Genomic DNA, 57,671 nt, shown 5'->3' on the forward strand with positions numbered 1-57,671 from the left:
TTGTAGATTCTTCACTATTTTGCCGATACTTTAGACGTTGTACAGGTATTACAGCCAATACCTACAGAGAAAATTACAGAATTAAAAGATAAGGGAGTTATAGTATTGCATCACTCTACAAAAGTTCGTGCATATAAAAAACTCTTTTCTAAAGTACATCATGTACAAAACATTTCAGTATTTTGTAATTTAGAGCCACAAAAAAGAAAACGAATTATGCCGGGAAAACCATTGTTACTTTCTGCAGCGTGTCTGCTGTTTATTCATTGCAAAAAAGAAGACATTCAGAAGCCACAAGCTGTACCAGATACTATAAAACAAAAAATTACTGAAAATTCAACATCAGAACTTCAGGATAACTCTGCTATTGAAACGGTAAAATCATTTGTAACCTGGTACAGAGATAATGAAGACAATCTTTTCCACTTCAACACTATAAAAGGAGGACCTCAGGATGAAAACAAGCCTGCTGCCAACTATGAAATCGACTTTGATCAAGTGGATAAAGAAATGGCTTTCCTCAAAAACAGTAATTTTTTATCAGAAAAGTTTCTCTCCGCTTACCAGCAAAATTATGTGGAAGGCAATGAATATTTCAAGAAAAACCCAGCCAATGATGGACCTCCACACGGTTTTGATTATGATTACTTTTTCAAAACTCAGGATGATTATCAATCTGATTTACAAGACATAAAAGCTATAAAATTCACTATAAAACAGATCAACCCTCAATTATGCAATGTAGAGTTTCATTTGAAAAATTCTGGAATGACTTATCAATACATCCTTAGCAAAAACAATCATGAACAGTGGCAAATTGATTCTATAGAAAATATCAGCCAATAGGTTTTATTCATCTATAATTAAAAAATATGACATGAAGGAGAAATGGATATTACATCCAACCACTTTAGAAGGATCCAATGTTGAATTGATTCCTTTAGAAAAAGAACATTTTGAAGAATTATACGCTGCTACAGATAAAGATGATGAACAGGATGCAGCAAGACAAAAAATTGAAACGCTGATCAGAGAAAAGGAAACTTCCCTGAAAAGCTAAAAAATATAAAGATCAGGCGTAAAACACAAAAGTTTTCACGCCTGATTACATATCAACAATTACTTTATTTCTTAATTATTTTCTTGGAAATAACAGTTCCATTCTTTAATTCTCCCTGAAGGATATAAACCCCTTTAGAAAGTTTTGAAACATTAATATTTCTAGAGTTTCCGGTAGTTAAAACAGTCTTACCATCCAAAGAATTGATCATAACCTTTTTAATATCTTCTTTGGAAGTTATGGTGATATAATCAGAGCTTGGATTAGGATATATCTTTATTTCAGTTTTTTTACTGTTCAGATCAACAGTTGACAGCACTGCAGAATCAACATAAGATACTGATTTAGAAACATTTGTGATTCCATTCAGAACAAAAGTATTGATAGCAAAACTAAAGACCATTCCGTCAGTCTGGCTTACCCATTGATAAGATTCATTAGTATAGGTCGCAGTAAGAGGTACAGGTGAACTGGCAATAAGCTGTGTAGCCGTTCTCATTCTTTTTATTCTCAAAACATTGGGATACGTTCCTTTTGGAGTAATCACTGTGCCATAAGCATCAACACTTACACTCACCTGCCCTGTTTCATTTACATTTCCAATAGAAGCGGAAACACTGTTAAATTCATAAGTATCATCAAACTGCTGCAGATAAGTAATTGGAAATTTATACTCAGTTAAAGGATTAACATAAGTAACCGTAACATCTCCTAACGCAGGTCCCGAATAAGATCCCAACATCGTTGTCTCAGTATCTGTCATGGAGCTAAAATCGTTTGTATCTACATTTGTCATGATTGAAATTCTGTTTGCTCCCGGAAACCGGAAACAATTAGTTTGCCCAGGGCATATCCGACTCACAAATGAAACAGGATTAGTTCCTGTATACGCTGAAAAATCCCAGGTAATATTAGCCCCGGCAGAGCCTGCTGTAATGGAAGTTGCTGTTACATCTTCAGACTTCAGATTAATAGTACTGTTAACACGATCAACTCCGGCTTTTGTTATTGATGGCTGTGCATAGGACATTATTCCGGCAGTTAAGAATAAAACAAAGTTTAATTTTTTCATGATATTTTGATTTAAGATTGGTTGTTTAATGATTTTCATAATGAATATAACACTCATTATTTCTTACAAAACATTTTTATCTACCCAAAGCTATATTCGTTCTATCAACTGCACTCAACAAAATACCCAGCCGTTTTGGCTGGGCATAGTTATACTTAATTAAATAACTGTCTGTAGCTTAAAGGTGTCTGATCCGTTTTCTTTTTAAATAATTTATTAAAAGACTGTGGATGTTCAAATCCTAATGCATAGGCTACTTCCGATACAGAAAAACTGGTTGTAGTAAGATATTCTTTGGCTTTTTCAATCAGTTTTTCATGAATATGTTGTTGGGCATTCTGTCCTGTAAGATTTCTTAGCATATCGCTGAGGTAATGCGGTGACAGATTCAATTCTGAAGCCAGAAACTCTACAGAAGGTAGCCCTTGAGTTAATGTCTTTTCCTGATTAAAATAAGTTTCCAGTATCAGATCCAATTTAGTCAACAAATCATTATTAACAGCCTTCCTCGTAATAAACTGTCTTTTATAAAAACGATTGCTATAATTCAGAAGTACTTCAATATAAGAAACCACAACATCCTGGCTCACTTCATCAATAGCTGTATTAAGTTCATTTCCAATACTATCCAGCAATCCTGTGATGGTATTTTTTTCCTGATCAGACAGATGCAGTGCTTCATTCGTATCATATGAAAAGAATCCGAAGCTTTTAATATTCTTTGCCAAAGGATAGCTTCTCAAAAAATCCGGATGTATCAATAATGTGTACCCACAATATTCAGCATTTTCATCCGTTGAAAGAACCTGTCCGGGAGCTGTAAACATCATCCCACCTTCATTGAAATCGTAATATCCTTGTCCATATCCCATCTTTCCTATCGTGGAATACTTGTAAGATATTTTATAAAAATTTAAAATAAAACTTCTGCTCAGCATTTCCTTATTGATGGTCATCTTTGTATTATCCACAAGGCTTACCAGCGGATGCAGTGGCTTAGGAAGCTGCAAAAGATTGTGCAATTCCGAAATGGATGAAATTTTCTGAGGGGTATGATCTTTCTTTTCCATGATATAAATTTACAAATTATAGGATTAAAAAAACAGCAATCCTACTGTTTTCTAATCAGTTAAAAAACTGCTTCCCTAATTGCTCTCTGAATGCTTCAGCTCCTATTTCCAGACGTTGTGTATATAGGGCTTTGGCATCCTCACCTGCCACATATCTTAACTGCTTTTTACCATCCGTTGCAGCCTCGTATACCACTTCTGCAATCTGTTCAGGTGTAGAAGCTGCTTCCATCATTCCTTCCATTTTGGAATACAGAGCGTTTATTATGTCTTCGTAGGCAGGGCTTGAAGCAGAATCCAAAGAACGGCTTACAAAATCAGTCTTGATTCCTCCGGGAGAAACCGTTTTAATATCAATTCCGAAAGAATTCAATTCAAAAGCCATACTTTCGCTCCAGCCCTCCAGAGCCCATTTGGTAGCATGATAAATTGAATTCAGTGGGAAAGTCATCAATCCTCCAATAGACGTTGTAGAAATAAAGATCCCATTCTTTTTTTCTCTAAAATAAGGGGTGAATGCCTGGGTAACACGAATAGTCCCTAATAGATTCGTGTTCATTTGTCTTACAATCTGTTCATCACTCAATGCCTCCAAAGGCCCCATAAGGCCATACCCTGCATTATTAAAAACGACATCCACATCTCCCAGTTCCAAAGTCTGCTTTACAGCAGCATGTATTTGTTCCGGATGGGTCACATCCAAAGGAAGTACCGTTATATGATCCAGAGACGCAAGGTCTGAGCCAGCTTCAGTATTTCTCATAGTAGCAATTACCTTCCATCCTTTTTGTTGAAATAATTGTGCAGTGGCTTTCCCTAATCCTGTAGAAGCCCCTGTTATAAAAATTGTTTTCATTTTTTCTTGTTTAAAATTACAGGACAAAGTTCAGCATCATCACAAAGATAAGAGTTGCCAAAACGGGCTAAGCTGTAGCCAAAATGGACTTAATACATGCAACTTAGGTCTAGCACCTTATTTCATAAAAAGTATTTCTAAACCTACCTCTTTAATCATTCTTGTTTTTTTGTAAGTTTGTATGATCAATTTTTATGGCAGAATATATTCTTGAAAACATCAATATCAGTACACTTTCTGTATATGACCTTCTAAAGCATACTGCAGAAAGCTCATTTATTGGAATCACTGATTTTCAGGATATTTATCCCGTTGCCATTGAAAATTACACCGGAATCTTTACCAAAAAGTCTTCTTTGCAGGACTTTCCCATGGTGACCATAAGCTTAATCGGAAATTCACTGCTTTGCAGTTGTACCTGTGATAATGCTAAGGCACAACTTTGTGCTCACCAGACAGAAATCATCCATTGTATTCTGGAAGAGAAAAATTACCGGATCTTCTTTGACGATATCCTCCGTAAAAAAGCATTAGCTGCTAAGGCTAAAAGCTATGGTTTGGAAAACGAACCGGAGTTGGATCAGTATTTCCAAATGGAGCTAAATGACGGAAAGCTTGAAATATCACCTAAGATCAAGGAAATGTTTCCCATGGATGAGCAGATGTTTCAAAAGGATCTTCTCCCTCAGCTTCCTTCTAAGTTGGATGAATTGGCAGCAATGGAAACAGGCAAAAAGCAAATATTGGTTATCGGAAAGCACCGTTATTATAATCATTTGATATTTTCCCTGATGGAAGCAGAAATTACACAGGCTGGGAAAATTAAAAACCCTGTCACTTCTGTAGATGCCATGCAACTGATATGGAAAGCTGAGAAACCTCTGGATATAAAATTTTATACCGCCATTTCTACTTTTCAGAATAACTATAATGAAGATTATAATTCTGCTGAATGGGAAGCTTTAAAGCTTATTGTAAAAAATCCATTGGATCTGGATGTCTACTATCATGACCGTGAAATCACTGAAACCATCTCTTCAAAGTCCCTGATTGCCGTTACACTTAACACTTTAGATGCGGAGGTTCAACTCTCTGTATTTAAGAAAGATCCATTTTATGAAATCACAGGAGAATTACTATTTAATGATTCTTCTATTCCTTTTAAAAATGTGATCATCAGAAATGAATATTTTGTATATAACAACAACATATTCAGTCTCGTAGACCACCCTGACATGCTTAGAATCATCAGGTTTTTCAAGGCTAATAATGAGATTTTGCTGATTCATTCTTCAAAATATGAAGGCTTCATGAAGCAGATACTCTCTATATTAGAAGAACGTATCCACATAAATTATAGATACATACAAGAAGCAACGAAAGTACAACTTGAAGAAAAGAAATTTCAAATAGAAAAGGTCATTTATCTTCGACAGCAGGAAAATTATATCGGAATCACTCCTGTTATGAAGTATGGACAGGTAGAAGTTCCTGTGTATTCCAGAAAGCAGATTTTTGATACTGATCAGAATGGAAATCCATTCAAAATAGAAAGAAATGATGCAGCAGAGGCACGCTTTACTTCCCTAGTGATGCAACAGCATCCTGACTTTGAAGAACAGATGGATGGTTATCAGTATTTCTATCTGCACAGAGATAAATTCCTGGACGACAATTGGTTTTTAAATGCGTTTGAAGCATGGCGAAATGAAGGAGTCATTATTTTAGGTTTTAATGAATTAAAAAACAATAAGCTGAATCCGCACCGTGCCAAAATCAATATTCAGATCACCAGCGGATTGGATTGGTTTAATGCTAAACTAAAGGTAGGCTTTGGTCAGAAAGAAGCCACTTTGAAACAGCTGCACAGAACCATTCGTAATAAAAGTAAGTTTGTACAGCTGGATGATGGCAGTATGGGAATTCTTCCTGAAGAATGGATGGATAAGATCGCAGCCTATTTTCAAGCCGGAGAAATTGATGAAGAACTGCTAAAAATTCCGAAAATCAATTTTACAGAAGTCTCATCCCTTTTTGAAAAAGAAGTATTGAGTACTGAGGTTCAGGATGAGCTTACTACTTATTCCACTCAATTTTCAACCGTCAAAAATATTCCACAGGTCAAAATTCCGGCTGAATTACATGCTGAATTAAGAGATTATCAGCATGATGGATTAAACTGGCTTAATTTTCTTGATGACTTTAACTTCGGAGGATGCCTCGCTGATGATATGGGATTGGGAAAAACCCTTCAGATCATTGCATTTATCCTTTCCCAAAGGGAAAAAAGAGGACACACAACCAATCTTATCGTACTTCCTACTTCCTTGCTTTTCAACTGGCAAGAAGAGATCAGCAAATTTGCTCCTTCCATAAAAGTTTTGGTACATTATGGCTCCGATCGACAAAAAACAACAGCTCATTTTCCAGATTATGAAGTGATCTTAACCAGTTATGGAATGTTGCTTTCAGATATTCGGTTTTTGAAAACCTTCACCTTCAATTATGTTTTCCTTGATGAGTCTCAAACCATTAAAAATCCCAACTCCGAAAGATATAAAGCGGCAAGACTTTTACAGTCCAGAAACAGGATTGTATTAACGGGTACTCCTATCGAAAACAGCACTTTTGATCTTTATAGCCAGCTTTCCTTTGCTTGTCCGGGATTATTGGGTAGTAAACAGTATTTCAAAGATATTTATGCCATTCCCATTGATAAATTTGAGTTCAGTAAACGAGCGATGGAGCTTCAGCAGAAAATAAAACCTTTTATTCTTCGCAGAACCAAAAAACAGGTTGCTAAAGAACTTCCTGAAAAAACGGAAACTGTTATTTATTGCGAAATGAATGCTGAACAGCGCAGGATTTACGATGCCTACGAGAAAGAACTTCGTGAATTTATTGCAGCCAATGATGACGATGATCTCAATAAAAATAGCATACACGTTCTTACAGGCCTTACAAGGCTCAGACAGATCTGTAATTCTCCCGTATTGATTAAAGAGGGCTATTCCGGTGAACATGCTGTAAAAATTGAAATTTTGATGGAACAAATCCTTGGAAAATCAAAAGACCATAAAATCCTGATATTCTCACAATTTGTCGGAATGCTTGATTTATTAAAACCGGAATTAGAACGTCACGGAATTCCTTTCGAATACCTTACCGGACAAACCAAAGACAGAGGTAAGAAAGTGGCTAATTTTCAGGAAAATGAAGACATCCGCGTGTTTTTAATAAGCTTAAAAGCTGGCGGTGTAGGACTTAATCTCACCCAAGCCGATTATATCTACCTGATCGATCCATGGTGGAATCCTGCTACTGAAAATCAGGCTATCGATCGAAGTTATCGTATAGGACAGACTAAAAATGTAATCGCAGTCCGAATGATCTGTTCCAATACGGTGGAAGAAAAGATCCTTACCCTCCAGAAAAAGAAGAAATTGCTGGCTCAAAACCTTCTTAAAACTGATGGAACAAAATTTCAGGGACTTTCAAAACAAGATCTTCTGGATATTTTGGAATCTAACTAATATAATATCAAATAGTTTTAAAAAACAAAACCGACAGATAAATCTGCCGGTAAAAAACAAAAATTGATATGGATATGATTAGATATGTGTTTTACTTTTTAATAATCTTTTTGGTTATTATTTTTTTATCTTTTGTCTGTATTTTAATCAGATAGTTTCCTGGAATAAGGCTACGCATATTCACCGTATCAGAGTTCCCTTCTAAAAGCTTTTGCCCTGAAATAGAATAAACCTCATACTTCTCAAGTCCTTCTTTCATCTTGATGGTTGCATTTCCGGATGTTGGATTTGGATATAATTTGACTTCAATAGACTTATCTTTAGAAACCTCTGTCGTAGAAAGACTTTCCGGTTGTACATTGATGGTATAATCTTCTACCTGACCAATAAACCAACCCGAAGGACAAGCTAGATTCTCCAATGTTCCCATCCATGAACTGGATTCATAGGCTTTAACTATCCTGAAACGGGTATTCCCTAATGCTGCATTGACAGGAATAGTAATGGTTTCAGAAGTTGCTCCAGACTCGTGACCTGAAACAGGATTGGAATTATCCAGATATCCCAGATTAAACTTTTCATCAGCATCAAACTGATTATTGTGATTAAAATCGATATAGGCATAAGCTGAAACAGTCGATTGTCCGTGAGTTCCACCAGTAACGGTTATCGGATATCCATTTCCACGACTCACATTGAAAATAGTACCTGTAAAGTCTTCTATAACCTGAGAATTTCCATCAATTGGACTCTCATTATCTATTCCTGCAAATTCTACCTTGCTTATTTCGCTTACTGTAAGACTGGTCACACTTTCAGTTCCACAATAAGGGAACGGAAAGCTTGGGTTATTTCCTTGAATATTCACTGTATAATCTTCAGTCTGACCTGCTCTTAATCCGGAATCACATGCAGAATGAATAGAATTCTCAGCATTAGGATCTGAATAAGCCTGTACATTCGTATTTTTAAGAACTCTCATTCTCTTACTTCCACCTGACACATTAGCAGGAACAGTAATGGAATGATCTATGGTAAAAGCATTTGCCGGGTTAGCGGCTTCCAATCTGCCTATATAAAAACTTTCTCCTGCATCATCAAAACTACCATTTCCATTAAAATCAATATACACCATTACATCACTTGGAAAGGTACTTGATGGCCCTTTTACCGATATTGGATAGGTACTTCCCGCTATCAAATCAGTAGACAAAGAAGTAAAATCTTCATATTCCGGAGTATTGGATGAATTGGTTGATGAAGCATTGTTGATGCTTCCAAAAGTGACATTGCTGATCATATTACTGCCTGCACCATATTGAAAAGCCGGATTGCAGTATTGGGCATCCATTAGCCCGTATAAAATGATTGCAGAAAGAGTAGTTATTTTTTTCATGGAGTTCTTATTTTTGTTGAGACAAATTTATATTTATTTAGAATGAATAAAAATAAGAATGTAATGATATTTGTCAGTTTATTGAGATTTACCTGCTATTAATTATCAAATAAACAATAAAACAAAAGGTAATTATATAATTACCAATAAGTTCAAGTCATTAGTAAGATAAAATGATTACAATCATTTTTTGCTTACAATTTTCAATTTTTAATGCCCACCTCTAGTTTCTTATGAAAATCAAGAGAATTAGACTTTAGTCTACCTTCTTCTTTCTAAAAATAAACCAGTTTATTTTATTGTTTATTTGTGCCATATACGGCAAGAGCTTTTGCAAGCTTAAAGCGCCTTAAATAAAGGGAGTAAAGCCTCAAAAAGCCAAAGATATAATATTGAAAAATTCACAGTCCTGGAATCTGTGTAAAAAACGAAATGTTTTGATAGTATGAAAAATACTTCAAGCTTTCAATTCTTCGCAATCTATCAAAGCTGAAAACCTTATGATGATTTTCAAGATGCAGTCTATATAATTATAATGGAAAGACCCGGAAAGCCAGAAAACATATTCTAATATATACACTAACCATCTGTAAGATAAAAAAGTACAATATATTTTAAATTTAAATAACTAAACCTTAATATTTTAACCTATTTTAATTCATCTATTACTTGAATTTATTTCTAAATAAACTGATAAGATTTTTTTCTTCAAGATGATTTATTTAAATATATGTTTCTTGCTTTTGATGATGTTTATCCTAATGTTAAAATGCTTTCTATCCACAGAATAAGACGGCATATGATTACATTATTTTCAATGATCATTTACTTTACAATCTTCATATTTCTCTGAACCAAAAATGTATAAGATTTCTTCTAGCCGTCTTTTTCTGTAGAGATTATGTTTTAATTCAGATTTTCAATAAGAATCGCTGAAGCCCCACCACCGCCATTACAGATGGCAGCAATACCATATTTTCCTCCTTCCTGACGCAACACATTGACTAGTGTTGCAATAATCCTTGCTCCAGAAGCGCCAATCGGATGTCCCATTGCTACGGCGTCACCATATACATTAACTTTATCCAAATCAAATCCCAAAATCTGCTGATTGGATAGGATCACCGAAGAATATGCTTCATTAATTTCAAAATAATCAATATCGGACAAGCTTAATCCTGTATTCTTCAGAATTTTTTGAATGGCAGCAGATGGAGAAGTAGTAAACCATTCCGGAGATTGTGCAGCATCAGCATAGGCAACAATTCTGGCTAAGGGTTTAAGATTATAGTCTCGTATAGCTTCTGAAGATCCCAATAATATTGCCACTGCACCATCATTCAGGTTGCTTGAATTAGCTGCTGTAAGTACACCATCATTTTCAAATGCCGGCTTTAACAGAGAGATTTTTTCAGGAATAAGTTTATCAATATCTTCATCCCGATTTACTATTACATTTCCTTTCTTTCCTTCAATAGTGATATTAATTAATTCCGCATTAAATTTATTTCCGGAAGCTGCTTCCTGGGCTCTTTTATAAGATATCAAGGCATAATCATCCAATTGTTGTCTTGTTAACCCATATTTTTTCACCCCTAATTCCGCAGCACTTCCCATATGAAAATCATGATACACATCCCATAAACCATCTTTAATTAAGCCATCGACGAGTGTTGCATCTCCTAATTTCCGGCCTTGGCGAAGATAATTATAATGAGGTACATTGCTCATGCTTTCCATTCCGCCCGTCATGACAAGATTTCCAATCCAAGTTGAATATGTTGTGCCCCGATCATGGCAGCTTTCATTCCGGAAGCACATACTTTATTGACAGTTGTAGCATCTTTGTCTACCGGAATCTTCGAAAAAATTGCAGCCTGTCTTGCTGGTGACTGTCCTACTCCTGCGCTCAGTACATTTCCCATATACACACTCTCTATTCTTTCAGGAGAAATCGATACACTTTCATAGGTATTTTGTATAGCTATTGCTCCTAACTGAGGAGCTGTAAAGTTTGAGAGACTTCCCATAAACCCCCCAATAGGAGTTCTTTTCGCAGCCATGATAAATGCTTCTTTCATAATATTGTTTATTTTAATATAATACCGATCGGTATATTAAAGGTTAAAAAATTTTTCTTTTATTCTTAAAGGGGATTTCTTACAAATATAACAAAATATACCGATCAGTATATTAATAAATACAAAAATGTGTCCCTTATAAAAAGTAAGACAATTATTTTTATGTTCTGCTCAATTGATCAAGCTTTTTCAGTAAGGTAGGAATTCTAAAAGAGCCGTGCATCTTTTCTACATCAAGCTTTGTCTGATCCACATCTATCCCTTTAGCGGTTACAAAAAGAGGTGTTTTACTATCGCCCCGCAGCACATTCCTTCTTTGTGAATCAGGTGTTGTAAACTCATTTTTAGCAATACCTACCACGGGATATTTTTCCTGTAAAGATTCATAAAGATATCCTCCTAATCCAATTTTACCTTCATTATCAAGAGTCACATATCCATCAACAATGATAATATCTTCTTCTTTCAAAACGATTTTATTCAATAAACTCAGAATACAGGGCAACTCTCTTTTGTAAAAGGCTCCGCTTTCATATTCTGAACTGATGGCAGTTTGTTCCGTAAAAATTTCTATTTCCCGTTCGGAATCCCAGTCTTCAAATGCAATACATACAGTATTGGCATAGTCTTCATAATAATAGGTATCGAATGCGTAGATCATCTTATTGATTTATTTTCAAACCCTAAAGTAAGGAGATGAAAGTTACTGAATAAGTTAACAGAATCTACAAAGGATCAGGGATTTAATCACTTTAAATAAAAAATCCTTGTTCCTTTGTTTTTTCTGAATGTGTTTTAAAATAAACTAAGTAAGGATTACTTTTTGTCTACTACAATTCTTTCAGCTCTGTTGGCAATATCCCAGGCAGTAGTGAACACCAGCTGAGTTCTTTTCTCCAACAGATTGTAGTCAATCTTATCCGGATCATCCGTTGATTTGTGATAGTCTTCATGAATTCCATCAAAGAAGAATGCTACAGGAACATTATGCTTAGCAAAATTATAGTGGTCTGAACGATAATACAATTGTTGAGGATCATTAAGATCATCATATTTGTAATTCAATTCTAAATTATTGGTTTTCTTATTAGCAGCTTCATTAATTACTTTAAGCTGTGAACTTAACATATCAGAACCTATCACATACACATACTGCTTCCCTCTGTTGTCCGGATCATCACGACCAATCATATCAATATTAAGATCTACAACCGTATTTGCCAATGGAAAAACAGGATTCTCTGTATAATATTCTGATCCAAACAAGCCATGTTCTTCTCCTGTTACATGCAGGAATAAACAGATCTTTTAGGACCGTTCCCTGCTTTTTTAGCTTCCTGGAAGGCTTTAGCCATCTCCATCACAGCAACAGTTCCACTACCGTCATCATCAGCCCCATTATACACGACCCCATTTTTTATTCCTACATGGTCATAATGTGCAGAAACCACCACTATTTCTTCTGGTTTTTCACTTCCTTCAATAAAAGCCATGATATTTTCAGAGTCCGGAAGATTACCGCCACCTCTTTTTTTCATAAATGCTGAAGGAACTTTCTGATAGTAAGAACCTAACGCTTTAGGATAAGAAATCTCTAGGTTTTTATAATAGTTAACCATGTATTCTCCTGCTTTCTTCTGTCCTTTGCTCCCTGTATCTCTACCCTCCATCTCATCTGAAGCGATCACATATAGGTTTTTCTTTAAGTTTTCAGCTTTAATACTTTTATAAGCATTAGCAAAAGCTTTGTCATGTTTTTCAAAAACATGGTTTGTAGATGTACCATCAGCAACCTGTGCAGTTTTGCAGCTCGTCATCAGAGCCAGAGCAAATAATGGAATAAGTAGTTTTTTCATAGAGAATAAATTTCTTAAAAATAACAATTTTTATTGAATCAGAAACACATAATGAAAGATCTTACACCGTTACCATAGGCATTTGGAAAGAAATATGAATACATTTCACATTCTTTACGGCTTATTATGTCAAATATTGAATAAAATAAGCTATTATTTAACATATTTAAAAACATAAGACACATACAATGTCAAATTTTTATTACTTTTGATTAAAATACGAAATAGATGAAAGAAATTCACAGGTTTACTCATTATTCCTTTTTTACGGAGATGTCTGAACTGGCTTTAAAGCAAGGAAGCTTTGACCTCTCGCTGGGACTTCCTGACTTTGATATTGATAATCGATTAAAATCTTTTTTAAAAGAAGCAGCAGATCTTGATACTCACAATTACGAACCTCTTTCCGGAAACCCTTTACTGATACAAAATATCATCTATTTTAATGCAAAAAGAAAAAACAGTATTTCGTTAAAAACAAATGAAATCACTATTGTACCTTGTGCAACCTTTGCTTTATATACGGCACTTAAATCTATTTTAAATCAAGATGATGAAGTGATCATTATTCAGCCCTCCTATTATACTTATGCCCCCGCTGTTGTGATGAATGGAGGCAAGCCTGTATATTATGATCTGGAAACTGACTTTACGATAAATTGGGACGTGTTTAAACTCTGTATTTCAGAAAAAACCAAAGCTATTATTATCAATTCACCTCAAAACCCAACCGGAAAGATCTTGCAAAAGGAAGACTGGAATCAATTGTTTGAGTTGATAAAAGACCGGGAAATCTATTTAATTTCTGAGGAAATCTATGATACTTATTGTTTTGATGGAGCAGAGCATTACAGCTCTTTTATTCATCCCGAGCTTAGAAATAGAACGTTTTGTATTTTTTCATTTGGTAAAATGTTTCACACTTCAGGATGGAAAGTGAGTTATATGCTTGCATCTGAAGAGTTAACAGCCTTATTCAGAAGCCATCAACAATATATTTCTTATAGCGCCAATGCTCCTGCTCAATATGCGTTGGCAAAATATCTGGAAGTATTTGATCCTTTAGAGGCTCAATCTATCATGCAGAAAAAACGGAATATTTTCAATGATTTGCTTAAAGAAACCCCTTTATCTATTGAAAAACAAGCTGAAGGAAGTGTTTTCCAGGTAGTGAATTTCAGAAATATATCTAAGACAATGACGGATGTAGAGTTCTCCAAATGGCTCACAATTGATAAAAAAGTGGCTTGCCTTCCCCTTTCTGCCTTTTATAATTCCAGACAAAATTCTGATTATATCCGGTTTAGCTTTGCAAAAAAGGATGAAGTAATTATTCATGCCTTAGAGCATCTTAAAAAAAATCTATAGTGATAATCTTGCTTCTTAGATTAGACATTGTAAAGCTGCAAAAGGTAGTAGTTTAAAATGAGAATGTTTCAAGGCAAAACAAAACATAAAGCACTACTTAACAACAATTTAAATCATCAAATACAAAAATACTCTATGTTTCTATGTGGTAAAAAAAATAACCACATAGAAACATAGAGTAAATAAATTTGTGCATTAGTAGCTATTAAACAATCACGTAGAATCATGGAATATATAAAAAAGCACCGCAAAAAATGCGATGCCTTTATACTGTAATTTAAATTAATATTAAAGAGCCAGAACTCTTACATCAATTCTTCTGTTTTTGGCTTTACATTCATCAGTATCATTGGCTTCACAAATCGGATGCTGTGAACCATATCCTTCTGCTTCTACTCTATCTGCAGACACTCCCAGTTCCAACAACTTAAGTTTGGCTGTTTGAGCTCTTAGATTAGAGAGCTGTTGATTACTTTCCTCATTTCCGCTGTTATCCGTATAACCGCCCAGTTTTATTTTCAGATCAGGATATGCATTTAAAATTTCTGCAATATTATTCAACTGCATTTCATACCCTGCTTTTAAATCACTTGATCCTGTTTCAAAATAAAGGTTTTCAATCGTATACCATTTATTAGGATCCAGAATCGATTTATCTTTTTGATTAACGGCATTATAAAGCTGGTACAATTGACTGGTTTCACCCAATTCTATTGTTTTCCCGCCTTTTAATTTTATTTTTTGCAGGTTTCCCGTTTCGTATACAAAGTCTCCATTTTCGTTAAGGTGTCCTTTTACTTCACCCGGAACAACTGAACCTTTAAGATCTGATGTTGTTGTAGTTCCTGAAGCCCCCATTAAGCTTTCAATTTTTGCCTTTCGATTAGCTTCAATTTTATCCTTATGCAAGACAGCTAAAGTAGGCGCAATAACCAATGAAACAATTGACATCAGTTTGATCAGAATATTCATTGATGGCCCAGAAGTATCTTTAAACGGATCACCTACGGTATCTCCGGTTACAGAAGCTTTATGAGGTTCAGACCCTTTATAATAGGTCTGTCCATTGATATCCACTCCTTTTTCAAATGATTTTTTTGCATTATCCCAAGCACCACCAGCATTATTCTGGAACATTCCCATCAATACACCACATACTGTAGCTCCTGCCAGGAAACCTCCCAGCACTTCAGGACCGAAGATGAATCCGATCAACAATGGTGAAATAATAGCAATAGCTCCTGGTAACATCATTTTACGGATGGATGCATCAGTAGAAATGGCAACACATTTTTCATATTCAGGCTGAGCTTTTCCTTCCAGAATTCCAGGAATTTCACGAAACTGTCTTCTTACTTCTTCCACCATGGCCATCGCAGCTTGCCCAACGGCTGTAATCGCTAATGAAGAAAATATAAACGGAATCATTCCACCCACAAACAGGCCTGCCAGCACATCAGCTCTATAGATATCAATCCCGTCAATTCCTGCAATTCCTACAAAAGCGGCAAATAGAGCCAAGGCTGTTAATGCTGCTGAAGCAATGGCAAATCCTTTTCCTGTAGCAGCTGTTGTATTTCCTACAGCATCCAGGATATCTGTTTTTTCACGAACTTCTTTAGGAAGCTCACTCATTTCAGCAATACCTCCCGCATTATCTGCAATTGGACCAAAGGCATCAATTGCTAACTGCATCGCTGTAGTAGCCATCATTCCGGCAGCAGCAATAGCCACCCCGTATAATCCGGCACATAAATAAGATCCATAGATACCACCTGCCAATACAATGATTGGAAGTAAAGTAGATTCCATTCCCACAGAAAGTCCGCCAATAATATTGGTAGCATGCCCGGTTGAAGACTGTCTCACGATACTGGAAACGGGTCTTTTTCCCATGGCTGTATAATATTCAGTGATAATACTCATCAGAGTTCCAACAACCAAGCCAACCATTATAGCTCCAAATACGCCCATTTTAGTAAACTCGTGGCCTCTTAAAACCATTTTTTCAGGAAGAAGATAAGTCACCAGAAAATATGACGCTATCGCTGTAATCACAATACTACCCCAGTTTCCTAAATTCAATGCATTTTGGACACTGGAAGTGGATGAACCTTCATTATCGTTAATTTTCACAAATAAAGTTCCTATCATAGAGAAGATAATCCCTGTTCCTGCAATCAGCATTGGTAATAAAATGGGGGCAAAGCCTCCGAATGAATCATCAGAAATCGTCTCCCTTCCCAATACCATTGTTGCCAATACAGTAGCTACATAAGATCCGAAAAGGTCAGCTCCCATTCCTGCAACGTCTCCAACATTATCCCCCACATTATCTGCAATGGTTGCGGGATTTCTTGGATCATCTTCAGGGATTCCCGCTTCTACTTTTCCTACCAGGTCAGCACCAACATCTGCTGCTTTTGTATAAATACCACCACCTACTCTTGCAAAAAGAGCAATGGATTCTGCACCAAGAGAAAAACCGGTAAGAATTTCTATGGTTGTTTCCATTTCGTGGGAATCTACTGTGGCTTCCGGTGCAAAAATCTGTTTAACAATTAAAAATAAAGCTCCTAATCCTAATACGGCAAGTCCCGCTACTCCCATTCCCATTACAGAACCTCCTGTAAAAGAAACTTTAAGGGCTTTAGATAACGATGTTCTTGCTGCTTCTGCAGTTCTTACATTCGCTTTGGTCGCTATTTTCATTCCAATAAAGCCAGCTGTAGCAGAGAAAATAGCACCCACCACAAAGGCAAGCCCTATACTCCAGTGAGAGTTGGCATTACTTGATCCCATTACTGCCAAAAGTATGGCGACAACGACGACAAAATAGGCTAAGACTTTATATTCAGCTTTAAGAAAGCCATGGCACCATCAGCAATATGTCCGCTGATTGTTTTCATTTTTTCATTTCCAGCATTCTGTTTACTTACCCAGTTGCTCTGAAGAAATGTATACACCAAGGCTACGACACCAAAAATTGGCACTAACACAAATAGATCCATAGTTTAATATTTTTTTGGTAATAGAAAAATAAATATAATAAATAATTATCATCAAAGCATTAAAAAAATAATGGACTTATCATTATTGTCAAAAAAAATATCACATATGAATGATTATTTTTCTACAAATATTGAGGATTTAAAATTAATAGATAGGCTGATAGAATAAGGGATAAAGTGGTTTTTCAAAACTCAAACCACTAAGGAGTATTAAGATTTTAAGAATAGTAAGATAAACTTCGCTTCAAGCAGAAAAAATGCCAAAGTAGGGCCATACTTTTATATTGAACGCTTCAATAACTTCCTTCTTCCAGCCTTCAGCGTCCTATCTAATAAAAAAAAGGATAAACAGTTTCCCATTTATCCTTTTGTATTATTTACATTAGAGAATCTTATCCTCCAAATTTATCTGCATAGTCTGTTTGAGAAGCTTTAATCACTTTTCTTGCATGATCAGCACCGTAAACCTCTTGAATTCTGCATTTTGCAGGCTCATCCGGCAGGTTTTTATACGTTAAGAAATAGTGCATCAATCTTTTTACTTCTGCCTCTGGTAACTCAGTAATATCTCTGAAATGTCCGAAAGCATGATCATTGATCATTACTGCTACAATTTTATCGTCTGCTTCTCCACCGTCAATCATTTTGAAACCTCCAATTGGAATAGCTTCCATCAATAAACCTCCTGCATGGATATTGTGAGAACTTAAAACACAAATATCAAGAGGATCATGATCTCCCATTGTCACATCAGTAGCTCCTGCTTCTACAGCAAGTCTCATCACCTCTTTATCGCAATATGTTCTTGGAACAAAACCGTATAAAGCAGGGATGATATTAGAGAATTTCTGAGGCCTGTCTACTTTTAAATATCCTGTTTCTTTATCTACTTCATATTTAATAGTATCTGAAGGAACAATTTCCACAAATACGTTTACAACATTTGGCGCATCTTCTCCTGCAGAAATTCCGTGCCATGGATGTGCTTTAAAATTTGGAATCATTATTTATCTGTTATTTTTTAAGTTATTATTAAAATTTCTTTTCTTAAATCTTCTATTGTTTCAGCAACATAATCATTGCTTTCCATATAGTTCATAATGAAAATGGTTTTGAATTCATCCAATTCCACTTCCCCTTTCAATCCATCATAGGTCTTATGAAGAAGGTCTATAATGGCATTTTTAGAATCTACAATATTCTTCCATGAATTTTTCGTTACATAAAGCTGTTGAGAGGAATTGTATTCAAACTCTTCATTGATTGCTTTTTCTGTAAGAAAAATAAACTCATGAACTGCCAACCCTCTGTCAAACCTCTGAACCAGGTTGGAAGGCTTCATTCTATCCAGAAACAAAGTCATTCTCTCATAAGAATGTGCCTTATTCTCTGCATTCGATTTCACGGTAAGTAATTTGAGTTCCTGGTTTTTAAGAGTAATATACGAGTGTACAAATTGCCTCAGCAAAACCAGAAAAGGAATTGCAATAATTAATGCAAATGCATAGGGTAAATATCCTGAAAGACTCGTCATAATTTTAGACTGCGAAATTACTAATATTTTCTGATATTACAGTTCAAATAATGCAGGTCTTTGTGTAACTTCATGGTAGCAAACGCTGTTTTCATCAAAAAAGTGGTATACCAGGCTTTTTCTGGTTTTATTTTTATCGGTATGAGGCTCTCCGCCGTGAAGAATATTAGCATGCCAGATCAGCATATCTCCTTTTTTAGCTCTGAAAACTTCTTTCTTCAGCCCCAATTCCTTCACTTTATTTTCCAAAAATTCTTCATAAGCCTTATAGCTCTTCTTTCCTATTTTTAAAGTGGTTCCTTCATTATCATAATCAGAATTCAGGAAATAAGGCAGTTTATGGCTTCCTGGAATATAATGCAATGCCCCATTGGTTTCATCCACATCTTCCAGAGCGATCCATACTCCTAAAAGTCCACCCAATGGGAATGTTGTCATATGGATACTGTCGGAATGTGTTTTCTGCTGGCTTCCGTTAATAAAGTTGATACTTTGAAATAATTTAGCTTTACCATCAAGCAAAACAGACAAAAATTCCAAAAAATCCTTATCGCTTCCTATATTTCTGATGATGTCAGAATGGTGAATCGCAAACATCAGTTTTCCGCCATATCGAAACTTTAAAGTTCCGTCCTTCATTAATTTCTCAATCTCAACATTGATATTTTCAGCGGTTTCCGGACTAATGAAGTTTCTTATAATCATATATCCGTTATCATCGTAATGAAGAGCGCTTTCTTTATTTTCCTCTGATAATTTTTTAAAAAAAGCTGTGGATGAAAGCTTTTCTTCAGCAATACTTCTTTCTGTCTGAGGAAGATGAGCAAAATCTTTACTTGAAATACTCGAAAAATAATTCTTGTTGATTCCGTACTTTTTATATAATGGAATATTATGCTTTAACTTGCTCTTTTTAAAGAAATTATAAAGCATATATGATAATTTATAATTACGAATTTGTTGTAACATAACGGTTATTAATAAGTGTTTTATAAAGGTACGGAATAATACTAAATTAGAACCAATCTAAACAATGCTTTTTATCATTAAAAAATCCTTCCTTTTACCAATAAAGATCCTAATTTTTTAAATAAATCTTTTTTAGAGCGTTCTATAATTCCATAGGGTTTCAGCTCCGGGCGAAAACCTCTGAAAAATTCTTCAATATTCGGAATATCACCACCTTCAAAGTCAAAGATATGGGTTTCAATCGTTTCTTTGATTACATGGTCAATTAATACGGATGCTCCGGATAATTTAACATATTCTTTATCACTGAAGTTCCCCAGAAGAGCAACCATATCACAATCCGAATATGTAGCAATTGCATTAATGATTTTCCCTTGGTAATAAAAAGCCAAAAAATTCAAATATTTCAGATGATAGAAGGTTTCATAAAGTTCCAGAAATCCAGATAAATCACTTTCTTTGCTCAGCCCTATAATATGAGATTCTATAAAAGGTTTTATTTCATCATAGGAAACAGCTTTTATATCTGAATGATTCAAGACGTCTTCATCCAGTCTTAATTTTCTTTTTCTTTTAGGAGAATATTTGGCGTAAACTGCTTCATAAGCATTAGGATAGATCAAAAAGTTTTTCTTTATTCTGAATTTTGAAAGAAGCTCATTGCTATCATTAAATGGATAAGCTCTTATCAAATAATGATCTTCCAGATAAGCTAAAAATTTTTCATTAAGATTTACATCATCTTCAACGGAGAAGACTCCTAATTGTTGGCAAAGTTTAGGATTATGAACGATTTTAACACCATACTTTCTTACAAAAGGAATGGGCATTACTGCTTCATAATCATTATACACAAGGATTTCCCATTGTTTTTGAGTGGTAATATCTAAAAAGTCTTTTGTTGCAGAATATTTTCTTTGTTTAGAAAGCTCTAAGCATTGAGAATATTTTACAAAATCAATTTCATTATATTTCAATCTTCTTATCATAATAATCCTGCGTCCGAAAAGCTAAAGTATGAATTTTGTGTGATGATAATATGGTCTAAGAGCTGAATACTTAATACTTTCCCACCTTCTTTTACCTTTTGTGTAATGTTTATATCTTCTTTGCTTGGCTTCAAGCTTCCTGATGGGTGATTGTGTGCAATAATGACTCCTGTCGAAAAATGTTCTAGTGCTGTTTTAAAAAGAACTCTAACATCCACGATAGACTGGCTGATTCCGCCCTGTGTCAGTTGTGCAGTGTGTATCACTTTATTGCTATTATTTAGAAAAATAGCCCAAAATTCTTCAGTTCTTAAGTCTGACAAATGATTTTTGAGGATTAAATAGGCATCGTTGCTATTTCCAATAACGGACCGCTCAGGAATTTCCTGCCCCGCTCTTCGTCTTCCGATTTCCAACGCTGCAATAATAGAAATGGCCTTCGCCTCTCCTATTCCTTTGAACTTCATTAGATCTTTAAGGGAAAGTAAACTTAGCTGATGCCAGTTATTGTTCACAGATGCTAAATCTTTCTGGCCAGTTCTACTACACTTTCTTCTCTATTTCCGCTTCCCATGATAATGGCTAAAAGCTCAGAATCGGAAAGTGAATCCTTACCTTTTTGTAAGAATTTCTCCCGTGGTCTGTCGTCTTCTGCCAAAAGTTTTAAGGACATTTTATGTATTTAAATAATTAAAAGCCGTCCATTTTAGGAGTGATGGTAAAAGTAGCTTTTCCTCCGCCTATCTGTACAGGCATGTTTCTTTCCGCCGAAGTTAAAGTTTTTGTTTTACTGTCAAAAATATATTTCCCTTCAATATCAGAATCTTTCATCATACCTCCTCCACTCATTTTTGATTTTACCGAAATTTCAATTTTGTTCTCCTTTGTTCCTTTATACATATAATCGTTGGAAACAGACATCGTTTTTATTATTGGATTGGGAGTGGTATCTTTCCACATAAACCCACTTTCAACAGTTTCTTTAGGAAAAACCAAAGGGATTATATTGTATTGATCTATGCGCAGATCTCCGGAAACTTCTTTACTGAACTTTTGTTTTTCAAGAATTTTGCCATATTTATCAATCTTAAATGTAAAAGGGTTGTTTATAATAGGTTTAAATTCCATGCCCATTTCATCATCTGAACTGGAGCTTTCTCTGGAATCAAAGTGAATTTCTTCTCCAAACATTTTTGATTGTAAGTCATTCTTACAATTTCTCCTGTAACATAATAATTTGAATCTTTGTCTACAGAATCTATAGTATACTTAACTTCTGTAGCATCATTCATTCCACCATTCCCATTTCCTTCGGTAGAGGTAGAATAAATTAAAGTCTGCTCAAAACCTTTTTGAAGAGTAAGCGATAAATTTTCTTTTTGAACGTCTTTTTTCCCACATGATACAACCATCATCAGGGAGACAGAAAGGATAGATATTTTTTTCATAGTTATTTAGTTTCTAATAAAAGACATATAAAATAATGGGCAGTTCCGACTTGTCAATGTATTTTGCAGTCTCTTTAAAAGCATTAGCTGAAAGCATTGGACAACCCAAGCTCAGAGAGGTTGGCCTTTCGGATTCAACATCAGGAACACTGCTAAAAGAATGAAGAACAATGGCTCTCTGCATCGCATTATCGTTGGTAGAATCCAAGCCTTTTAGGCGGTAAGCTTTTCCAAATTGTCCAACATAGCTTCCTCCAATGGCATATTTTCCAAGAGAAGATTGATAAGAACCTTCCACATTACTAAACCTTAAAGCATTTGATCCTGGAATTACAGATCCTGAACCATGGGCTACAATGGCTTTTTGTACTATTTTATTATTTTTCAGATCGTAGATGAAGTAACGGTATTTTCCGGATGGAATTTTAAAGTTAATAAAAACAGCCAGCTCCTGATTATAGTCTTTATCTTTGATATAGTTTTTGATTTCTGCAATTTTAGATAAGGGCAAACCTGACATCTCTGCCTGCTGCGATTCAGCTTTTGAGCAGGAAACTAAAAGTATAAAAAGGAAAATAAAGTGTTTCATCATTTGTATAAGAGGGCTATTCTATAATCATTCCGTCTTTCATGACAAGCTTACGATCGGTAATTTCTGCCAGATTCGGGTTATGGGTTACAATCACGAAGGTTTGATTATACTTATCTCTAAGGTCAAAAAACAATCTGTGAAGATCATCCGCATTTTTTGAATCCAGGTTACCTGTAGGTTCATCAGCAAAGATAATTTTTGGTGAATTGATTAAAGCTCTTGCTACTGCTACCCTTTGTGCTTCTCCACCGGAAAGTTGATTGGGTTTATGATTCAGTCGTTGTTCAATTTTAAGATCCTCAAATAAAGCATGTGCTTTTTCCATAGCTTCTCTTTCATTAGCTCCAGCAATTCTGGTAGGAAGCAAAACATTTTCCAAAGCGGTAAACTCCGGAAGCAGTTGATGAAACTGAAATACAAAACCAATATTCTGGTTTCTGAATTTGGATAACTGCTTATCATTCATATTGATAAATGATTCGCCTGCGATCTCAATTTCAGTATCATATTTCCGGATTGAGTGGGATGATCCAAAGTTCCTAAAATCTGCAACAATGTTGATTTACCTGCTCCGGATTCTCCTACAATAGAAACTACTTCTCCTACTTTAATGTGAATATCAACTCCTTTCAGTACTTCTAAATTCCCATAAGATTTATGGATATTTCTCGCTTTAATCATGATTCAAAAATACTAATTTGATTTTGAAATTCAGACAACATATCTCATGATAATTTTAAATTTTTCAACCTTTGTTATTTTATATTATCTTATGTTGAAAATTGATTAAAGTTTTTCTATTGATTGAAAAAAGAGATCATAAAAATTCATTCCAAATGAATACTATTTTAATAATTCAGTAAGTTTATTCAACATATTTTTGAATTCTTCCTCATCATAGCTCACAGATGTGTACACCACTTTCCCTTCTTTATTAATAATATAATTTCTTGGGATATATTCTTTGGCGAAAAGAGAATATACAGATCTTTTTTCATCGGCATACATAGGGAGATTATATCCCTTTTTAATTTTGAATGCTTCTATTTCTCTTTGGGAATGTTCTCGGCCAATAACGAGTAAAGAAAATTGACTGTTATTTTTATATTTATCCCATACCTCACTCTGCAAATGAGGTAGTTCCTGCAGGCAAGGCCCACACCATGTTGCAAAAAAGTTGATAAGAACAACCTTTCCCTTTAAATCGGATGATTTTAAAAGTCCTTTTTCAGTTAGGATAGAAAAGTCTGGAAGGGCTTGATTTTCCACGATTTCCTGGCTCAAAGCAAAAGAGCTGATCATAAAGGACAAAATCACAAAAGTTTTTTCATTTTATATTTTTTTTGGGTATGCTGCTATATACTAAATATATTTATTGCATCCACCTAAAAGGTGAATAAATAGCAAACAAAAAAACCTCCCGATTGGGAGGTTTTATTATTTCCAATTCAGAAAATTACAGTAACAATGTTAATGGGTTTTCTAAATATGTTCTTAAAGTTTGTAAGAATTGTGCACCTGTAGCACCATCTACTACTCTGTGGTCACATGCTAATGAAAGCTTCATTGTGTTACCTACTACGATCTGACCATCTTTAACGATTGGTTTCTCGATGATTGCTCCTACCGAAAGGATTGCAGAGTTGGGTTGGTTGATGATACTTGTAAATGTTTCAATTCCGAACATTCCAAGGTTAGAGATAGAGAATGTAGACCCTTCCATTTCATTAGCCTTAAGACCTTTGCTCTTAGCTCTTGAAGCCATATCTTTTACAGACGCAGAGATCTGAGTGTAAGACATCTGGTCAGTATTCTTCAATACCGGAACTACCAATCCATCAGGAATAGCTACTGCCACACCCACATTGATATTTCCTCTGTGAATGATCTTATCACCTGCCCAGCTTGAATTTACCTGTGGATGTTTTCTTAAAGCAATAGCAGTTGCCTTAATGATCATATCATTGAATGAAATTTTCGTATCTGGAATAGAGTTGATCTCTTTTCTAGCTTCGATTGCTTTATCCATATTGATTTCAACCATCAGATAGTAGTGCGGAGCAGAGAACTTACTTTCAGAAAGACGTTTTGCAATAATATTTCTTACCTGTGAGTTTGGAGTCTCTGTATCTTCTCCTTGTACAAAGTTTACAGCAACCTGAGCAGCAGCACTTGCAGCCGGAGCTGAAGCAGCTGGTTTTGCAGCTGGCTGATAGTTTTCAATATCTTTCTTAACGATTCTTCCGTTTTCACCTGAACCTTGAACAGCATTGATATCAACTCCTTTATCCTGAGCCATTTTTTTAGCTAATGGAGAAATTGCCACTCTGTCTGAAGATGAAGTATTAGCAGCCGGAGCAGCTTTTTCTTCAGTTTTAGTTTCTTCTTTTTGTTCAGCTGGTTTTTCTGATGCCGGAGCAGCTGCTTTAGGAGATCCTACTGCTGAAACATCAGTTCCTGCAGGGCCAATAATAGCCAATACAGTGTCAACCGGAGAAGCACCACCTTCTTCTACACCTTGCTTCAATAGTACTCCATTGAATTCAGATTCGAAGTCTTGTACTGCTTTATCTGTTTCGATTTCAGCCAGAAGATCACCTTCTTTTACTGTATCGCCAACATTTTTATGCCATTTAGCAACCTTACCTTCTGTCATTGTATCAGAAAGTCTAGGCATTGTAATCACTTCTACTCCTGCCGGAACTTCTGCGGAAGCAGTTTCCACAGTTTCTGCTTTAGGCTGTTCTTCTGATTTTTTTTCTTCAGCATCTGCACTGGGAGCAGCAGCTCCACCTGTTAAACCTGAAATATCTTCTCCTTCATTTCCGATAATTGCCAAAACAGAGTCTACAGCAGCTGCAGCACCTTCTTCTACACCCACGTATAAAAGGGTTCCTTCTACTTCAGATTCGAAATCCTGAACTGCTTTGTCAGTTCAATTTCAGCTAAAATATCTCCTTCCTTTACTTTATCACCTACTTTTTTATGCCATTTCGCCACTTTACCTTCCGTCATAGTGTCGGAAAGGCGGGGCATCGTAATTACTTCTGCCATAATTTATTTTAATTTGAAAATTTAGCAATCTGAAAATTTGAAAATTAAAAAAGGACATATTCTATCACATTTTCAAATTCTCAAATTGTCAAATTAACTCATTATCTTTTAGTTTTCTAATTTGTCTAAGAATGGATAATCTTCCTGAGAATATACATACTCATAGATTTTCTCAGCATCCGGATATGGAGAGTTTTCCATAAATTCGATGCACTCTTCAACAAAGTCTCTCGACTTGTTATCCATAGCTTCCAATTCAGCTTCAGTAGCCCATCCGTTTTCAAGAATTCTGTGCTTCACCAATTCGATTGGATCATCATTCTTATGAACAGCTACTTCTTCTTTAGATCTATATGGCTCAGCATCAGACATAGAGTGACCTCTATAACGATAAGTTCTAGCTTCGATGAACGTTGGTCCGTCTCCTCTTCTTGCTCTTTCAATAGCTTCGTAAGCAGCTTCAGCTACTTTACAGGATCCATTGCATCTACAGCAAGACAAGGCATTTCGTATCCTAATCCTAATTTATAGATATCTTCGTGGTTGGCCGTTCTTTTTACAGAAGTTCCCATTGCATATTGGTTGTTTTCTACCACAAATACTACAGGAAGTTTCCAGTTCATTGCCATGTTGAATGTTTCATGTAATGAACCTTGTCTTGCAGCACCATCTCCGAAGAAACAAATGTTTACAGCTTTTCTGTCGAAATATTTATCTGCAAAAGCAATACCTGCTCCCAAAGGAATTTGTCCTCCAACAATACCATGTCCTCCGTAGAAACGGTGCTCTTTACTGAAAATGTGCATAGATCCACCCATACCTCCGGATGTACCTGTAGCTTTACCGCAAAGTTCAGCCATGATTCTCTTAGGATCTACTCCCATCGCCATTGGATGGATGTGGCATCTGTAAGCAGTAATCATACTGTCTTTGGTAAGATCCATTGCATGTGTAAATCCGGCAGGGATTGCTTCCTGGCCATTATACAAATGTAAAAATCCTCTGATCTTTTGTTTTAGGTAAAGAGAACGGCATTTGTCTTCAAACCTTCTCCACATTGTCATATCTTCATACCACTTCAGGTATACCTCTTTAGAAAATTCTTTCATGTGTTAGCTCTTGCTTTTTTATGATGAAATAGTTGAGCAAAATTATGAAAAAAACTTTGTTTTTATTGTATGCATAAGTAACTTTTCGTTTTTTCTCTAAAATCTACTTGCAGGCGGAAGGGATTATTCTTAATTTTCGACCCTGAGAAAAGCTCATGAAATAGCATTTTTCCTATTCTTTTCTTATTATAGCATTCAGGAAATCGGCCTATCTGTATAGTTTTCCTGAAATATATAAATGAGCTAAGGCATCAAAAATCATTACCTATTCACCCCTTTTTTCTTTCATCTTTAATTCTTGTTAACATATCTTTTGGTTATTTCAACAGCTTTTTTTCCGGCGAAAATTCTGTAAGTTTCAACGTTCGGTCTTCAATACTATTCACAAAATCACCATGCAGTTTTGCTGTTTTAGCTTTAATTTCTTTCCATTCTGTATCGGCCATAAAACCTTGCCATGCCAATTTCATTGCCTCTTCATTTTTCCATTCAAGCAAATAGATAAATTCCGTTTTCCCTTCAAATTCGGACTCCCAGATTGACACAATATTGAATCCATACTTTTTCATAATCCTTAAAGCATCATCTCTGAACCGATCTAAAAACACTTGTCTGTTTTCTTTTGGAATTTCATAAATTCTCAACTGATGAACAGGATCTAATGGAGGCGAAGAATCTTTTAAAGAATAAGTTTGCCCGAAGGCTATGCTTCCCAAAATAAAAAGGATTACTGTAAATAAGTGTTTCATGATAATAGTAAGTATTGATATGGGCTTATTGATCTTTTATACCAGTTATTATTTCAAAAATGTTCACTCTGGAAATCGCTCCTTTACCCTAAAAACAGAACTAATTAAAATTAAATATTTCTGAGGACAAAACGTATTATTTTCAACAAAAACAGAAAAAAAACATTCAACATATTAAAATACATCAATATTTATCTACATTTTTAACATCTCAAAAGTATATCATTAGCAAGTCTTCATTTGTTTTTTGGGCTTATAATCTTATATTTGACTTTTAAACTATTATATGGAAGAAAAAAAGTCTTCGCTTCTTCACAAAGTCTCAAGGGTTATCTCTGATTTTTTTAATCCGCTGGTTTCTCTGATCATATTTTTTGTGTACATGAGCATGAGGGAGTACACTTTTAAAGAATCCCTTCTTTATTTCCTTCCGTTACTATTAATGATTATTGCACCAGTTGTGATCTGGCTGGTATGGAATGTAAAGACAGGAAGGTATACCAATATGGATGTTTCCAATCGGGTTCAGAGAAAGACGTTATATGTTTTCATTGCAGCCTGCGTCATTATTTATCTTATTTTCAATTATGTGAGAAATGGATATATTGATTTGGTTATGCTTTTTATTTTAATCCTGCTCTTTGCTCTTCAGATCAGCAATCTTTTCATTAAAAGTTCGATGCATACTGCATTTAATATATTTGTAGCTGCATTATTTTTCACTTTAGACTGGAAAATGGGGCTTATATGGCTAGGAATCGCCAGCCTGGTAGGACTCACCAGAATTATTTTAAAAAGGCATACGGTAAAAGAAGTATTTATGGGAGCTGGAATAGCTTTTATGGTATCTTTTATTTATCTTTATTGCAATATACAATTTCAACATTAGAAGAATATATGAAAATCAATCATCTTACCGCCGCAGAAGAAAACTTTATGAAGCTGTTTTGGAAAATGGAATCTTTCTATCTGAAGGACGTTATGGAGCAGCATCCGGAACCTAAACCTCACCAAAATACGGTTTCCACATATTTGAAAATATTGGTTGAAAAGGGCTATTTATCTACCGTAAAGGAAGGTAGAATCTTCAAATATACAGTCATTGTTCCGTTTGAAGAATATAGAAAGTTCTTGTTAAAAGAGCTCACTCATAATTTCTTTAATGATTCAGGAAAAGAAATTCTTGAATTTTTATTCAGTGAAAAGCTCCTTACACAGAACGATCTTAAAGGCTATTTTGATCTTAAAATTGAAATTAAGCCTGCAAAAATTGAAGATCCGAAATTTGAGGTCGCTGATGAGATCTTAAATCCGAAGAAAGAGAAAAAGACAAAGGTCAGCAAAGAAAAAGAGAAGGAGAAAAAGAAGAAGAAGAAAAAGTTATAAAAAAAAGCGGCTTAAAAAAGCCGCTTCATATTTTTTACCAACGATTTCCACCGCCGTTACCACCACGATTTCCACCGCCGTAGCCACCGCCACCATTTCCACGGTTGTTACCACCGTAACCTCCGCCTCTGTTGTTGTCGAAGCTTCTTCTTGGCTTCTCTTCTCTTGGCTTAGCTTCAGATACGTTTAATGTTTTTCCGTTGAATTCTTTTTGATTAAGAGCTTCAATAGCCTGCTGTCCTTCTTCATCACCCATTTCGATGAAACCAAAACCTCTAGAACGGCCAGTTTCTCTGTCTGTTACGATTTTAGCTGATGATACATCACCAAATTCTGCAAATAGATCGTGCAACTCATACTCTTTAGTTGCGTAATTGATGTTTGAAACAAAAATGTTCATTTTGAATAAATTAAAAAATTAATAAAAATTTGGTATATAAAAGAAAAGCAACATAAATTAATGAACAAATATTGATTCCAAATATAAACGTATGCAAGATACAATTAAAAACTTCAAATCAAAGCTTTTTTTTATCTCTTTCTCACTTTAGTTTGAATTTAAACCCTATTCAACCTAAACAAATTAACCCAATTAGCTAATTATCAATATTTTAAACATGAAAATCATCAAAAAGTTAAAGTTAGTTAACATAATAAAATTTTTCTTCAATTATTATTAAAAGGAGTCAAGCTTTAAGCCTTTGAGATCAAATACAGGCAACCGGATAGTTTTTTATAATAAAGAAAAGAGAATAGCAGTATATTTATAATTCTTTTGAAATCATATTATAAAGCCTTATTCAGATTTTATGATGAAACTACACACCACGAATTATATTAATACTTTTATAGAAGTCGCTGAAGACTGTCCCGTTTCCCAGGCTCAGATTCCACCTGATAAGAAAGAAAAGACACTCGCCAATCTCCAGTATGAGAAAATCAGCAAACATCCTTATCAATACTCTTCTGATGATATTATTTTTGAATGTTATGCTTTTAAAAATGATATTTCTGAAAATGAAAAGCAGGAAGCAAGAAATCAATTCTTTTCCAAAGGACAAGCTTGCCTTCGCTCTTCTCCTCTAGCCAAAAGATATGGATTCGGATTCCACCATAATAAAGAAGGCAAAGTAGCTCTATTTCCTATAGAGAGTAAAGAATATCAAAATTTATTAAATAACCCTGACATCGCAAAGACAAAAGCAATGCGCTCCAAAAGAAAATGATTGAGAAAATGAATAATCCTCTTTAGATCAATAAATACTATTCTTTTGATAACATCAGCTTTTAACACTAAATTTGTACTGCAAATTATTAAGAACATGAACTACCATACAAGAAAATGGGTAAAACCCGAAGATTTAAATCCTAATCACTCACTTTTCGGAGGAAGACTTTTACAATGGATTGATGAAGAAGCAGCACTATATGCGATCATCCAGCTTGAAAACACAAAGGTTGTTACTAAATTTATTTCAGAAATCAATTTTGTAAGTTCAGCAAAACAAGGAGACATTATAGAAATTGGTATTGAAGCGATTCATTTTGGTTCTTCTTCTATTACATTAAGATGTGATGTCCGTAATAAAATGACTCACCAGACCATTATCACTGTTGATAAAATTGTAATGGTCAACCTGGATAGCAACGGCAACCCTGCACCACATGGCAAAACCCAGATTGAATTTGTAAAAGACAGATTAAACAGCGAACTATGAAGATCTTCATCAAGAATATGGTCTGCAGCCGATGCATTTCCGCTGTAGAGACCATTTTCAATAATGCAGATGTAAAAACCAGCTCCATCATTCTGGGGGAAGTAGAAACACAAGCAGAAGTTCCTACAACAACCATGCAGTCTATCGAAGAGAAGCTACTTGCAACCGGATTCGAAAGAATTATGGATTCTGCACACCAACTTATTGAAAAAATTAAAAACCTGATTATTGTAAAAGTCAGTGAACTTGATATTGATGAGGATTTCCTACTTTCTGAATTTTTAAGCTCAAAGATCCACAAAGATTATAGCTCCCTCTCCAAAACATTTTCACAGAATGAAAACATTACCCTGGAACAATTTTTCATTCTTCAAAAAATAGAAAAAGTAAAAGAACTCCTTTTATATAATGAATTCAATCTTACGGAAATCGCAGGAAAACTGGGTTACAAAAGTGTTCAGCATCTTTCTACCCAATTCCGCAACGTTACCGGATTCACTCCTACTGAATTCAAAAAATTAAAGGATCATCATAGGAAACCGCTAGACAATCTTTAATTCAGTTGGAGAGTTTGAGGGTTTGAGAGTTCAAGAGTCTGGGGGGGGATTGAGCCAGAGAGTTTAATGTTAAAGTAAACAACCATCCCATAACCGCCACTCTAATACTCTCCCACTCTAATACTCAAATACTCTAATACTCCCAAACCCTCAAACCCAAATTCTATAACTATTATCCTTAAATTTATAACAGCTTTAGATTTTCATTTTGGAAATTTGTAATATAAATTTAAGAATCATGGAACAACAGTACAAAATACTCGGAATGACCTGTTCCGGTTGCCAGAAAAAGATATCTAATCAACTGAACGGTATTGACGGAGTTACAGCCGATGTTAATCTGGAGAACAATACCGCCACCATTACTTCTCATCATGCGGTTACGCTTTCCGTTTTAAATGATTCCCTGGCGGAAATAGGAAAATATAGACTGGAAGATCCCAACAATCCTGAAAAAACTTTTATAAAACCTCAGGATCGGGTATCTCCGTCTTCAGTATATTATTGCCCCATGGAATGTGAAGGTGAGAAAGTATATTTCAAACAGGGAGAAAGATGTCCTGTCTGCAATATGTATTTAGTTCCGATTGAAGAGAAACTGGCCAAAGACCCTAATCATAAACCAACTTATTCCTCTACTCATCTTCCTGAAAACTTTAAAGACAGTATTGGAAAGTATTATTGTCCTATGTTTTGTGAAGGCGATAAGGTATATGATGAAAAAGGAGACTGCCCTGTGTGCCACATGCATTTAGAAGAGATTTCTGAAGACATGGCTAAAAATGCGGTTTCACATCATAGTCATTCACATTCTCACCCCCACACTCATCATCATAATCATCATCACGAAACCCCTAAAGTTACTGATGAAATGGCAGGAAAATACTATTGCCCAATGTATTGTGAAGGTGACAAAACCTATGATTCCAACGTAGGATGCCCGGTTTGTGGAATGGATCTGGTAAAATATCCGGAAAAGAAAACTGCAAAATACACCTGTCCAATGCACCCCGAAATCATCAGTGATGAACCGGGAAGCTGCTCTATCTGCGGAATGGATCTTGTCAGAATGCCAGATAGTAAAGACGATGAAGAGGACGAAACCTACAACATCCTGAAAAGAAAATTTCTGATTTCACTAGCCTTTACCGTCCCTGTTTTCATTTTATCAATGGGAGGAATGTTTATTGACTTTCCATTCTCACATCAGATTCAAGGATTTATTGAATTAGCATTAACACTTCCGGTTATGTTTTATTCCGGTTGGTTTCTGTTAAAAAGAGGCTGGGTTTCATTCAAAACCTGGAATCTTAATATGTTCAGCTTAATTGCGTTAGGTGTAGCTGCCGCATTTATTTTCAGTATTACAGCATTAGCTTTCCCAGATATTATTCCGCATGAAATTCGTGGACATAATCATGAGATTCCGTTATATTTTGAGGCGGTCTGTGTTATTCTGACCCTTGTTATTCTGGGGCAATTGATGGAAGCTGCAGCCCATAAAAAAACAGGAAATGCCATTAAAGAATTGATGAACCTATCCCCTGATGAAGCAAATCTTATTGTAAATGGTGAAGAAAAACGAGTATTACTTTCACAGGTAAAAATCGGAGACTTGCTAAAGGTAAAGCCAGGCGAAAAGATTCCGGTTGACGGAAAGATTACGGAAGGAAATTCTATCGTAGATGAAAGCATGATTACGGGTGAACCTGTTCCTGTTGAAAAAACAATTGATGATAAGGTTTCTTCGGGAACTATCAACGGAAATCAGGTATTTATCATGAAAGCTGAAAAAGTAGGTGATGAAACCTTACTTTCACAAATCATTAAAATGGTGAATGAAGCCAGCAGAAGCCGTGCACCTATCCAGAAACTGACAGATAAGGTATCAAAGGTATTTGTTCCGGTAGTGATTCTTATTGCAGTACTTACTTTTGTTCTTTGGCAGTTCTTTGGCCCGGAAGGGAAAAGAAGCTTATTTGCGTTTGTAAATGCTGTAGCGGTTCTAATTGTAGCATGCCCTTGTGCTTTAGGCTTGGCGACTCCAATGTCCTTAATGGTAGGAATCGGAAAAGGGGCTAAAAATGGTATTTTGATCAAAAACGCAGAAGCTTTAGAGCAAATGAATAAGGTTAATGTTTTGATTACTGATAAAACAGGAACTTTAACGGAAGGAAAGCCTTCTGTGGAATATATTGAAACAGCAAGCAAGGAAGATAAAAGCCAGATTTTAAAACTTGCTTTCTCCCTGAATCAAAATTCTGAACACCCACTTTCCAATGCTGTTATTAAAAGAGCAAAGGATGAAAATATAGCCGCTGAAAAAGTGGATCAGTTTGAAAATATATCAGGAAAAGGAGTAAAAGGAAATATCAATGGAAAAACAGTCTATCTTGGAAATGAAAGCCTGCTTACCTCTCATCAGATCCAGATTCCCAATGCATTAAAACAAAAAGCTATAGAAGTGCAATCAAAAGCCCATACCATTTCTTATGTAGCACAGGATCAGAATGTATTAGGGTTTATAAGCTTTACAGATAAAATTAAAGCAAGCTCTAAAAAAGCAGTAGACCGATTAATGAGCGAAGGTGTTGACATTATAATGATGACGGGAGATAATGAGCACACAGCAAAAGCTGTAGCCGAAGAATTAGGAATTAAACACTTTAAAGCCAATTGTCTTCCTGAAGATAAATTGAATGAGGTAAAAAGGTTACAACAACAAGGTAAAATCGTAGCCATGACCGGAGACGGAATCAATGACTCTCCTGCCCTTGCCCAGTCAAATATAGGAATTGCGATGGGAACAGGTACTGATGTTGCCATTGAAAGTGCTGAGATCACCTTATTAAAAGGAGATATTTTAGGAGTAGCTAAAGCAAAATTATTGAGTGAAAAACTGCTTAGAAATATCAAAGAAAATCTATTTTTTGCCTTCATCTATAATGTGTTGGGAATTCCGGTTGCGGCAGGATTATTGTATCCATTCTTTGGAATTCTGCTATCACCGATGATTGCCGCAGCTGCCATGAGTGTCAGTTCATTATCTGTGATTCTGAATTCTTTGAGATTAAACTCAGTGGATCTGGATATAAAATAATAGGATGAAAAAAGAAAATCTTTACATCGGTTGTTCAGGGTTTTATAATAATGACTGGAAAGGGTCTTTATATCCTGAGAATGCCCAAAGTAAAGATTTTCTTTCTTTATATGCCGAAACTTTTAATACCGTAGAGATCAATTCTACATTCTATAGAATTCCTACTGCTAAAACACTTTTAAAATGGTACGATGAAACCCCCGAAGCCTTTAGGTTCTTTATCAAAATCCCAAAAACCATTACCCATCAAAAACGTCTTGCAGATTCCAAAGAAGAGATTACTGTATTTTGTGATCATATCCATAAACAGCTTCAACAAAAGCTTTCAGGATTCCTGTATCAACTTCCACCTTCTTTTAAAAATACTCCGGAAAATATAGATCTGATCATCAACCATATTGACAATAACTTTTTAAATGTCATTGAATTTCGTCATGAATCCTGGTGGAAACAGGAAATTTTCGACCTTTTAAAAAGCAATAACATTATCTTCTCTGGTGTAAGCTTTCCAGGGAACCTTTCCGAAGATGTTATTATCAATCATTCTGACATAATATATTATAGACTTCATGGAAAACCTGTTCTTTATAAGTCTGAATACTCTGAAGATTTTCTAAATCATCTTGCTGAAAGCATTAAAACCATTCCACAGACTACTTTTATATTTTTCAATAATACCTGGGGGAATGCTGCTATTAAAAACACAATATACCTGAAAAGTATTTTAATCTAAAATGAAATATTTGACCAAAATTTTTCCCATCTATACATTTCATAATTGTTAAAATAAAATAATTCCCAAATAAAGGAAGAATATCTTTATCTCAACAAAAATAGAAAAAGACTATCGTTTTAGCATTTATAAATGTTAAGATTCAACGAAAACAAAATCATAACTCAACAATCTATATTTTAATAAAAATAGCCTTTAAAATAAAGTTCTTAAAATAAACTTAAAAAGGAAAAACAGAGAAAAATATGGCATGTAATTTGTTAACATTCATACGTTATTTTTAACGATTTTTAACAATACAATTCCATTACCTTTATGAGAAAAATTTTTGCGGGAAAGTCAAAAAATAAGGCTTTTCTCGGGATGTTTGCATTGATGAGTGCAACTTCAGTAGTCTTAAACAGCTGTAATTTTAAAAATGAGGTGAACGACACGCTAAGTTCACAAGAACATCCTACCGCAGAAACTGCACCCAAAATGGACAATGAAAGCATAGACCCTGACAAAAGAGTGATCTACCTTACCTTTGACGACGGCCCTAATCAGGGAACAGAAAATCTCTTAAAGATTCTTGACAAAAGAAATGTATGTGCCACCGCATTTTTGGTGGGGAAACATGCTTATGGGAGTACAAGACAAAAAAATGATTTTAAGCTTTTAAAAGACAATCCTCTAATTGAACTGGCCAATCATAGTTTTACTCATGCTCACAATAAATATACCGATTTTTACAAAAGTGCCGATGCTGTTGTACGTGATTTCGATATCGCCAAAGACAGCCTGAAACTTCATGATAAAATAGCAAGGACTCCCGGAAGAAACATCTGGAGACTTAACAATATTAATGTCACTGATATTAAAAGTACTACTGCAGCCGCAGATGGTCTTAAAAGAGCAGGTTATAAAGTAATAGGCTGGGATCTTGAATGGAGACCTACTCATAAAATGACCTTGAAAGGGAGCCATGAGGCTATGCTGAAAAAAGTAGACAGTATTTTCCTTAATGACCTTGAAAAAACTTCAAGACACCTTGTATTTCTTACTCACGACCAATATTTGAGAGATACAGATTCTATCAATGAGCTGGATTTGTTTATTGAGAAATTACAGAAGAGCAACAAATTTGTTTTCAGAAAGATCTCTCAATATCCGAAGATCAATGAGGTTCTGAATTAATCTGAGAGATTAGTTTTGATAATGAACAGATTTATCATGAAAAAAATCTGTTTTTTTATAAGTTTAGGCTTTAAACTTTGAACCTTCCCCTAAATTTCAGAAATTTGCATTTATGAGTATTAAGGAAAATTATAAAACGATACAGGATAAACTTACCTCAGATATTGAACTGGTTGCCGTTTCAAAAACGCATCCGGTTTCTGCTATTCAGGAGGTTTATGATCTCGGGCAGAGAGTTTTTGGAGAGAACAAAGTTCAGGAGTTAATGGAAAAAGCACCTCTCCTGCCTGAAGATATTCAATGGCATCTGATTGGGCATTTGCAAACCAATAAAGTGAAGTATATTGCTCCATTCATAGATACGATCCAAAGTGTGGATTCGGAAAAACTATTAGCTGAAATCAACAAAGAAGCAGGCAAAAACAACAGGTCTATTAAAGTTTTACTTCAGGTAAAAATTGCAGCGGAAGAAAGTAAATTCGGATTGGAAATCTCAGAAGCTAAAGCTCTTTTCCAACATTATGCTGAAGGAAATTTCCCTCATGTTGAGATTACCGGATTGATGGGAATGGCAACTTTTACAGATAATGAGGGACAGATCAGAAAAGAATTTTTAACTTTAAAGGCGCTTTTTGATGAATTAAATCAACTAAAATCTTTAAAAACCTTATCAATGGGAATGAGTGATGATTTCCCTGTTGCGATTGAATGTGGAGCCAACTCTGTAAGGGTAGGATCTGCAATTTTCGGAAGAAGAGACTATTCCATATAGAATATTTAGGTATGGTTTTTGCTAATAATTGAAACAAAAAATTTAAATTTGCGACTATGCAAAAAATCCTTATAGTAGAAGACGAAAAAGCAATCTCAGGAGTACTTCACAGTATTCTTTCAGACGAACTTACAGATTATGAATTTGTTATCGCCGAAGACGGCCTTGAAGGTTACAAACAGGTAGAAAAAGAAGATTTCGCTCTGGTGATCTCTGATATCAAAATGCCTAAACTTTCAGGAACCGAGCTTTTGAAGCAGAGTCTGTTATTAAAACCTGAAACTACATTTATCATGATTTCAGGCCACGCAGACATTGATTCTGCTGTTTCCTGCTTAAAAGATGGTGCATATGACTTTATCTCTAAGCCTATTGACATCAACAGATTGATCACCAGTGTAAAGAATGCTTTAGTAAAAGAAACTCTGAAGAAAGAAAACAAAAATCTTCAGACTGAGAATAAGACTTTAAAGAGAAAGGTAAATAAAAAATACCAGATGATCGGGAACTCTCCTGCATTGCAGAAGATTCAGGATATGATCGAAAAGGTAGCCGTTTCTGATGCCAGAGTTCTGATTACAGGACCTAATGGTGCCGGAAAAGAATTGGTAGCTCACGCTATTCACAATCAAAGTGATCGTGCAAGAGGTCCTATGGTGGAGGTTAACTGTGCTGCTATTCCATCTGAGCTTATTGAATCTGAGCTTTTCGGACACGTAAAAGGTTCTTTTACCGGAGCTATTAAAGATAAGCAAGGAAAATTTGAACAGGCTAACGGAGGAACTATCTTCCTTGATGAGATTGGAGATATGAGTCTTATCGCTCAAGCTAAGGTATTGAGAGCTCTTCAGGAAAGCAAAGTATCTCCTGTAGGAAGTGATAAAGAAATAAAAGTTGATGTGAGAGTAATCGCAGCAACCAATAAAAATATGCAGAAAGAGATTGAGGAAGGGAAATTCAGAGAAGACCTTTACCACAGACTTTCTGTAATTGAAATTTATGTTCCACCATTGGATGATAGAAAAGATGATATCAAATTACTGGTTGAGCATTTCTCCGGTATGATTGCTGATGAGCATGGTACCGCTATGAAAAAGTTTGACGATAAAGCTATTGATGCTTTAAAAGCTCTTTCATGGACTGGAAATATCAGGGAATTAAGAAACGTTGTTGAAAGGTTAATTATTCTTGGTGGAAACACTGTTTCCGAAGGTGACGTTGCAAGTTTTGTAAGGAAATAATACCACTATTATTACAATATTATAAAAATTTGCAGTATTACTACTGCAAATTTTTTTTTGACCTATTTAAAATATAAACTATATGAATCTTAAAATATTATGAAATTTTTAGACAAAAAATACACAAAGGAATGCCTGACTTTAGCTCTGCCTGTAATGCTTACTCAGGTGGGGCAAGTTTCAGTTAACTTATTTGACAATATTATTGTCGGACAACTATTAGGAGCAGATGCATTGGCCTCAGTTTCATTAGGAAATGCAGTATTCTTCTCCATATTTGTATTAGCACTTGGTTTCTCTTTTGCTATACCACCATTGGTTTCAGAAGCGCATTCAAGAGAAGATCATGCTACGATCAATTCTGTTTTCAGTCATGGTTTTGTGATCAATATGACCGTTGGTTTTCTCCTGATGGTTATTCTCTTATTAGGAATGCCTCTACTCTATCATTCAGGACAGCCGGCGAAGATTATTCCGGATACGGTAAGCTTTTTAAGCATCATGGTGATCAGTATGATTCCCTTCATGGCGTTTCAGACGCTTCGTGAGGTTTCAGAAGGGCTTTCTTATACGATTGGAGTGACTAAGGCTACTATTATTGCCAACATTATTAATATCGCCTTAAACTACGTGTTTATTAAAGGACTTTGGGGAATCCCTGCAATGGGAGTACAAGGCTCTGCTTTAGCAACCTTAATTTCCAGAATATTCATGGTTGTTTTCCTTTATTTTGTATTGCTAAAGGAAAAAAGAACGAGACGTTATATCAAGGATTTTTCATTAAAAATTCAAAGCTTCTCAAAAGCAATGTTTGATAAAATGGTAAGATTAGGCCTGCCCACTGCTTTACAAATGTTCTTTGAAGTAACTGCTTTCGCCGGAGCAGCATTCATCTGTGGATTAATCTCAGCACATGATATTGCTTCTCACCAGATTGCTTTGAGTATGGCTTCATTTACTTTCAACCTTTGTGTTGGATTCAGTGTGGCTTCTACGGTGATGATCGGAAGAAAATTGGGCGAACAAAACTTTGTTGAATTGAGAAAGGTAGGAATTAATAATCTAAAGATCGCATTCATTTTTATGTGTATCTGTGGATTGGTTTTCATCTTAGGAAGAAATACACTGCCAACTTTCTTCACGAAAAAAGAAGAAGTTGAAGTAATCGCTTTAGCATCAAAACTAATGATCATTGCTGCTTTATTCCAGCTTTCTGATGGTATCCAGGTAACGGCCTTAGGAATGCTAAGAGGTTTACAGGATGTGAAATCCCTTCCATCTATACCTTTATTGCCTATTGGGTGATTACCATTCCATTGGGATATTTCTTCTGCGTAACGCTAGGAAAAGGAGCTTTCGGAATGTGGATTGCTCTTGGATTAGGATTAACGGTTTCTGCTGTTTTCCTGGTCAAACGATTTTTAAATATGTCTGCAAAAAGAATTAAGCAGAATACGTAATAATAAAAGGCTGTTTCTATAGAAGCAGCTTTTTTATTTTTAACGTGGTAAAGCTCGTTTCTATTGAATTTAACAAAAAGAAATCACCTACAATGCTGCCATTCATTCAGTAAGAATCTAAATATGCAAACAAAAAGATTGTTAAAACTAATAATGAATGGTAAAAGTTTATGAAAATTTTTAATTGATCAATTGCCATTTTCATGAGAACCCCAACAATAAGCATTTTATAATCTATCCAATCTGCTAAATCAGCATGAGGTTTTTAATACAACAATAATAGAAGAGGTTATTTCGTTTGAAATAACCTCTTCTATTTTATTTAATTCTTTTCCCTAAAATCTTCAGACTTCGTTCAATACCATCCAGAATAGCCACATCAGGAAGTGTCCCCCAATCTTCAAAACCAAAGTGTCTGAACAGTTTCAAACTTGGTTCATTATGAAGAAAAATAAGAGCAACCAGATTATTCACTCCAAATTTTCCTGCATTGTCAATACAATATTGGAGGATGGTTTTACCATAGCCTTTTCCTCGGGAGGTTTCATCCAGATAAATGCTCACTTCCACAGTTCCGCTATAAGCAGACCTTTCATGAAAAGAACTAAAACTCACCCATCCTACCATCTTTCCAGCCATATCTTCTACAGCCCAGAGTGGTCTTGTTTCAGAATTATGCTCATTGAACCATTTTACTTTGCTTTCCACTGTAACTTCTTCTATATCTGCCGTTACCATTCTGGAAGCGATAGTTGAGTTATAAATGGCTACAATTTTATTTAAATCGGCTAATTCTGCATTTCTGAATTTTATATTTTCCATTGATATTGGATTCAACTTTTACAATGCAAAAATAATAAATTTCAAAACACCCCCATTAAAATAGAATGAATTATTTTAATTTTAATAAAAATAACACAACCTCCCCCAGTATTAAAACAAAATAATTGTAAAATAATATTTTTATTAAAATACGCAAAGGCGCAATAAGATATTAAAATTGAATGTTTTTAAGGCGCAAGGATTTTATCTACGATAAAATTGAAGGCTGCATCTAATGCCACAAATGCACCAATAATTTATCAGCGTAGGAAACATAGAATATTATAGTGGAAAGATATTTTTTTCTGCTGAGAATCTTAGATTCTTTTGCGTCTTAAAGATATGCATAAATGATATAAAATCTTTGTGCCCTTGTATTTCTCCAAGGAATTCTATTTTAGATCTTTAAGAATTCTGTTTAAGCTTCTAACTGTGATTCCTAAGTAAGCAGCCATATCTTCTTTCGAAATCTGGATGTTCTGTTTCGACTGCATTTTCAGCAATTGTGTAAGGGTATGTTCTATGGTGTAAAGTTGTTGATATGAGGCTCTGCTTGAGGTATTGATAATACGATCTGCAAAAGAGCTCAGTAATAAATTATTAAGAATTAGGTCTTTTTGAACTAATTCATTAAAATAGGATAGGTTTACGGAATACACTACGACTTCTGTTAACGCTTCAATACCGCACAAACAAGGGATATTTTTAATCAATTCCACTTCTCCAAGAATCTCACCGCTTCCCAGAAATTCAACAATATATTCTTTTCCGTTTTCTTCTTCAAAGGAGCATTTTGTAATTCCTTCTTTAATCAACATAACCTTAGAAACAGATTGATCCTGAACTAATAAATGTTGACCTTTTGAAAATGATTGCAGTATTATATTCCCACCTGTTTGTTTATGATAAAGTTCTTCAAGGTGGCTTAAAAATGATTGATTCGTTCGTAACATACTTCTTCGGGACAATTGTCCTTTGCGGTTTTATTTTTTATCTGGAAATTTGAGGTAGAAATTTACAAAACAAAAATGAATAATCATATTACGACGATAGCCTTTGATGCTGATGATACTCTTTGGATCAATGAACCTTACTTTCAGGAAGCGGAAAAGGAATTTTGTGTTTTGCTTGAGGACTATCTTCCTCAGCATTCCGTATCTCAGGAACTCTTTAAAACAGAAATGAATAACCTGCATCTGTATGGATATGGAGTAAAAGGATTTATGCTTTGCATGATCGAAACAATTGGTAAAGTTTCAAACAATACAGCTTCTCTTCAACTCGTAAACAAAGCGATTGAGTTGGGTCAGGAACTTCTTCAGAAACCTATTGAACTTTTGGATGGAGTTACTGAAACTCTTGAAAGTTTAAAAGGGAAATACAGGCTCGTTGTGGCAACAAAGGGAGATCTGCTGGATCAGGAGCGCAAGTTGAAAAACTCGGGACTACAGGAATATTTCCATCACATTGAGATCATGAGTGATAAAAAGGAATACGATTATAAAAAATTGCTCAAACATCTTGACTGCCAACCTGCACATTTTCTCATGCTTGGAAATTCTATCAAGTCGGATATTTTGCCTGTATTGGAAATTGGTGGATCTGCAGCCCACATTCCTTATCATGTTACCTGGAGCCATGAGCAGCAAGACATCAATCTGGAACATGAAAATTTTATGGAATTGAAAAATATTAATGAGATCTTGAAATTTCTTTAATAATTAAGGTCTCAAGAATGCTAAGCTAGGCTTCACTTAGCATTTCAAAAATAAAAAGGCTGCCTCGAAGTGAGACAGCCTTTTCATACTATTTTTTCAAACATTTATCAAGGAACTGATCTTGCTCCCATAAAACGTGGAATATATTCTCTTTAGCCTGATATCCGTGTGATTCTTTTGGAAGAAGAACCATTCTTACCGGCGCGCCAAGGTTTTTCAATGCCTGGAAATATCTTTCCGTTTGCAATGTAAAAGTTCCCGGATTATTATCGGCATCACCATGAATAAGAAGCAATGGAGTCTTCATTTTATCAGCATGCATAAACGGAGACATTGTGTTATAGATCTCCGGAACATCCCAGTAGTTTCTCTGCTCACTCTGGAAGCCAAATGGAGTAAGTGTTCTGTTATAAGCTCCACTTCTTGCAATACCACAAGCAAAAAGATTAGAATGCGTCAATAAGTTAGCTGTCATAAATGCTCCATACGAATGCCCTCCAACTGCAACTTTCTTTTTATCAATATACCCTAACTGATCTACAGCATTAATCGCGGCATCAGCATCGGCTACCAATTGAGTAATAAAGGTATCATTTGGTTCTGTTTTTCCTTCTCCGATGATCGGGAATGCAGCATTATCCAACACCGCATATCCTTTAGTCACCCAGTACACGAAAGATCCGTAATACGGGAAGGTAAAGTCGTTATCATTCTGAGTACTCTGACCCGCTGTATTTTTATCTTTAAATTCTCTCGGATAAGCCCAGATCAATAAAGGTAGCTTTTCTTTCTTTGCCTTTCTGTCATAGTTTGCTGGCAAGTAAAGAGTTCCTGTCAATGTAACGCCATCATTCCTTTTATATGTAATTACTTCTTTATAAACATCTTTGATGCTTTCAAATGGATTTACAAAATGAGTTACTGCTTCAGCTTTACTAGACTTAATATTCTTTTTGAAGAAGTTTGGATATTGGCTTGAAGATTGTTGCGTCGTTAAGATCTCCCCTTTTGAAGGGTTTAAAATATCTACAATGCTTTCTTTAGCTCCTTTAAGATTGGAAGTATATAATCTTTTTTTCTTTAGTGATTTGATGTCCATTTCATCAATAAACGGGTGCTGCCCATCTTTTGTAAAACCATCTCCCATCAGGTAAGCCTTTCCTCCTTTTAGATCAATAACAGATCTTCCATATTGGTTTTTTACCTTATTAAATTTTCCTGGATCACTATAAACATCCTGAGAATTTCTATCATCAATAACTTTTGAATCACCGTTATTAAGATCAACCAGGAAAGTTTTGGTATTTCTCGTATCATACCATTCTTCTGAAACTAAAGCATAATGGTCATTTGTCCAGTCTACATCTTCAAATCTCTGCTTGGTCTTAAAGAATGATTTCGGAGCTGCAGTAAACGGAGCTTCCCAAGTAAAGATCTCATCTCTGTATTCTGAAGTCTTATACTGATCTCCACCATCAAGAGCTTCCGTAAAGACTAATGTTGCAGGAGTATCGTTTCTCCATGACATTTCTCTCTTCCCGGTTCTTACTGATGAGAAACCTTTAGGCATAATTTCATTCAGCGGAATTTCATTCACAACTTTTACCGCATTCCCTTTGGTATCATATACTGTTGTGGTCATAGGGAACCTGTTTAAAGGAACGATATATGAGAATGGCTTTTTAATAACTGAGGCCATTAGATAATTTCCGTCCGGAGAAAAGCTTAAACCCGTATACATATCCTGGTTCATTACCTTTTTAAGAGTACCATTCAGATCTACGTTACTTACTTCTGAAGTTACCAATGTTTCAAAGTTCTTTTCATCCTGTGGATTCTTTAAAAGATCTTGATACGTTCTGTTCTGAGAGACTTTTCCATCTGCAGTAGAAACAATTGGCCCTGTTGGAAGGTCTTTTCCTGAATCAATTAAAGCAGGTCTGTTCTGAGGAAGTGTTCTGATTAAAAGGCTTTGGGAATCATTATACCAAAGATATGGAGTTCCTAAATTCGCATTCAGAATGTCACTTGTAAGCTTTTTGGCTGTAGCTGTTTCCATATCTATCATCCATAGCTCTACTCCCTTATTGGTGGTATTGGTAAAAGTCAGCTTCTTTTCATCCGGTGAAAACTGAACATGAGCAATTTTTGCTCCTGCAGGCAGATTCTTCACCTGAACTTCATTTTTATCACTGAACTTTCTTACTTTAAGGTTGTTGAAATAGATTACCGTACTTGCTATATTGGTGACTGGGTTTATTCTTAATCCCCCAAGCTTCATTTCTTGCTGATTAAGATCCTCCAAAGTTTTATACGTTGGACGATAGGTAAAAACTACCCAATCTTTTTTGTTGTTCATCAAAACAGCTGGTGGTCTTTCATAATCTGCCAGCTTCAGGATTTCAGCAGAGGGCTTTTGATAAGTAATATTCTCCTGTGCATCATAAAAATTGAGAAATGCCAGAAGGCAAATTGTCAGTTTTATCTTCATATAGATTCATTTTCTACGAATGTAGTGATTTTTAATAGAATTATAGTATAAAAATTCACCTACAATCCCCGATAATAAAGACATTTGCAAAAAATAACTCCAATAAAAAAGAGCATCCGAAGATGCTCTTTTCATTATATATTGTATAATATTTACCAGTCTGAAGCTCTTTTTCTTCTTTCAATTAAATGATCTACAGAAACTTTTCCAGCTCCTAAAACCATCAGAAGAAGATATACAGAAAGATAAATAAGACTCATTTCTCTTTTTTCAAAGGGATCTGCTCCATGAACTACAAATCCTGCAATAACCATTGTAAAGATCAAAACCCCCAAGGAAACTCTTGTAAAAAGTCCTAATATCAGTAGAATGGAACAAACAAACTCAGCAAAAACGGTAAGAATCAGGGTGATCTGTGGCCCCATTCCTAAGAAATCGAAAAATTCGATTTTACCACCAGCTAATAACATTTGGAGCTTTGGATATCCGTGAGAAAGCATTGCAAAACCCACAAATACTCGTACTGCTAATAAAATGATATCTTTCGGTATTGAGCTCGAATTTGAATTATTATAGTTCATTTACTAAAAAATTTAGACTAAGGTAATAAAAATCTTTTAATACAACGGGTTTTACAGCATTTTTAGTCTATCTGTAACCAAAATTCTTAAGGTCTCTGTCATTCTTTCGCCAGTCTTTTTTCACCTTAACAAATAAATTGAGGTGAATCTTTTTGGAAAAGAACTTCTCAAGATCCAATCTTGCTTCTGTACCTACCTTTTTGATAGCCTCTCCTTTATGTCCAATAATAATTCCTTTTTGGGTATCTCTTTCTACATAAATAATAGAATCGATAAAAATAATTCCTTCTTTTTCTTTGAACTGCTCCGTTACTACTTCTACAGAATATGGAATTTCTTTATCATAATTCAGAAGAATTTTCTCACGAATGGCCTCATTTACAAAGAATCTTTCCGGCTTATCTGTATACTGATCCTTATCATAATAAGGTGGGTTCTCAGGCAATAAAGATTTTAATTTAGGTAAAATAACCTCTGTATTAAAAGCATTAAGGGCAGAAATGGGTAGGATTTCCGCTTTTGGAATCCTGTTATGCCAATCTTCAACCAATTTTTCAAGTCCTGCCTGGTCGGTTTGATCTACTTTATTCAATAATAAAAGTACAGGAACAGGGATTTTATTTAATTTATCAATTAAGAACTCTGAAGGTTCTGCTTTATCAGTTACATCAACAATGAACAGGAATACATCAGCATCCTGAAGGGAATCTTTTACAAAATCCATCATCTTTTCCTGCAAACCATATTTTGGATCCAATACTCCCGGAGTATCGGAAAATACAATCTGAAGATCCTCCTCATTATAAATACCAAAAATTCTGTGACGGGTTGTCTGAGCTTTCTGCGTTACAATCGCCAACTTCTCTCCCATTAATTGGTTGAGCAGTGTTGATTTTCCGGCATTGGGCTTTCCAACTATATTTACAAATCCAGCTTTGTGCATAAAAATAATATTACGAACTGCAAAGTTAGTAAAACAAAATTGGTCTTTACCTTTAATCTCAATATTTAACCGAAAAAAGAGAGTTATTCGTCGTTGAAGCATATCTCAAAGAGATTTTTGAAGAAAGTTTGGCCATCAGATTTTTAAACTTTTATATCTGAACCGTAAAGTCCCAAAAGTTTTTTGAACACTTAAGTTCACTTTAGAAAACTTAAAATGATGCTATAAAATAAGGGCACTTAAGTTTTGAAAATCTGAGATTTTCATAGATATGCAACAGAATATCAAAAACTTAATATGATTCTTATTGAATCAAGGTACACATTGATAGACAATCCTCTTTCTTCTTTTATCACAAAAAACTGTAAAATAATTTTGTATTGCATTGCCTAAAACTGATATTTTTGAATATTAGAATTCATCTTTTATGAATATAGACCAGATTCTTGACCAAATTTATATACTTCCGGAAGCTTCTAAAAATAGCTTGAAAGCATATATTACTGAAGTTTCCCACCCTAAAGGGTACTGCCTGATGGAAGCTAACAAGGTCATTCCTTTTGTATATTTTATCCGCAAAGGAATTGCCCGTGCTTACTCTTCCACCTCAGAAAATGATATTACATTCTGGTTTGGAAGTGAAGGTCAGTGTGTTCTTTCTATGAAAAGTTATGTGGAGGACAAACCTGGTTATGAAAGTATTGAATTACTGGAAGATTGCGATCTGTATAGCCTGGAAACAGAGCACCTCAAAAAACTGTTTAATGAGGACATCCATATTGCAAATTGGGGAAGAAAACTCGCTGAAGCGGAAATGATTAAATCTGAAGAATTGATTATTTCAAGACAATTCAAAACCTCTCTTGAGCGATATAAGGACATTATCCAGTATCAACCTGATCTGCTTAAAAGAGTTCAGCTCGGACACATCGCTTCTTATCTTGGGATTACACAGGTCAGCTTGAGCAGAATCCGGGCGGAGATTAAATAATTTATGTGTTTGAGGAGGGAAGCTCGAAGAGGGAGGATAGAAGTTTATGCCAGTCTCTAAAAACTTCTCTGTTTTATTAATTAATCTAAGGTCATTTTAAATTTTGGCTAAAGCCGAAGGAATGGTTATTTATATCGAGAGCGGACTAAAGTCCGCTCCTATTGATATTATGGTGTATGTGATATCAATATTAGTGATTATTTATTGAAATAAAAACAAGCCGCTAACTGCTTTTATCTACAAGCTCTCATTAATTAAGCAACAACCCATTCCAACTGCCATAACTTCCAACCTCCAGTCCCATCTTTCTATCAAAAAAATTATTGATTAAGTAACAGAACATTCCCATTCCAATTACCATAACTTCCCTCTCCCAGCCTCCAGCTTCCCTCTTATATAAAACATCATTTTTTAACAATTGTAAAATGTTTTTTCCTTTCAAATCCTGAAATTTGCAATAGAAAAATTTTAAAAATGAATTGGATAATATTAGTTATCGCAGGATTATTTGAGGTTGCCTTTGCCTCTTGTTTAGGAAAGGCAAAAGAAACATCAGGAACGGAAATGTATCTTTGGTATACCGGCTTTCTGATAACGATGACTATCAGTATGCTTCTTCTGATTAAAGCAACACAAACGTTGCCTATTGGAACGGCTTATGCGGTATGGACAGGAATTGGAGCGGTAGGAACTGCTTTGATGGGAATTATTTCTTTAAAGATCCAGTAAGCTTCTGGAGAGTATTCTTTATTATGACTCTTATTGGTTCCGTTGTAGGATTAAAAGCTGTGTCTTCATCACATTAAGATAAAAATATAAACTTCTATCTATATTTAAAAATGAAACCGCCTTCATAACGAAGACGGTTTTGTTTTTTGATTATATTTCAGAATGCACTGCTTCCTTACTTTATATTTTTATTATTTTTTATAAACTAATGGCAATATTTCATTGCTTCTTAGCCCAAATTTCTTTATTTCTTCTTCAGAAAATTTCTGTGAATAAAAATTGATATCTGTTTCAAATCCTGCATTTTTTAAACGGTCAAAGTAATCCATTCCGTACCAGCGGACATGATCGTACTGGCCGAAATGTTTCTGGCGTTCTTTCGGATCTTTGATGGTAAAATCTTCATAGGTTTTTTCCAGTGAATTTTTCATCGGAACCTGAAGAATTCCCCATCCACCCGGCTTCATTACCCTGTACAGTTCACTCATTGCTTTTGCATCATCTTCAATATGTTCCAGAACATGGTTACAGAAAATGATATCAAAGCTGTCATTCTCGAAAGGTAAATCCAAAATATCAGCCTTCACATCTACAATAGGAGAATATAAATCTGCAGATATATAATTCAGATTGCTCATTCTCTTGAATTTTCTTAAAAATTCCTGTTCGGGAGCAATATGCAGTACTTTATAATTTTTAATAAAAAAATCGGTTTCGTTCTGAAGATACAGCCACATCTGACGGTGTCTTTCCAGACTTAATGTTCCTGGAGAAAGAGCATTTTCCCTTTGTTTTCCATATCCATACGGCAGAAATTTGCGATAAGATCTTCCATCAATAGGGTCATAAAACTCATCTCCTTTGAAAAACTGATAAATAAGCGGTCTTGCCCAGATGCTCATTTTAATAAGCATTGGACGTGGAATTTTATTCAGTAAAAGCTTAGTTATCTTTTTCATTAAAAATCCAGTTGGAAAGGCTTTTCTTCATCGCTTACAATACCCAATGCTTCATATACATAGTCAAATGTAGAAAGCAATACCGGCTTACCGTTGATTACTGCTACATCATGCTCAAAATGTGCAGAAGGCAGGTTATCTAAAGTCGTTACCGTCCATCCATCGTTATGGAATTTCACTTTTTCGGTTCCAAGGTTAATCATCGGTTCAATCGCAATGGCCAAACCATCTTTGATTACTTTTCCGCTTCCCTGTTTTCCATAGTTAGGAACCTGAGGATCTTCGTGCATTTGTCTTCCCAAACCATGCCCTACCAATTCTTTTACTACTCCATATCCTTCTTTTTCACAATGTTTCTGAATCGCATGAGAGATATCTCCGATTCTTTTTCCTCTGATACATTGCTCAATACCTTTATAAAGAGATTCTTTAGCTACTTTCAAGAGTTTTTTAACTTCCGGTTTTACTTCACCGATTTCAAAAGTATAAGCATGATCTCCTACAAATCCGTTTAAAATAACGCCACAGTCTACAGAAAGAACATCTCCTTCTTTTACTACTTCATTATTGGGGAAACCATGAACTACCTGCTCATTCGGAGAAATACACAAAGAGTTTGGAAAACCTCCATATCCTAAGAACGCAGGTTCAGCCCCATGATCTTTAATAAAATCGTGAGCTAATTTATCTAAATATAAAGTCGTAATTCCCGGCTTAATCTCTTTTGCCAGCATTCCCAATGTTTTAGAAACTAATCGGGCACTCTCCTTCATCAGACGCAGTTCGTCTATTGTTTTTAATTGAATCATTGTATTAATTTACCAATGTATTAATAAATCAGCGTAATAATATGATTGACAATAAGTACGCTGTTAAATTGTTATATTTTATTTTACCAGAAAAGTCCTTTTTTCTTTTCTTTTTTAAGTTTTGAATAGGCCAAAACTTCTTTTCCTTCTACACGGAATTCTATTCTTTCCTGAATAATATTATAGATCTCACCCCATCCAGGGAATCCGCCTAAATTTCTATCGTCAATAAACCAGTCTGCATCTAATTTTCTGGATTGATTTTCAGAATCAAAAACTTCTCCTTCGAAGCTTGAGTTCACTGCATAAAATTCTATTCCGTTTTGCTTGCAAAATTCTATTGCTTCATCTAACGTTTTTCCGTGTCTGTATGTCCAAAGAATAAGCCTGTATCCTTCTGCCTGTAATCTTTTCAAGGTCTCGAAAGCGAAGATCTTTGCCTTCCCAATTCCCGGATAAGCATCATCAACAATAGTTCCGTCAAAGTCAACAGCAATCTTTTTATTATTTAACATTTTGTTCTTTTTTTAGCTTTGCAAAGATAAGAAATAAAAAAGAGTGCCAAAAAGAAAGGCACTCAATACTTTTATAATTTAAAATAATAATATGGGCTACTAGCTCTTAACCCAGTTAAACTGGAACTGAAGATCCGGAGTAGAAACTCTGTCTGTAATCTTCTGTAGTCTTGCAGGTAATTTCATCAGGTATTCCTGAGCTTTTTCTGCTTTTTCTGTAAGACCTTTTACGTGCTCAATCTTCCATTCATCCAACAGATCTTTCATAATGTTGATATAATCCTGACCTGTATACACCATACATCTTTGTGCAGCATCTGAGAAATGTCCCCAAAGTTCTCCTGCCTTTTGTCCTGATTGTCTCATCAGGTGAGCCGGCATTACGATCTTCTTACGCATCATATCTTCGAAAGCAAGAATCATTTCTGATGGGTCTACTTCAAGGATTTTAGCTACGAAATGCTTGTAAGCTTTTGCATGTCTTGCTTCATCAGCTGCAATGACACCACACATTTTAGCTAATTTTCCGTTTCCGGACTGTTTAGCTAAAGTTCCTACTCTTCTGTGAGAGATATTGGTGGCTGTTTCCTGGAAACTTGTATAAATAAAGTTTCTGTATGGATCCATACTTGTTCCCAAGTCAAATCCATCATTAATAAGATATTGAGTGGTAATTTCTACCTCTCTCATATTGACTCTACCACACAGGTAAAGGTATTTATTTAATAAATCTCCGTGTCTGTTCTCTTCTGCTGTCCAGGCTCTCACCCAATTCGCCCAGCCTAATTTTTCCTCTTGATTGATTCCGTCAACACCCATTAACCAAGACTCATAAGAAGGAAGAGCTTCTTCCGTAATACAGTCTCCGATTAGCGTTACAAACAAGTCGTAAGGCATTTCACGGGCAAAAGTCTGAATTTCTTCCAGATCATGTTTAAATTCTTCGCTTGAAGGATCTGGTAAATAATCAGAAGGCTGCCAAATTTTTTCAATTGGAGTTAAAAATTTATCAAGAAAAGAACCTACTTCCTTTTCCAATAATCCCATTACTTCTTTCCTAACAAGCTTTTGATACATTTTTATATTCAGTTTTTAATTAACAAAGATATGATTTATTTATTATTTAACGCATAATAAAGTATGCAACTCATACCTTATCTGACATAAATCATAAAAAATGCCGATATATAAGTATAACGGCATTTTTTTAACAATATTATTGAATTTTAGTTAACTAAAATATCTCCTGTCATTGCATTTGGTATTTCTACTCCCATTACACTAAGGATGGTAGGCGCTACATCGCCCAATTTTCCTGGCTTTAAGCTCCAAGTATGGTCTTTATCCATCACAATAAAAGGTACTAAATTCGTTGAGTGCTGTGTATTAGGTGTTCCATCTGGATTCAGCATTACATCTGAATTTCCATGGTCAGCCAAAATGAATACAGCATATCCGTTTTCGTAAGCTGCAGTAGCTACTTTTTCGATACATGCATCTACTGTTTCTGCTGCTTTTACTGCTGCTTCAAACACTCCTGTATGCCCTACCATGTCTGTATTCGCAAAGTTCAGACAAACGAAATCCGCAGTCCCTGCTCGAGTTCCGGAACAATAGCATTGGTAATATCATACGCTGACATTTCAGGTTTTAAATCATAAGTAGGAACGTCTTTAGGACTTGGACACAACAATCTTTTTTCCCCATTGAATTCCTCTTCTCTTCCTCCTGAGAAGAAGAAAGTAACGTGTGGATATTTTTCGGTTTCAGCAATTCTGATCTGAGTTTTTCCGTTCTTCTCCAAAACTTCGCCCATTGTTTCTGTTAAAACATTTTCGTCAAAAACTACCTGAACATTCTGGAATGTCTTGTCGTAATTGGTTAATGTAATATAATTAAGGTTTAGCTTTTTCATTGAATATTCAGGGAAATCCTTTTGAGAAAGCACTTCTGTAATTTCTCTTCCTCTGTCTGTACGGAAGTTGAAACAAATTACCACATCATTCTCAATAATCTTAGCAACAGGTACAATATTTCCTGTAGCGGTAGTATTCATTAAAATGATAGGTTTCAGGAATTCATCTGTTACATTATTGTCATAAGAAGCACGGATAGATGCCAAGGCGTCTGTACTTTGCTCTCCTATTCCTTCTACAAGGGCATCGTAAGCTAATTTTACACGCTCCCATCTTTTATCTCTGTCCATGGCGTAGTATCTTCCTACAACAGTAGCCAGCTTTCCGGTAGTGGCTTCCATATGGTTCTGAAGCTCTTCAATAAAGCCTAATCCGGAATGCGGATCGCAGTCTCTTCCGTCTGTGAATGCATGTACAAAGACATTTCATTCAGACCAAATTCTTTAGCTGCAGTCAATAAGCCTTTCAGGTGATTGATATGTGAGTGTACTCCTCCATTGGAAACCAATCCTATAAAGTGTATTTTTTTATTTTCTTTTTTGGCATAATCAAAAGCATCCTGAATGACTTTTTCCTGTCCCAAGGTTCCGTTTTCAACGGCCATATTTAGTTTTACCAGATTTTGGTAAACAACTCTTCCGGCTCCAAGGTTCATGTGTCCTACTTCGGAATTTCCCATCTGTCCTGCAGGAAGACCAACCGCTGAACCGCTTGCTTCAAGGGTAGTGTGTGGAAATCTTTGATAACAGCTATCTATAAATGGTGTATTTGCTTTGTCTATGGCAGAAACGTCCGGGTTTGTTCCCAATCCCCATCCGTCAAGAATTGCTAATATTGCTTTTTTTGACATTTTGTAAAACTTTAGTACACAAATTTACCTAATTTCCGATGAATAGAAGAATTTGAAACCTCCAATTTTACACCAAGCTCATAATCAAAATCTAACATTGATAGAGACGGGATATTTTAAATCTTATAATATCTCGCAGATTCAACAGATTGAGCAGATCTTAATTATTTTTATTTTATTTAATATGATTATTCTTTAAAAAAGTCTTCGAACTTCATATTGTTGTTCTTTGTATATTCTTTAATATAGGGATCTAAGAACCCACTTTCTTTTAAGAATAATAAAGGATCGCTAATATTTAAAATATCTCTAATTGCTTTGTGCTTATCGGTCTGTTTATTGAAATAGGCTTCAGAAATTTTATATCCCATCCAATACCCGAGATCATTGGGACGGTCGTCTTTCTTGGTGGTTCCATAAAGCCAATCCATAGGACTGCTTGTTTTTAATACGGTTACAAATTCTCTGTATAATTTGTCAGAATGAGCCTCGCCATACTGATAAAACGGGCTATTATTTGTTTCTCCTGAAACCAGCTCACTGATAAAATCGGCACTTCCTTCGCTAATACAGTATTTCAGCAAATTATCTTTTCCTTTAATATTCTGTTGAAAATGGACTAATTCATGTGAAATAAGTCCAACAATTCCATCCAAATTTCTAAGGTTTTCTGTTCCTATCATCACACCGTCTTTGGTAAAAGTACCTCCGGTATTGAATCTTCCGTATACAAAATAGATGGGTGGAAATTGGGCTTCAGGATACCAATACTTCATTCCTGCGTAAATGGATCTAATTCTTTTTTCTTTTTGTTTCAACCCTGATAAAACATTGCGGCTTTCCAGGTAATCTGCTTTTCTCTTTTTTGCCATTGTATATAGAGAGTCAGCATTAATGATCCTGTTTTCTGTAAAACCTTTCACACCTGGAGAACCATTTTTCATATAGTCTATGAATGGATTCTGTTTTGAGGTTTCCATTTTATCAAATGCTTTCCAGAAGTTTTCGGTATCTTTTGTTTCAAAAACAGCCTTTAAAGGGTCAGTAGAAAAACCGGTTTGGGCGTTGGTTATTCCGAATGTAAGAAGTAAAGTTGCGAAAATATGGCTGGTTTTCATATTAGTTTTTAAAGGTAACGATCAAAAATATAAAAAATTGTACCGGATCTAAGTTTAAAACTATATTTTTCAGCATCCAACCTCATCTTTAGATTTTGATGAAGCATATTTCTCTAAAAAAGGTTTATAATTTCAGAAACAGATCTTCTATAAATGAATAAATCTTTTTAATTTTGCGTTATGGACTTACGTGATCAACTGAAGAATCTTTTTCCTGAACATGAAGAGCAGGATTTTGAAATGCCTGAAGAAGCATTCAAGCAGAAAGAACCATTGGTATGCAAATTTGAGAAGAAAGGAAGAAATGGCAAGCCTGTAACGGTTGTTGAAGGTTGGGAAGGCAGTGAAGAAGACCTTAAAAAAATCTCAAAGAAAATAAAAACCACCTTAGGAATAGGCGGTTCTGAGAAGGACGGGACGATTATCATTCAGGGAGACAACCGTGATAAAATAATGGCTATCCTTAAAGATATGGGTTATAAAACCAAACGTGTTGGCGGGTAGGTCTAGAAATAGACCTGGGTTTCCGGCAGTAACGTTTTTAGTTTCTCAATTTTAGATTTTTCTATAGGATTTCCTGTAAGAATCAAGGTTTTCAGCTTTTTAAGCTGACTTATTTCTACAGGAATATCTTTCAGACTATTGTTGGCCAGATTCATACTGACCACATTCTTTAATCCTTTTATACCAGATGAAATTTCCGTGATATTATTATCACTGGCATTCAGAAATTCAAGTTCCTGAGCTTTAAAAAGATTTTCCGGAAGTCGGCTAATTGCATTTTGTTGCAATTCAAGATATTTTAAATTCTTGGGAAATGACAAGTTGCCCATGTCATTGATTTGGTTATTGGCCAGATTTAAAAATTTTAAATTTTTGATCTTATAGAGTCTGTCAGTGATAAAACTAATTTGATTTCCTTCCAGATTGATCTCCTGCAAACTAGGAATTTCCATAAGTGCTTCTGGAAAGACATTAAGGTTATTGGCATCGAAATGAACAACTTTAAGGTTTTGAAGTTTGGCAATATTAGGATTAATACTTGTCAGACTATTCAGGTTTATGGAAAATGTAGTCAGCTTTTTAAGTTCATTGATTTCATCGGGAATATATTTGATGCTGTTTTCGTTTACATTCAAAAATTCCAATTCTTTGAGTGTAAATAATACCTGATCCATTTTCTCCAGCTTATTTGCCATTATATTTAAAAAGAATATTGAATCCAGTTTTGCAATCTGAGGTGGAAGATTAAACAATCCTTTTTCTCTGAAGCTCATACTGTAAACAGTTTTCTCACTCTTCAAAGCGTCTTCAATATTGGTAAAAGTAGGATATTTGACCGGGTCAATCTGAGCGTTCACCTGAGACAAAGATAAAATGGAAATAAGTAGGATAACCTTTTTCATATGGAGATATTTACAGTTTTTTAAAGATCCTATGCAATTGCATTATCTTAATCTGTGTTTGCAAATCATAACGATTTATAAACAGAAAAAGCCTGCCAGTAACTTTCGCTACCAACAGGCAGAATTATAAATAATTTATTTCTTTAAAAGTTTTACCGTTTTCTGGAATCCTCCTTCTGCTTCAATATTAAGGATTAAAACACGAGATCCTTCCAATTGTGGTGTAAAGTCAAGGTCTAATGCTTTGTTTGTTCCATTAAACTTCTTCGTATACACAATTTTTCCGTCCATACTATAAGCGGTCACCGAAATATCTTTTAATCCTTTTGGTGAATTGATTTTCACTATTCCGGAGGTAGGATTTGGTGCTACCGTTACTGTATTTTCTTCTATTTTATTTTCCCCTGTTCCCAAAGAACCCTGAGTTCCTAAGTTTCCTTTAAGGGCAATAACCACAGTAGCAGATTTTCCTCTGTAATCAATTGTATTTCCTGTAGCATCAATATCTGTAGAGATGGTAGCATCAGGATGCTGAATTGAGAAGAAACCGAATTTATGGTCAGGCGTGAATGTTAATCCTGTAGGTTCAGATCCTGCCGGCATAGAAGCAAATAATCTTACTTTCGGATTAGCCTGTGTATGATCCGGAGCAATTACCCAAATATAGTTTTTACCACCATCCTGAAGTACCCAAAGGTTTCCAAGCTCATCAAAGGTAAGGTTATCATTTCCATCAGCCCATGCTTCAGATTTTAACCCTTGAGGGGTATCAAATGAATATACTGTAGAATCTCCTCCTACGAAAGTTTCTACTTGCGAAGCTGTTGTTCCATCGTCTTTTAAACGGTATACTCTATCCAATCCTTTTGCTGTAAAATAAATTTTACCATCCAATGGACTGATATCCACATCTTCAATTCCGTTAAATTTAGTTCCCCCTAATGTTTTAGCTGCATTATTGGTATTGTTCTGATCTGCCTGCGTTTTATTAGGAACCTGAATCCATGTTGCTGTAGTCCCTGCCGGATCACCAGCTGCTGTTAATCCCTGATCTAATTTCAATACATAAAGATTTCCTGAAGAAAGATCATTGGGTGTATCCATTACATATTTATACACCATATGGGTACCTCCATCTTCTCCGTAATAGGCAACAGTCCCTGCATTATTGATGACCACATTTCATGGTTCATAATTCCCATCTGCCAAAGCTTCCCTTTAGAGCCGTCTGCATTTTTAGATATCACCTGAGCTGTTGCAGGATCAATTTCTACAAGCCAACCGTAATCTTTGTATCCATCGCCATTGGAGTCATTATTCGCTACAGATTCTTCTGCTGTTACTACAGTTCCCCATGGCGTAATACCTCCTGAACAGTTTCTGATTGTCTGTACCAAGCTAGGAGCTGAAAAGCTTACCGCTCTTGATCTGGTTAACTGCCAAAGCTTTGTAGAAGCATTATAATTAACCTCAGCCATTGTAACACCTCCCGGATTGGTTTCGTGATTTACGGAAAGATAACCGTTTGTACTGCTTCCGGATTTGGCAACATAAGCCGTAAAGTCATTCTGACCGCCAACTAAACCACCACCTTCAGTATAATTATCTCCTTCTTTTAAAATAAGCTGGTATTTGTGCTCTGCAGGAATAATTAGTTTATTTGTCTGTGCGGTAGGAACAATAGAGGTAAAGCAACTGATATGAGTACCATTACATGCAATAGGTGTTGGAGTGGTATTTCCTGTTGTTTTCAGATAGGCATCAATTCTAAGATCTGAACTGGTAACACTTCTATTATGCAATTCAATAGAAATTCTATTAACTCCGTTTACAAATTTTGATTTCGGAATAGAAAAAATATTATATATATTCTCGGCAGCCCCATCAATCGTTGTACTTGATAGGGTATTGAACGTAATTACCCCTGAAGGCA

47 protein-coding genes and 10 pseudogenes (2 of these 57 running past the window's edge) are annotated in these 57,671 nt (G+C 35.2%); 20 read left to right on the forward strand and 37 right to left on the reverse strand.

The window, feature by feature from the left end:
• The 3 genes from QWZ06_RS14585 to QWZ06_RS14595 all read left to right on the forward strand — a co-directional run.
• Positions 1 to 92 carry the end of a helix-turn-helix domain-containing protein gene (locus QWZ06_RS14585; protein ID WP_290299062.1) on the forward strand. It extends 754 nt beyond the left edge of the window, so 92 of the gene's 846 nt are visible here — the last part of the coding sequence; the start codon falls outside the window, past its left edge; it ends in the stop codon at positions 90 to 92.
• 124 nt (positions 93 to 216) lie between these two features.
• Positions 217 to 846: a hypothetical protein gene (locus QWZ06_RS14590; protein ID WP_290299063.1), complete on the forward strand. Its 630-nt coding sequence runs from the start codon at positions 217 to 219 to the stop codon at positions 844 to 846.
• 31 nt (positions 847 to 877) lie between these two features.
• Positions 878 to 1,060 (forward strand): hypothetical protein, encoded by a 183-nt coding sequence (locus tag QWZ06_RS14595; protein WP_290299066.1) that lies wholly within the window; start codon positions 878 to 880, stop codon positions 1,058 to 1,060.
• Between the two features lie 64 nt (positions 1,061 to 1,124).
• On the opposite strand, the gene QWZ06_RS14600 is transcribed toward QWZ06_RS14595, so the two are convergent.
• The 3 genes from QWZ06_RS14600 to QWZ06_RS14610 all read right to left on the reverse strand — a co-directional run bounded on the left by QWZ06_RS14600 (position 1,125) and on the right by QWZ06_RS14610 (position 4,058).
• Positions 1,125 to 2,132, reverse strand: coding sequence for a T9SS type A sorting domain-containing protein (locus QWZ06_RS14600; protein ID WP_290299068.1), 1,008 nt, complete (start codon positions 2,130 to 2,132; stop codon positions 1,125 to 1,127).
• 155 nt (positions 2,133 to 2,287) lie between these two features.
• Positions 2,288 to 3,202, reverse strand: a complete 915-nt coding sequence (locus QWZ06_RS14605; protein ID WP_290299069.1) for a helix-turn-helix domain-containing protein — start codon at positions 3,200 to 3,202, stop codon at positions 2,288 to 2,290.
• A 55-nt stretch (positions 3,203 to 3,257) separates the two neighbouring features.
• Positions 3,258 to 4,058, reverse strand: a complete 801-nt coding sequence (locus QWZ06_RS14610) for an SDR family oxidoreductase (protein WP_290299071.1) — start codon at positions 4,056 to 4,058, stop codon at positions 3,258 to 3,260.
• A 194-nt stretch (positions 4,059 to 4,252) separates the two neighbouring features.
• Between QWZ06_RS14610 and QWZ06_RS14615 the strand changes: the two genes are divergently transcribed.
• Entirely contained in the window at positions 4,253 to 7,591 is a 3,339-nt protein-coding gene (locus QWZ06_RS14615) for a DEAD/DEAH box helicase (protein ID WP_290299073.1), read from the forward strand.
• A 91-nt stretch (positions 7,592 to 7,682) separates the two neighbouring features.
• Here the strand turns inward: QWZ06_RS14615 and QWZ06_RS14620 are convergent, their stop codons facing one another.
• The 4 genes and pseudogenes from QWZ06_RS14620 to QWZ06_RS14635 form a co-directional block, all read right to left on the reverse strand.
• Positions 7,683 to 8,987, reverse strand: coding sequence for a GEVED domain-containing protein (locus QWZ06_RS14620; RefSeq protein WP_290299074.1), 1,305 nt, complete (start codon positions 8,985 to 8,987; stop codon positions 7,683 to 7,685).
• A gap of 906 nt (positions 8,988 to 9,893) precedes the next feature.
• Positions 9,894 to 11,068 (reverse strand): annotated as a pseudogene (locus tag QWZ06_RS14625) (acetyl-CoA C-acyltransferase).
• 160 nt (positions 11,069 to 11,228) lie between these two features.
• Positions 11,229 to 11,729 (reverse strand): endonuclease V, encoded by a 501-nt coding sequence (locus QWZ06_RS14630; RefSeq protein ID WP_290299076.1) that lies wholly within the window; start codon positions 11,727 to 11,729, stop codon positions 11,229 to 11,231.
• 155 nt (positions 11,730 to 11,884) lie between these two features.
• A pseudogene (locus QWZ06_RS14635) lies at positions 11,885 to 12,924 on the reverse strand (M28 family metallopeptidase).
• Positions 12,925 to 13,152: 228 nt separating this feature from the next.
• Here QWZ06_RS14635 and QWZ06_RS14640 point away from each other — a divergent pair.
• Positions 13,153 to 14,292, forward strand: a complete 1,140-nt coding sequence (locus QWZ06_RS14640) for an aminotransferase class I/II-fold pyridoxal phosphate-dependent enzyme (protein ID WP_290299078.1) — start codon at positions 13,153 to 13,155, stop codon at positions 14,290 to 14,292.
• Between the two features lie 288 nt (positions 14,293 to 14,580).
• Here QWZ06_RS14640 and QWZ06_RS14645 read toward each other — a convergent pair.
• The 14 genes and pseudogenes from QWZ06_RS14645 to QWZ06_RS14710 all read right to left on the reverse strand — a co-directional run bounded on the left by QWZ06_RS14645 (position 14,581) and on the right by QWZ06_RS14710 (position 27,747).
• Positions 14,581 to 17,303: pseudogene (locus QWZ06_RS14645) on the reverse strand (sodium-translocating pyrophosphatase).
• Between the two features lie 392 nt (positions 17,304 to 17,695).
• Entirely contained in the window at positions 17,696 to 18,307 is a 612-nt protein-coding gene (locus QWZ06_RS14650; RefSeq protein ID WP_290299079.1) for an inorganic pyrophosphatase, read from the reverse strand.
• A gap of 17 nt (positions 18,308 to 18,324) precedes the next feature.
• Positions 18,325 to 18,837 carry a DUF7935 family protein gene (locus tag QWZ06_RS14655; protein WP_290299080.1) on the reverse strand — a complete coding sequence of 171 codons (513 nt, stop codon included), beginning with the start codon at positions 18,835 to 18,837 and terminating at the stop codon, positions 18,325 to 18,327.
• 36 nt (positions 18,838 to 18,873) lie between these two features.
• A complete protein-coding gene (locus QWZ06_RS14660) occupies positions 18,874 to 19,770 on the reverse strand; it encodes a phytanoyl-CoA dioxygenase family protein (RefSeq protein WP_290299081.1) in 897 nt (298 codons plus the stop codon).
• A 113-nt stretch (positions 19,771 to 19,883) separates the two neighbouring features.
• Positions 19,884 to 20,783, reverse strand: coding sequence for a hypothetical protein (locus QWZ06_RS14665; protein WP_290299083.1), 900 nt, complete (start codon positions 20,781 to 20,783; stop codon positions 19,884 to 19,886).
• 8 nt (positions 20,784 to 20,791) lie between these two features.
• Positions 20,792 to 21,468 (reverse strand): annotated as a pseudogene (radC, locus tag QWZ06_RS14670) (RadC family protein).
• A 17-nt stretch (positions 21,469 to 21,485) separates the two neighbouring features.
• On the reverse strand, positions 21,486 to 21,986 hold the full coding sequence (locus QWZ06_RS14675) for a DUF6263 family protein (RefSeq protein ID WP_290299084.1): 501 nt from the start codon (positions 21,984 to 21,986) through the stop codon (positions 21,486 to 21,488).
• Positions 21,902 to 22,243, reverse strand: a complete 342-nt coding sequence (locus tag QWZ06_RS14680; protein WP_290299086.1) for a hypothetical protein — start codon at positions 22,241 to 22,243, stop codon at positions 21,902 to 21,904. The genes QWZ06_RS14675 and QWZ06_RS14680 overlap by 85 nt, the downstream gene beginning before the upstream one ends.
• Positions 22,244 to 22,256: 13 nt before the next feature.
• Complete coding sequence (locus tag QWZ06_RS14685) at positions 22,257 to 22,835, reverse strand: murein L,D-transpeptidase catalytic domain-containing protein (protein WP_290299088.1); 579 nt, start codon at positions 22,833 to 22,835, stop codon at positions 22,257 to 22,259.
• A gap of 13 nt (positions 22,836 to 22,848) precedes the next feature.
• Positions 22,849 to 23,516: pseudogene (locus QWZ06_RS14690) on the reverse strand (ABC transporter ATP-binding protein).
• A 162-nt stretch (positions 23,517 to 23,678) separates the two neighbouring features.
• Entirely contained in the window at positions 23,679 to 24,137 is a 459-nt protein-coding gene (locus QWZ06_RS14695; protein WP_290299089.1) for a TlpA family protein disulfide reductase, read from the reverse strand.
• Positions 24,138 to 24,291: 154 nt separating this feature from the next.
• Positions 24,292 to 25,889, reverse strand: a pseudogene (locus QWZ06_RS14700) (dihydrolipoyl dehydrogenase family protein).
• 108 nt (positions 25,890 to 25,997) lie between these two features.
• Positions 25,998 to 26,998: pseudogene (pdhA, locus tag QWZ06_RS14705) on the reverse strand (pyruvate dehydrogenase (acetyl-transferring) E1 component subunit alpha).
• Positions 26,999 to 27,315: 317 nt separating this feature from the next.
• Positions 27,316 to 27,747, reverse strand: a complete 432-nt coding sequence (locus QWZ06_RS14710) for an NIPSNAP family protein (RefSeq protein ID WP_290299092.1) — start codon at positions 27,745 to 27,747, stop codon at positions 27,316 to 27,318.
• 286 nt (positions 27,748 to 28,033) lie between these two features.
• On the opposite strand from QWZ06_RS14710, the gene QWZ06_RS14715 reads away from it, so the two are divergent.
• Positions 28,034 to 28,636, forward strand: a complete 603-nt coding sequence (locus tag QWZ06_RS14715; protein ID WP_290299094.1) for a phosphatase PAP2 family protein — start codon at positions 28,034 to 28,036, stop codon at positions 28,634 to 28,636.
• Between the two features lie 8 nt (positions 28,637 to 28,644).
• Positions 28,645 to 29,133 carry a BlaI/MecI/CopY family transcriptional regulator gene (locus QWZ06_RS14720; RefSeq protein WP_290299095.1) on the forward strand — a complete coding sequence of 163 codons (489 nt, stop codon included), beginning with the start codon at positions 28,645 to 28,647 and terminating at the stop codon, positions 29,131 to 29,133.
• 34 nt (positions 29,134 to 29,167) lie between these two features.
• On the opposite strand, the gene rbp is transcribed toward QWZ06_RS14720, so the two are convergent.
• Positions 29,168 to 29,533 (reverse strand): RNA-binding regulator, encoded by a 366-nt coding sequence (gene rbp / locus QWZ06_RS14725; RefSeq protein WP_045496213.1) that lies wholly within the window; start codon positions 29,531 to 29,533, stop codon positions 29,168 to 29,170.
• Positions 29,534 to 29,942: 409 nt separating this feature from the next.
• Between rbp and QWZ06_RS14730 the strand changes: the two genes are divergently transcribed.
• From QWZ06_RS14730 to QWZ06_RS14770, 9 genes and pseudogenes are all read left to right on the forward strand, one after another.
• Positions 29,943 to 30,359, forward strand: coding sequence for a DUF6157 family protein (locus tag QWZ06_RS14730; RefSeq protein ID WP_290299099.1), 417 nt, complete (start codon positions 29,943 to 29,945; stop codon positions 30,357 to 30,359).
• A 96-nt stretch (positions 30,360 to 30,455) separates the two neighbouring features.
• Positions 30,456 to 30,851, forward strand: a complete 396-nt coding sequence (locus QWZ06_RS14735; RefSeq protein ID WP_290299101.1) for an acyl-CoA thioesterase — start codon at positions 30,456 to 30,458, stop codon at positions 30,849 to 30,851.
• Complete coding sequence (locus QWZ06_RS14740; RefSeq protein ID WP_290299103.1) at positions 30,848 to 31,408, forward strand: helix-turn-helix domain-containing protein; 561 nt, start codon at positions 30,848 to 30,850, stop codon at positions 31,406 to 31,408. The genes QWZ06_RS14735 and QWZ06_RS14740 overlap by 4 nt, the downstream gene beginning before the upstream one ends.
• Positions 31,409 to 31,646: 238 nt before the next feature.
• Positions 31,647 to 34,508, forward strand: coding sequence for a heavy metal translocating P-type ATPase (locus QWZ06_RS14745; protein ID WP_290299104.1), 2,862 nt, complete (start codon positions 31,647 to 31,649; stop codon positions 34,506 to 34,508).
• A gap of 4 nt (positions 34,509 to 34,512) precedes the next feature.
• Entirely contained in the window at positions 34,513 to 35,241 is a 729-nt protein-coding gene (locus QWZ06_RS14750; RefSeq protein ID WP_290299106.1) for a DUF72 domain-containing protein, read from the forward strand.
• Between the two features lie 315 nt (positions 35,242 to 35,556).
• Positions 35,557 to 36,417, forward strand: a complete 861-nt coding sequence (locus tag QWZ06_RS14755) for a polysaccharide deacetylase family protein (RefSeq protein ID WP_290299108.1) — start codon at positions 35,557 to 35,559, stop codon at positions 36,415 to 36,417.
• A 112-nt stretch (positions 36,418 to 36,529) separates the two neighbouring features.
• Complete coding sequence (locus QWZ06_RS14760) at positions 36,530 to 37,189, forward strand: YggS family pyridoxal phosphate-dependent enzyme (RefSeq protein WP_290299110.1); 660 nt, start codon at positions 36,530 to 36,532, stop codon at positions 37,187 to 37,189.
• A gap of 56 nt (positions 37,190 to 37,245) precedes the next feature.
• On the forward strand, positions 37,246 to 38,430 hold the full coding sequence (locus QWZ06_RS14765; RefSeq protein ID WP_290299112.1) for a sigma-54-dependent transcriptional regulator: 1,185 nt from the start codon (positions 37,246 to 37,248) through the stop codon (positions 38,428 to 38,430).
• Between the two features lie 99 nt (positions 38,431 to 38,529).
• A pseudogene (locus tag QWZ06_RS14770) lies at positions 38,530 to 39,890 on the forward strand (MATE family efflux transporter).
• A gap of 318 nt (positions 39,891 to 40,208) precedes the next feature.
• Here the strand turns inward: QWZ06_RS14770 and QWZ06_RS14775 are convergent.
• Together QWZ06_RS14775 and QWZ06_RS14780 are read right to left on the reverse strand one after the other, a co-directional pair.
• The gene (locus tag QWZ06_RS14775; protein WP_290299114.1) at positions 40,209 to 40,712 is read right to left on the reverse strand and encodes a GNAT family N-acetyltransferase; all 504 of its coding nucleotides are present in this window, start codon (positions 40,710 to 40,712) and stop codon (positions 40,209 to 40,211) included.
• A 392-nt stretch (positions 40,713 to 41,104) separates the two neighbouring features.
• The gene (locus QWZ06_RS14780; RefSeq protein WP_290299117.1) at positions 41,105 to 41,665 is read right to left on the reverse strand and encodes a Crp/Fnr family transcriptional regulator; all 561 of its coding nucleotides are present in this window, start codon (positions 41,663 to 41,665) and stop codon (positions 41,105 to 41,107) included.
• A 75-nt stretch (positions 41,666 to 41,740) separates the two neighbouring features.
• On the opposite strand from QWZ06_RS14780, the gene QWZ06_RS14785 reads away from it, so the two are divergent.
• Positions 41,741 to 42,430 (forward strand): HAD family hydrolase, encoded by a 690-nt coding sequence (locus tag QWZ06_RS14785; RefSeq protein WP_290299119.1) that lies wholly within the window; start codon positions 41,741 to 41,743, stop codon positions 42,428 to 42,430.
• An 88-nt stretch (positions 42,431 to 42,518) separates the two neighbouring features.
• On the opposite strand, the gene QWZ06_RS14790 is transcribed toward QWZ06_RS14785, so the two are convergent.
• The 3 genes from QWZ06_RS14790 to era form a co-directional block, all read right to left on the reverse strand.
• Positions 42,519 to 44,921, reverse strand: a complete 2,403-nt coding sequence (locus tag QWZ06_RS14790; protein ID WP_290299122.1) for an alpha/beta hydrolase family protein — start codon at positions 44,919 to 44,921, stop codon at positions 42,519 to 42,521.
• A 152-nt stretch (positions 44,922 to 45,073) separates the two neighbouring features.
• Positions 45,074 to 45,502, reverse strand: coding sequence for a DoxX family protein (locus QWZ06_RS14795; protein WP_290299124.1), 429 nt, complete (start codon positions 45,500 to 45,502; stop codon positions 45,074 to 45,076).
• A gap of 67 nt (positions 45,503 to 45,569) precedes the next feature.
• Positions 45,570 to 46,445, reverse strand: coding sequence for a GTPase Era (gene era / locus QWZ06_RS14800; protein WP_066698033.1), 876 nt, complete (start codon positions 46,443 to 46,445; stop codon positions 45,570 to 45,572).
• A 427-nt stretch (positions 46,446 to 46,872) separates the two neighbouring features.
• On the opposite strand from era, the gene QWZ06_RS14805 reads away from it, so the two are divergent.
• Positions 46,873 to 47,436 carry a Crp/Fnr family transcriptional regulator gene (locus QWZ06_RS14805; RefSeq protein WP_290299131.1) on the forward strand — a complete coding sequence of 188 codons (564 nt, stop codon included), beginning with the start codon at positions 46,873 to 46,875 and terminating at the stop codon, positions 47,434 to 47,436.
• A 250-nt stretch (positions 47,437 to 47,686) separates the two neighbouring features.
• Here QWZ06_RS14805 and QWZ06_RS14810 read toward each other — a convergent pair whose 3' ends face one another.
• On the reverse strand, positions 47,687 to 47,878 hold the full coding sequence (locus tag QWZ06_RS14810) for a hypothetical protein (protein WP_290299133.1): 192 nt from the start codon (positions 47,876 to 47,878) through the stop codon (positions 47,687 to 47,689).
• A 32-nt stretch (positions 47,879 to 47,910) separates the two neighbouring features.
• Here QWZ06_RS14810 and QWZ06_RS14815 point away from each other — a divergent pair.
• Positions 47,911 to 48,242: pseudogene (locus QWZ06_RS14815) on the forward strand (DMT family transporter).
• Between the two features lie 114 nt (positions 48,243 to 48,356).
• Here the strand turns inward: QWZ06_RS14815 and QWZ06_RS14820 are convergent.
• The 6 genes and pseudogenes from QWZ06_RS14820 to QWZ06_RS14845 all read right to left on the reverse strand — a co-directional run bounded on the left by QWZ06_RS14820 (position 48,357) and on the right by QWZ06_RS14845 (position 54,332).
• The gene (locus tag QWZ06_RS14820) at positions 48,357 to 49,124 is read right to left on the reverse strand and encodes a class I SAM-dependent methyltransferase (RefSeq protein ID WP_290299135.1); all 768 of its coding nucleotides are present in this window, start codon (positions 49,122 to 49,124) and stop codon (positions 48,357 to 48,359) included.
• Entirely contained in the window at positions 49,124 to 49,933 is an 810-nt protein-coding gene (gene map / locus QWZ06_RS14825) for a type I methionyl aminopeptidase (protein WP_290299137.1), read from the reverse strand. Before map ends, QWZ06_RS14820 begins: the two co-directional genes overlap by 1 nt.
• Before the next feature lie 83 nt (positions 49,934 to 50,016).
• The gene (locus tag QWZ06_RS14830; RefSeq protein ID WP_290299139.1) at positions 50,017 to 50,448 is read right to left on the reverse strand and encodes a BT0820 family HAD-type phosphatase; all 432 of its coding nucleotides are present in this window, start codon (positions 50,446 to 50,448) and stop codon (positions 50,017 to 50,019) included.
• Between the two features lie 99 nt (positions 50,449 to 50,547).
• Positions 50,548 to 51,525: an acyl-ACP desaturase gene (locus QWZ06_RS14835; protein WP_223598898.1), complete on the reverse strand. Its 978-nt coding sequence runs from the start codon at positions 51,523 to 51,525 to the stop codon at positions 50,548 to 50,550.
• 149 nt (positions 51,526 to 51,674) lie between these two features.
• Positions 51,675 to 53,214: pseudogene (gene gpmI / locus QWZ06_RS14840) on the reverse strand (2,3-bisphosphoglycerate-independent phosphoglycerate mutase).
• Between the two features lie 188 nt (positions 53,215 to 53,402).
• Positions 53,403 to 54,332 carry a DUF2268 domain-containing putative Zn-dependent protease gene (locus tag QWZ06_RS14845; protein ID WP_290299141.1) on the reverse strand — a complete coding sequence of 310 codons (930 nt, stop codon included), beginning with the start codon at positions 54,330 to 54,332 and terminating at the stop codon, positions 53,403 to 53,405.
• A gap of 180 nt (positions 54,333 to 54,512) precedes the next feature.
• On the opposite strand from QWZ06_RS14845, the gene QWZ06_RS14850 reads away from it, so the two are divergent.
• Complete coding sequence (locus QWZ06_RS14850; protein ID WP_290299142.1) at positions 54,513 to 54,836, forward strand: translation initiation factor; 324 nt, start codon at positions 54,513 to 54,515, stop codon at positions 54,834 to 54,836.
• Positions 54,837 to 54,838: 2 nt separating this feature from the next.
• Here the strand turns inward: QWZ06_RS14850 and QWZ06_RS14855 are convergent, their stop codons facing one another.
• The 3 genes from QWZ06_RS14855 to QWZ06_RS14865 all read right to left on the reverse strand — a co-directional run.
• Positions 54,839 to 55,738, reverse strand: a complete 900-nt coding sequence (locus QWZ06_RS14855) for a leucine-rich repeat domain-containing protein (protein WP_290299143.1) — start codon at positions 55,736 to 55,738, stop codon at positions 54,839 to 54,841.
• A gap of 135 nt (positions 55,739 to 55,873) precedes the next feature.
• Entirely contained in the window at positions 55,874 to 56,917 is a 1,044-nt protein-coding gene (locus QWZ06_RS14860) for an alkaline phosphatase PhoX (RefSeq protein ID WP_290299145.1), read from the reverse strand.
• Positions 56,842 to 57,671, reverse strand: partial view of an alkaline phosphatase PhoX gene (locus tag QWZ06_RS14865; RefSeq protein ID WP_290299148.1) — the 3' portion only. It continues 367 nt past the right edge of the window; only the last 830 of its 1,197 coding nucleotides appear in the window; its start codon lies beyond the right edge, outside the window; its stop codon occupies positions 56,842 to 56,844. The genes QWZ06_RS14860 and QWZ06_RS14865 overlap by 76 nt, the downstream gene beginning before the upstream one ends.

Origin of the sequence: Chryseobacterium tructae (assembly GCF_030409875.1) — a bacterium.
Classification (GTDB): Bacteria; Bacteroidota; Bacteroidia; order Flavobacteriales; family Weeksellaceae; genus Chryseobacterium; species Chryseobacterium tructae.

What these genes read in the sequence shown, in the direction of transcription:
- QWZ06_RS14845 (WP_290299141.1), bottom strand. Translation starts at nt 54,332, where the DNA reads ATGAAAACCAGCCATATTTTCGCAACTTTACTTCTTACATTCGGAATA.
- QWZ06_RS14590 (WP_290299063.1), top strand. Translation starts at nt 217, where the DNA reads ATGCCGGGAAAACCATTGTTACTTTCTGCAGCGTGTCTGCTGTTTATT.
- QWZ06_RS14760 (WP_290299110.1), top strand. Translation starts at nt 36,530, where the DNA reads ATGAGTATTAAGGAAAATTATAAAACGATACAGGATAAACTTACCTCA.
- QWZ06_RS14715 (WP_290299094.1), top strand. Translation starts at nt 28,034, where the DNA reads ATGGAAGAAAAAAAGTCTTCGCTTCTTCACAAAGTCTCAAGGGTTATC.
- QWZ06_RS14650 (WP_290299079.1), bottom strand. Translation starts at nt 18,307, where the DNA reads ATGATTCCAAATTTTAAAGCACATCCATGGCACGGAATTTCTGCAGGA.
- QWZ06_RS14685 (WP_290299088.1), bottom strand. Translation starts at nt 22,835, where the DNA reads ATGATGAAACACTTTATTTTCCTTTTTATACTTTTAGTTTCCTGCTCA.
- QWZ06_RS14735 (WP_290299101.1), top strand. Translation starts at nt 30,456, where the DNA reads ATGAACTACCATACAAGAAAATGGGTAAAACCCGAAGATTTAAATCCT.
- QWZ06_RS14820 (WP_290299135.1), bottom strand. Translation starts at nt 49,124, where the DNA reads ATGAAAAAGATAACTAAGCTTTTACTGAATAAAATTCCACGTCCAATG.
- QWZ06_RS14720 (WP_290299095.1), top strand. Translation starts at nt 28,645, where the DNA reads ATGAAAATCAATCATCTTACCGCCGCAGAAGAAAACTTTATGAAGCTG.
- QWZ06_RS14830 (WP_290299139.1), bottom strand. Translation starts at nt 50,448, where the DNA reads ATGTTAAATAATAAAAAGATTGCTGTTGACTTTGACGGAACTATTGTT.
- QWZ06_RS14655 (WP_290299080.1), bottom strand. Translation starts at nt 18,837, where the DNA reads ATGACGAGTCTTTCAGGATATTTACCCTATGCATTTGCATTAATTATT.
- QWZ06_RS14790 (WP_290299122.1), bottom strand. Translation starts at nt 44,921, where the DNA reads ATGAAGATAAAACTGACAATTTGCCTTCTGGCATTTCTCAATTTTTAT.
- QWZ06_RS14595 (WP_290299066.1), top strand. Translation starts at nt 878, where the DNA reads ATGAAGGAGAAATGGATATTACATCCAACCACTTTAGAAGGATCCAAT.
- QWZ06_RS14780 (WP_290299117.1), bottom strand. Translation starts at nt 41,665, where the DNA reads ATGTTACGAACGAATCAATCATTTTTAAGCCACCTTGAAGAACTTTAT.
- QWZ06_RS14855 (WP_290299143.1), bottom strand. Translation starts at nt 55,738, where the DNA reads ATGAAAAAGGTTATCCTACTTATTTCCATTTTATCTTTGTCTCAGGTG.
- QWZ06_RS14695 (WP_290299089.1), bottom strand. Translation starts at nt 24,137, where the DNA reads ATGATCAGCTCTTTTGCTTTGAGCCAGGAAATCGTGGAAAATCAAGCC.
- rbp (WP_045496213.1), bottom strand. Translation starts at nt 29,533, where the DNA reads ATGAACATTTTTGTTTCAAACATCAATTACGCAACTAAAGAGTATGAG.
- QWZ06_RS14630 (WP_290299076.1), bottom strand. Translation starts at nt 11,729, where the DNA reads ATGATCTACGCATTCGATACCTATTATTATGAAGACTATGCCAATACT.
- QWZ06_RS14835 (WP_223598898.1), bottom strand. Translation starts at nt 51,525, where the DNA reads ATGTATCAAAAGCTTGTTAGGAAAGAAGTAATGGGATTATTGGAAAAG.
- QWZ06_RS14850 (WP_290299142.1), top strand. Translation starts at nt 54,513, where the DNA reads ATGGACTTACGTGATCAACTGAAGAATCTTTTTCCTGAACATGAAGAG.
- QWZ06_RS14805 (WP_290299131.1), top strand. Translation starts at nt 46,873, where the DNA reads ATGAATATAGACCAGATTCTTGACCAAATTTATATACTTCCGGAAGCT.
- QWZ06_RS14710 (WP_290299092.1), bottom strand. Translation starts at nt 27,747, where the DNA reads ATGAAACACTTATTTACAGTAATCCTTTTTATTTTGGGAAGCATAGCC.
- QWZ06_RS14605 (WP_290299069.1), bottom strand. Translation starts at nt 3,202, where the DNA reads ATGGAAAAGAAAGATCATACCCCTCAGAAAATTTCATCCATTTCGGAA.
- QWZ06_RS14775 (WP_290299114.1), bottom strand. Translation starts at nt 40,712, where the DNA reads ATGGAAAATATAAAATTCAGAAATGCAGAATTAGCCGATTTAAATAAA.
- QWZ06_RS14765 (WP_290299112.1), top strand. Translation starts at nt 37,246, where the DNA reads ATGCAAAAAATCCTTATAGTAGAAGACGAAAAAGCAATCTCAGGAGTA.
- QWZ06_RS14600 (WP_290299068.1), bottom strand. Translation starts at nt 2,132, where the DNA reads ATGAAAAAATTAAACTTTGTTTTATTCTTAACTGCCGGAATAATGTCC.
- QWZ06_RS14795 (WP_290299124.1), bottom strand. Translation starts at nt 45,502, where the DNA reads ATGAACTATAATAATTCAAATTCGAGCTCAATACCGAAAGATATCATT.
- QWZ06_RS14660 (WP_290299081.1), bottom strand. Translation starts at nt 19,770, where the DNA reads ATGCTTTATAATTTCTTTAAAAAGAGCAAGTTAAAGCATAATATTCCA.
- QWZ06_RS14740 (WP_290299103.1), top strand. Translation starts at nt 30,848, where the DNA reads ATGAAGATCTTCATCAAGAATATGGTCTGCAGCCGATGCATTTCCGCT.
- QWZ06_RS14620 (WP_290299074.1), bottom strand. Translation starts at nt 8,987, where the DNA reads ATGAAAAAAATAACTACTCTTTCTGCAATCATTTTATACGGGCTAATG.
- QWZ06_RS14615 (WP_290299073.1), top strand. Translation starts at nt 4,253, where the DNA reads ATGGCAGAATATATTCTTGAAAACATCAATATCAGTACACTTTCTGTA.
- QWZ06_RS14745 (WP_290299104.1), top strand. Translation starts at nt 31,647, where the DNA reads ATGGAACAACAGTACAAAATACTCGGAATGACCTGTTCCGGTTGCCAG.
- QWZ06_RS14675 (WP_290299084.1), bottom strand. Translation starts at nt 21,986, where the DNA reads ATGTTTGGAGAAGAAATTCACTTTGATTCCAGAGAAAGCTCCAGTTCA.
- map (WP_290299137.1), bottom strand. Translation starts at nt 49,933, where the DNA reads ATGATTCAATTAAAAACAATAGACGAACTGCGTCTGATGAAGGAGAGT.
- QWZ06_RS14750 (WP_290299106.1), top strand. Translation starts at nt 34,513, where the DNA reads ATGAAAAAAGAAAATCTTTACATCGGTTGTTCAGGGTTTTATAATAAT.
- QWZ06_RS14730 (WP_290299099.1), top strand. Translation starts at nt 29,943, where the DNA reads ATGATGAAACTACACACCACGAATTATATTAATACTTTTATAGAAGTC.
- QWZ06_RS14785 (WP_290299119.1), top strand. Translation starts at nt 41,741, where the DNA reads ATGAATAATCATATTACGACGATAGCCTTTGATGCTGATGATACTCTT.
- era (WP_066698033.1), bottom strand. Translation starts at nt 46,445, where the DNA reads ATGCACAAAGCTGGATTTGTAAATATAGTTGGAAAGCCCAATGCCGGA.
- QWZ06_RS14610 (WP_290299071.1), bottom strand. Translation starts at nt 4,058, where the DNA reads ATGAAAACAATTTTTATAACAGGGGCTTCTACAGGATTAGGGAAAGCC.
- QWZ06_RS14640 (WP_290299078.1), top strand. Translation starts at nt 13,153, where the DNA reads ATGAAAGAAATTCACAGGTTTACTCATTATTCCTTTTTTACGGAGATG.
- QWZ06_RS14755 (WP_290299108.1), top strand. Translation starts at nt 35,557, where the DNA reads ATGAGAAAAATTTTTGCGGGAAAGTCAAAAAATAAGGCTTTTCTCGGG.
- QWZ06_RS14680 (WP_290299086.1), bottom strand. Translation starts at nt 22,243, where the DNA reads ATGAAAAAAATATCTATCCTTTCTGTCTCCCTGATGATGGTTGTATCA.